The organism is Bacteroidales bacterium (assembly GCA_031275285.1).
Classification (GTDB): Bacteria; Bacteroidota; Bacteroidia; order Bacteroidales; family UBA4181; genus JAIRLS01.
The window spans coordinates 1-57,671 of sequence record JAISOY010000042.1 but is presented as its reverse complement, the minus strand read 5'-3'; the positions used below and the strand labels follow the sequence as shown (position 1 = coordinate 57,671).

Here is a 57,671-nt window from a genome sequence, read left to right as displayed (position 1 = left end):
AAAATTTTTAATTCTAATTTATATTTTTTCCCAGGTTTTATATTTGAACAATTACCTATTTCTGATGGATCCCTGTCTTGAATAATCTTAAATAAAGAATCATTTCTTACAGCACTTATTATATAATAAAACTTTTCTTTCTTTATATTCTTTATCTTATAAAATGACTGTTCTTCATTTTTACTGATTGGCTCGACTGATTTACAGGAATAACAGATGAATACTATGAATAACAATAACAAATATTTCATTTTTATTGATCTTTTGTTGATTTTATCATCTACCGAGAGAATGCCTGTGTGAGTTCTCACTAAGTTATTTTCATTTAAAATTACAAATAGATGTCACGTAACGCTATTTCAGGACGAGACACGTTACGGAGATACTGGAATTCTTTGCTTTCTGTCGGTTTACAAATGCAGGGTTTGACCATCAATTACCAATGTATTAAACCGAAAAGAAAGCTGTTCCAAGCCAGCAATCTCAAAAATATTCATTCTTTCTTTTTCCATTTGCATTGGTGTAGCCGTTATTATCATTTTTTTCAATGATTTAACAATATCCCTATTGTTCGGAATTTTACATATCACCTGTATTAAGAATGATTTTTGTGGTTCGATTATTTTGTAAAATGTAAAAAATAAATCCGTTTCAAATCCTATCAAGGTACTGCCATATTCGGTTATCACCCTTACTAAAGAAAAATCACTTTTAACCGAAAAAAAATAATTCCTAACTTTATCGCCAATAGACTTTTTTTGAATAGTAGTATCCTTTTCAAACCACAAAAGTATTTTTTCGCGAGTATCATTGTGGATATTCAATTGGATAATTTCGTATTCAACATCAGAAATGTAATATGTATATCTTGCTTCATTTATTTTTTGTGCGGAAGAGCTTACGCTTATTAACACAAAAAGCAAGCAAAATATCCAACTACCTATTTCCATTCCACTCTTCTTCCATATTTTTACCTTTTTCATTTTCATTTATTTACTTTGTGATGCTTTCCTTAGCTCAATATTTTCAAAGAACAAAATATCATTCACAAACATATGGATAAATTATATCAATCTATTCGCGTTTGTAACAACAATATCAACTGATATATTCCAAAAACAGATATAGCCACAGATTATACAGAACCAGGGAAATCATTTGAAAAACCAGTCATCATCAAATTTAATTTTATACCCTTTTGAGCTAAGCTTTACGCTTATCTTTTCCTTATCAGAGAAATTATATACTTCTTTATCCTTCTGATAGAATTTATAGACTGTTTCTGTCTTTTTATCCAAAAATATAAAAGCCCATGAACTTATTCTCGTTAAGTTGTTATCCAAACAAAAACGTACATCTTCTATTTTAATGGATCTGTTATATTTTCCTCTATATGAAACAGTACCTCCGCGCAGTATCAAAAAAGTACAATTTGATGTATCCAATTCCAACCTGGAATCCATCTCAAATTCAAAAAGAAGATCCTTTTGAAAAATATTTTGACAATTAGTATATCTTTCTGAAAAATTCTCATCAGGTAAATTATTCAGATAACCCTGGTAATCTTTTTTGGATATCCAGGAATTATTGGGTTCACGGTTACATGACATGTTGGTAATGACCAATAACAATATGTACAAAATATTCTTTTTCATTATCTGATGGGTATAAATTTTATCTTACCCGGAAAAACAACCGGGCTGTAGCCTGATACAACTCCTCTTACAGCCCCGTTAGGCGTAAAGGCTGCTCCGTCAATCATATGGATATTTGGCGGGTTTACCCGTCTTTCAAACGGATTGCCCAGGGTATAGGAATAATTGGTTCTCCTGCCGTATGCATATACCGTTGCTCCGGTAGCATCCGAAATGGATTGGGCGATACTGGATGTCCACATGGGCATTGGGTTGGTATAAGAATGATAACTATTATTTCCTAAAGCTGTCCTGCATGCATAAGATGTTATGGTCGAATTCGTGCCATCAAATGCTCCGCTGTTAAATTTTGTGACATTTCTATCGTTAAGCTCATATGCTGATGCTTGTTCTGTTCGGTATCCAAAGCCTATCGAGCCTACTTCACCATGCGAGAATATTTCCATATCCGTAATTAAGTCATTTTTTCTTGCATCGCTTAACTGTCCGTTTTCACTCGATTTTGAATTCACATAATTGATCATTTCATCTGCCGAATCAACCTTGATTAGGTTTCCTCCGTATTTCTCTACTGAACTTTCTATTTTTGAAATCTGTTTTTCCGTATAGTCTCCGGTAAACAATACCATACTCCGGCTTTCATCGGATTGGAGTAGCGACCATCGCCGCAGTGAACGGATTCCCTGGTTTGCAAACATTAGCTTATTGCCTCTAAGCCCATCGTATTGGGCGCCAATAATAGTAATGTTTTCCATACCGTCCGGATCAATATTTTTAAGCGGGTTATTCAATGTATATGTATAAGTGCTGATACCATAATATTGTTCCGCCAAAGGATCGGGTACCCACCAACGACCTATCGTATAATCTGACATTCTTGCTCCATGGTCGCCCCAGTTCAGGTTATGTTCCGTTTGCAACTCTTTCCTGCCGTACTTATAGAAATTACGCTCATTGACCGCTACAGGCATATAGCTCATATCCATCAGCATACCGAACGGATAATAATGGTTTTCCTCCAGTATGGGGCCGCTGGTATGCCTTAACTCTATATTATCAAAGAACACGGGGGTCTGTGCATCGTTGTAGGTAAATACCTCCAGGTAACCGCTTTCCTGTATGATCATCTGATCGCCGGATAACATTTGTATCCTATTGATCTTGTCCGATACCGGCAATACGCCGGTATTGGATTCCACTATCTCAAAGTTCCGGTTATACAGTACAAAATTCAGGCCGGAATTGGGTTCCGGGGAATCATCCTCTTCGTTTTTTTCCGGCAATGGCGCCAGTACTGCAGAGGTGCTTGCCGTAGCACCCAGGTCGGCGGCCAACGTGCTGAATTCCCCAGCGGCAAGAGCGGTATTTCCTGAGAGGGCAGCTATGGCGCTTCCCACCACCGGGGCAATATTCAGTCCGCTGCCCGGCAGGCTGCTGTCCATATTATAAAAGGCCTGCGCGGAAAGGGAAATGGTATCGCCCGCCATGACCTGCAACATCACCGAGGGGCCGCGGCTTTTTCCCGGTACTTTTGCCAGCTTGGTGTTTAGCGGGTTCTTGTCCGGATAATTATACGGCCGGTCGGCGCGGGTATTGTCTACATTGTTGAAATATTTGGTTTCTTCTATGGCATTGCTTTCTTCCATACTGGCGGTATAGACCTGTGTGCCGGACTGCCCGGTGGTAAGTACGACACGTACATTATCCAGGTGGTCGGTCAGGAAATAATCATAGATCCACTTGTCCCCGCTTTTACGGATACGTCCTTCGGGCATAGAGATGAATTTCAGTTCATCACCCTCGTATTCAAATCCGCTGATATAATGACGGTCCGTTGTGGTGCCGAACTGTTTCCGTATCCGCCGCCCGTCGGCCAGATAGGAATATTCCAGCTTCTTCCCGGTAGAGGCATGCTGTATTACCCCAGTCAGGTCCAATGTGTTGTACCGTATCCGGATATCCTTGTTCCTGTCTTCGATCAGTTTCCCGGAAGTGTCGTACAGGTATTTGATACCGGGCACGCTGTCCTTAAAACCAAGATCCTGCAATCCGTTGCTTAGGCTTTCAGTGATGTTCTGCAACCGGTTCCCGTCATAACTGTAGGTCAGGCTGTCGATGACGCCCCGCATGCCGTTGCGCTGCAGGGAAGTGATGTTGCCCATTTTGTCGTAGGTATACGATTCGTTATACCGGTTCTTGTACCGGTTATAACTCCGGTTGTTCAGGGTATCTGCGGCATAGACAGCTGAAGTGAGCCGTCCTATAGGATCGTAGGAAAAGGCGTAGGCATGCCCCCTTACAGCGGTAGCGCTGGTCCCCGGCGGCTTGGTTCTCCACCGGATACTGCTGATGTTCCCGTTGAACTGGGCCTTGGAAGTAACATCCCCTACTGTGGCGGTTCCGTTATGTATGATCCTCATGCTGAAGGCATCCTGCCGGGAACCTCCCGGGGCATTCCCGTCGTTGATACCTGTCAGCCATCCGCGGATATTGTAAGTGTAATCGATCTCCTGCAGCCAACTGCTGCCGTCCGTGCTGTGCAGCCTCTTCACCAGTAACTGTCCCAGGGGATTGTATGTGCAGCGGGTGGTAATGACGCTCTCCCCTCGGTCCATCCTATGACGGGTATCGGTAGGCCTTCCCACATGGTCGTATAGCTGTTCTGTCTGTACGGTCACGTCTTCCAGCGTACGTTCCGATGCGGTCAGTCGTCCGGTAAAGTCATAGGTGTTTTTTATCACATCTATCCCTTTGGCGGTTTGTTCCTGGGTTTGTACCATCCGGCCTTTCTCATCGTAGAACCATGCTGAATTATAAAATTCCTGGCTTCCGAGTACGCGTGTACGGTTTTCTGTAGGCAGCCCCCGGGTGCGGTTACTGCATCCGGAAGGAAGAGTGAAATTTTTATACAGGTCGTAATAATTGAACTGATGGATATCGGATAGAGTGACCTGCGGTTGGCAACGGTTGCTGTATCCTTCCAGTTCCCCGTCATCCAGGCGTTCTTCCCACTGATAAGCACAGTTGTTTACTAAGGACTGCCACACAGTCCGTTCCCGGTTATCGGAAATAACGCCGGTCATCACCGGTCTGTCATGGGCATCGTACTTGGTAAAACGCCACAGGACGCTGTCTTTTTGTGCAGCTGTACGGGTCATCACCGGCCGGTCCAGTTTGTCATACACGACATCCGTCCATCCTGCTCCGGGAATGTGTTTCCGGACAGTACGCCCCCGGCCGTCATATTTATAGGCATAGATCAGTTTCAGGAACACGTCATCATTCTCAGTGAAACTTCTCACATCATCCGGCACGCCCGGAGGAAGCACATAAGCCAGTTGATCGAGATGATCATAGATATAAATGGTATGGTACTCTGTATTGCTGTCATATTTTATCCTTTGTCGCACCGGCTTTCCCTGTTTATTTTCATACAGGATGGTGGTGAGGTTGCTCTCATCTGTAGTCTCGGTACGGTACAGGGAACCTTTGGCGTAGTAATTCCCGGTGGCCGCTCCTGTTCCGGTTATATTCCACATCCGGAACTCACTGGAGCCATTGGTCTTATAATACATCCGGAAGACCCTCCCTGTTTCGGGATGCCAGTCGCCACCGGGATTTCCCTGTTTGAGTACCCGGCTTAAAGGAGATGATTCAAAGACCGTGACGGCAAACGGAGTACTGCTCTTTGTCACGGAGGAGGGGCCGGTTCCGCCATTCCTGTAAAAATCCGCCTGTTCGGTAAGGGCGGCACTCCGGAAACTACCGGTACCATCTCCTGCCTCATAAGGAAGATATTTCACGGCTTCCCGTCCGAATCCGTCATAGGCGACGGGGGTGATCATATCTTTTCCGTCAGGAGAGCTCCCGACGGCCACATTCTGTATCGGCCGGCCCAGGCCGTCGAAATAGTCGATGGTTTCCAAGTAATCCGACGGACTACGACTATCACCCTGTATGGCAGACGTTTCTTCCTGCGGAATAATGGTATGCACATAGTTAAAGCCGGCACTTGGCGCTACTGTCCTGAAATAACCGTGAATATTCATTCGTATATCTCCGTCCGAAGCATATCCTTCGGATACGATATAATAGGTTCCTGCAGGAAGGTCATCCATTTTCAGGTAAGCCTGCCCCGGTGATTCACACCCGCCTTCTCCCGTATAATCCTCACTTCCGGTGATCAGGCTTCCGGCAGCATCCAGCAGGTACAGGCGGGTCTGGCTTATACGGGGGGAATTACAATGCGACATTTCTACATTCATCATTTTAGTGATACTAAAACGGTGGAATATATCGTTGGTGGGTAGTCCGGTATAATGATTACCGTAATTGGAAGAGTTACGGGTATCAGTATAATAGAACCCGGAACCAAAGGTCCCTACCTCGACGGGATTCTCCAGCCGGTCGCCCCTGAAATATCCCCGTATGGTAATATAAAATTCTTCATTGTTATCCGCCAGCATCTTATTCATCACATAATAGGTTCCCGGCGGCAGATTCCTGACGGATAGAAATGCCTGGCCCGCATTAACGGAACATTCCTTGTCACCGGGACGGACACCGCTTTCTGTCATATTTCCGCCATAGGCGTTCAGTAACATGATTTTTGTATCGAGTACTTCCGAACCGCAATGATCTATTTCGATATCCAGCCACTCGGTAGTGGTAAATTTATAAAACAGGTCCACTCCGTCAATCCAATAGTAAAAATTGGTATACAATCCTGATTGGGTTGTATCAGCAAAAGAAAAATCGTGGTTGTAGGTGCCTATATGGATGGCCGACAAGAGTTCATCCCCGGGTGTTACCGGTAAAAATCCCAATGATACCCTTGATGGTCCCCCGTAGAATCCCATATCGCTTCGCACCTCTCCCATTCCGGGAGGCCGTGACAGATCCTGAATGTATGGATGCCCTGCATCTATGCAAGGCGAGAATTCCGAAAGCCGGTATGTAGGGCCGGGATCGGATTCCTCAAAATCCGGTAATGCGTCTATCAGATTTCCGGCATACAATATGTTACTGCCCGAATACCGGTTCTTATTATAAATATCGGAATACTGCATGCTGATATAACTTCCCGTAGAATGATAACGGATTTCATCCGTTGTCTGCGGGTTATATAAGATACTATTACTGATCATCAGTTCTTTTAAAGCTGTACCTGTCAGATCGAAGGTACACGAAGCTTCATTGTCGGTGATCGTTACGTTGTTTACAGACACGACGCCCCCTGCCGAACCTGAAGGACGCATTTCTATCAATGAACCTCCTTCCACACGGTTGCCGAATATCAGCGAATTTTCCAGCGTGTAGACATGGGTCATATCGGAATAAATGACTGTGCGGGTATGTCGTGTCAAAACAAGATGGGAAAACCTGGGGTATCCGCCATTGATCAGAATTCCCGTTTCCCCTCCGGTAATTTTCATTCCATGTAATTCAGGCGAACAGGAATAAATGTAAAAACCAAGGCCGGAAGGCCGGATCACCACCGCTGACGGATCTTCAACATTACCGATCAGAAAGACATCCTTGTTGATATAGATCCGGCCGGTATGATAGTATGTCCCGTTTTCCAGTTTGATCGCATCTCCTGCCGAAGCTGCATTTATAGCTGCCTGTATACTGTAAAACGGGGCTTGTTGTGTCCCGTTGTTGTCATCATTTCCTCGGGGAGACACGTACCACCGGTAAGTAGTGGGAAGAGAAGCGGCATAGGCGGCTCTTTCTCCCGTTTTAGCCAATGATCCTATCCGGGTGTCCAACTGCGTCCGGCGTTCCCCGGAAATTGCCGGATCCCTGGACTCTTTCAACAATTGAAGTATCTGCTTCATTGTTGCTGTATCGCATCCGACACCCGTCATGCCTGATATTTTTTTCATCCATTCGTCATTAGCGGCCACAGAGTCGGACGGAATACTTCCCTGTCCGCTTATGTCCATAGACAGGCATAAAAATATGAAAAGGCACCAAAAGAGCTTATGGATAGAATCAGATAATAATCCTGCTGTCATGTTCATACGGGTTAAAAGTTGATTACTGCGCATAATGGTACCTGAGTTCTTTCAGTATATGGTTATTTTCGTCCTTCATACGGACAAGCCTACCGAAATCATCATATTCATAATAAACGATACGCCCCGAAGGGTCTGTTTCTGAAGTGATCCCGGTCAACGGCCTGTAGGTATACGAAGTGATCATGGCGTCTTTGATATGGGCATGTTCCCTGTTCCTTAAATCATTGAATATCTCCCGTACCTGATCATCTCCGGGGTAATTATCCAAAAGAGACATCCTTACCGCACCGATAAGACCGGCTACTACGGTATAATAATCACCGGCAGCAGTATGGCTTTCAATCTTAGCTACGGGATATTGCCCTTTATATCCCCATATATACACAATGACGGGGCCTCCTTCAAGGGATACGCATGTGGGATTACCATACCGGTCATAACTATAATAGCGTATGCGCGTTTCCGTTTCATGGTTGTCGCCGGTATTGGTCATCACACTTTCCGGCCTGGCGCTCCCGCCGAACATTCCGTATATAACGGAAGTAGTGATATTTTCGTTTCCGGTGCTCCTGGAAGTACGCATTAAGGTATTGATCCTCCTGTCCTGGATCAAACGATTTCTGGCTGTTTCCGCCCCTCCTGTGAAAGTCAGGTCATGCGGGTATTTATAATCATATACGATTTCTTCCCCCTCGCTTCCTATGGTTAACATACGGTACGGGAATAACAGATCGGATGAGTTGTCAAACAGATAGGTTTTCAGGGTATTCAATTTATTTCCGCCCAATATTTCCGTTGTATTTTCGGAAATTACCCGTTCCGCACCGGTAGAGATCCGGTAAGTAATATGCTCAATATTTTCATCATATCTATTGTCTCCCCCGGATAAAATATTTTTGTGCCGGTAGGCCAGTCCCGCCTGAATATTCTGCTCTTTGTACTTTTTATATCCGTACGTAGTACGAGAAACAGTATCTCCGGCACTGTTCAGCATTTCTTTTTTGGCTAGCTTACCGAGCATCCATCCGGCCCGGCTGTTAAGAATAATATTGGTTTGTCCGACTCTTTCCAAAGGATACAAAGTAGCAGCACTCTGGTCGTAGGTATAAACGGTTTTTCCCAATGTACCGCTTGGTCCTGAACTGTATTCGGTAACCTGTGCGTATACGACCGGAACCCCATTGGAATAAAACAGATCCGTCAAAGTAGATGAATGGTAGGTTCTGTACCGGGTTTCACATCCGGCAGATTTATAATAATTTTTCTGTTCGTAACAATAATCGCTTTCAGTAATATTCCATCGGGGAATTCCTGCTCCATATTCAAATCTCCGGAACAGATTTTGTCCTGTCACAGGATCATGGTCCCGGATGCTGGCGATCCGTAAACCGCCACAGTATTTCAATTGATTGTTATTATCCCTGTACCGGTTCATTTCATAGAAAAAATGAGTAGTTCCCCCGGTAGGATATTCTATCCTGTTCAGTATGCCGCATTGCATGGTGTATTCGTTCGGTTCCTTATGCGCCCTTCCAATCTGGAAAGTAACAGGGTAACCATCTTTAGTGGCTTCTACGTTACAGAGTGGTACCGCCGTTTTATTGTAAAGGTTTTCCCCCCTGGACTGGTCAAAATTATAATACCCCCAGTGGTCGAAATCCTTACATACTTCCGGATCAGGAATACCATCCGAATAATAACCGAACCTATAGGTTTCTACGGTATCCCTGCTCCGGTCTTTAATATGTACCGCATCCAACCGGCTACGCCGGTTAACGGCTGTTGCCATCCCGTTAGGGACAAAAACATCAAAATAGCTCCTTTCAAATGCGATCTCCCTGATTAAGTTATCCTGTTTGTCAAATACTTCAATGGACTTTAAGTTGGTTTCCGGTTCCATACTATTGGTTTCTTCTATAGAAAACAGCACCTTTCCACCCCGAAAAGTGATCTGGTATAATTTTTTCCCATTTATCCGGGTTACTTTAGAAAAATACTGAGGGTGAAAATGGTCACAAACTACACTATCTAACTGATTAGCTGCATTGAGACGCCATAGACCCGGATCCCGGGAAGCAGCCGTTTTATAGACAATAATGGGGAAAGTTGTTCCCGAACATCCTGTAATATCTGATGGGGTGCAATATCCACTGGGACGATCCTCTACAGTGATCATATCTACATTATTATATATATTTTCTACCGACGATCGATATGAAAAGTGTATGGTATCGCACTTATCCGGAGAGATGATTTCCGTGGCTTTCCAACCCGTAACCTCTCCCGGGTCCGTCAGGGTTCCGCTATATTCCACATGAACCGTGTTATTCAATGTAGTACCGAACCTGTAATAGACTCCTGCCTCATCTGTAATTTCTATTTTGGCGCGATTGGCAGGAGAAAATGATACATGTATGGGCTCATAGGGATGGGTAACGATAGTTGCCGGATCGTTTGTTTCCACTTTCTTTTTAAACATGAATCCACCGCTTTTATCCAACAATCTGTAATAAAACTCATCCGGCTCTTCATCCTTATCCCCGTCGGCTAACTTGATCAGGTAATCCAGATTACTCAATATATGGCTTCCGTTAGCCGTATATCCGATCTGGCTTTTTTCATCCGGATTCCCTTTGATGGATCTGGATATACCCGGTTCTGCATTCAATGTCCAGCCCAACCCGATCCATCCCGGATTCTCATTTACTTTAATTCCGGAAGCATGGTAGCTTAAAGATATAGGCAAAGTAAGACTTCCTGTTTTTATTTCATAAAGCGGTATCTCAATTTTAGTTAACCCCGTACTGTAGTCCACCGGATAATTGATATATTTAGCCAGCGCCGCCGCTTCCGGGGAAGCGGGAATTACATCGGGTAAGGCAACAGAAATCTCCTGAGCACCACAATATATACTTAAAAACAAGAAACAGGCAATTAAAAATTTGTTATTTCGAATCTTTCTCATCATGTATCATTTTATCTATCATCCAATTTTTGGAGGATCATTTATACCAATAGTTATTTATGTTATCCCGCTAGTCATTCTATCACAAAAACTCAAGTTCTAAATAATAAGTAAACCCGGTAAGCCAACAAATATATATAATTATACGATATACTCCAAATTCATCTGATCAATCAAATACTCTTTATGATCCGGATGGTTCACCGAAATGATGATAATCCCGGCCGGTTTTTCCTGTTTTTTCCACATCCGGTCACGGCATTAAAACTTCCATCCCATTTTCCACAGAAAAGCATTGCTATGCGGTACCTGCCTCTTATGCAGGAAATCGTAAAAGACGGCGACATTGCCTTTGGCTTTCTTCCCGATCCGGTATTCTTTGGTGATGCCTAACAATAGGGCCGACCGCCAGGCGCTCTTGAAATGTTGACCGTCTTTGGTGTCTATGGATGACCGCCAGTTACGTTCGAAGCCGGGCTGTACCCCGAAACCCCATTTGATGAGATAATTGAAGAAGACTCCGTATCCTGCTCCGGCATGGGAAAAACGGATGTGACGGATGTCTTCTCCCAGGCCGAAACGGTAACTGCCGGTAATACCGGTACTGATCTTCCGGCTGATATGATAACCGATCTGTATGCCGGCGGTTCCTGACGAGGGAAGATGGTAGGTGTTTTTGTTGAACTGAAGGTCGAACCCTACATCGACTCTTTCCCAGAAGCTTTTGGTCTTGTAGGGGTTGGGGACAAAGCCGGGGAGCTGGGAGGCATTGTCGATGTTACCGCCTTCGCCTCCGGACAGCGTGCCTAAGAGTTCACTTCCTTTGGACTGGGCATCCTTGATCAGCTGAGTGGCATTGGGGTCGATTGAACCGGCCTGGCTCTGCATCATCTGACGGATCATCTCTTTGGGTTGCATCTTTTCGGGATCCTGTGGTTTGGCGGGTAAACTGGCCATGAAACTGCTCCACTGGGGGTGTTGCTTCAGGGCATCGGTCAACTGCTGGTCAAGCGTGGAGGGGTCACGTATGATCTGGCGGTATTTATTGACTTCTGCGGTATAGTAATAGCTTTCTTTTTCCATTTTTTTGATGATGCGCTGGTTACGCGCGGTGCCCTTGGCGCATTGCTTCCAGTTACCGGTACGTTGGTGTAACTGGTTTTTCATCTGGGATGAGGCATGGATGCTTTGTTTGGTCTTATCTATCCCGGACAGGCCTTCCTGGACCTGGGAAGGGGGCGCTATCTGGGTCTGTCCGCTGAATTGATAGGCATTTTTCAGGTTATCCAGATGGGGCTCATTTCCCAGTCCTGCATCTGTGGAAACGTCTATTGGGGCGGCTAATGGTGCGGGAATGGAATCCATATCTTTGGATAAACGTTTTTCGTAACGCTGCATGCGTTTACGGGATTTCTTTGTCCGACGGTCATTTTTGCGGGTGAATTGCTTCATACGACCGGTACTTTGCTGGATGGAACGGACAGCATCTTTCTGCGGCAACTCTTTTATACGGCCGGCTTCCTGTTTGATAGAACGGGTAGCCTCATGTTCCGGAAGTTGTCCATACATGATACCGGATAACAGGATAGATAGCAATGTCGCAATAGAAAACTTCATAAGTAAACTTAATAAAACCTTAAACCTGTAATTGATATATCTTTAGCAAAACTTTAGTGTTATGTAAAAAGTATATCCCCATAAGTATGACACCATACTTCTTTACACAACTAAATTTTATTTTGATTGGTTTAGCTGGGAAAGGTCTCAACCAGCACTTCCCAAAAGGGAAAATCCCTTCTTTACCAACTTTACTAAAACCAGCTGCTAATATAGATATAAAAATCACAAAACATATTTATTTCCAAAAAAAGTTTACAACCAAAAAGCAATGGCTAACTTTTCATTCTGTATCAGAATCAATCCCATTAAAAAAATCAATGGCATTTCACACTAAAATACCCATACTAATCAATCAAAGATTTCATGGTAGGAAGATTCATCTGTTTTTCTCTAAAATAATTTCCTTTCGAACAATCTTTTTGTTTTCTTTGTAGAATCGTTTACTTTGGCAATAAGCAAACGAACATTTTTGTTCATTAAACCCGGATGGCTGACTATGATTGCCATCCTTAAATAAAATTATTTTAACAAATGAAGTTAGATGTCTTGTTAGGGCTCCAATGGGGCGATGAAGGAAAAGGAAAAGTAGTGGATTTTTTAACCCCGCATTATGATGTGATCGCCCGTTTCCAGGGAGGTCCCAATGCAGGTCATTCCTTGGAATTCAACGGTATCAAGCATGTATTACACACCATTCCTTCCGGGATCTTCCATCCCGAAAAGATCAACATCATCGGAAACGGCGTGGTGATCGACCCGATCATTTTCAAAAAGGAAATCGACGGGTTAAAAAACAGGAAGGTAAACCTGAACAACCTGTACATTTCCCGGAAGGCGCATCTGATACTGCCTACCCACCGGTTGCTGGATGCTGCTTCGGAAGCATCCAAAGGAAAATCCAAGATCGGATCGACCCTTAAAGGGATAGGTCCTACCTACATGGACAAGACCGGCCGTAACGGGTTGCGCGTGGGGGATATCTTTACCTCCGATTTCAAAGCGCGTTACCAGACCCTGCTCAACAAACATCTGAATTTACTGAAACAATACGATTATCCCGTCGAATACGCGAAGGAAGAAAAGGAATGGTTCGAAGCAATCGACCTGCTCCGTTCGTTCACGGTGGTAGACAGCGAATATGTCGTCAATCAATACCTTCTGGACAAGAAAACCATTCTGGCGGAAGGAGCTCAGGGTACCATGCTGGATATTGATTTCGGCTCCTATCCTTTTGTCACTTCATCCAATACCGTCTGTGCCGGCGCATGTACCGGACTGGGCGTGGCACCTGCCAGGATCGGAAAGGTATTCGGTATTGTAAAAGCATATTGTACCCGCGTAGGCAGCGGTCCTTTCCCAACGGAACTGCTGGACGAAACGGGTGAGCTATTACGGAGGAAAGGTAATGAGTTCGGTTCGACTACGGGCCGCCCGCGCCGTTGCGGATGGCTGGACCTGCCCGCCCTGAAATATTCCATCATGATCAACGGGGTAACCAACCTGATCATGACCAAAGCGGACGTGCTTTCCGGATTCGACAGCATTAAGGTATGCACCCATTACCAGATCGACGGAAAGGTAACGGACCAGGTTCCTTTTGATGTCAATGCAGAGATCATTCCGGTCTATAAAGAAATGAAAGGATGGTCGAACGACATCACCGGCAATTCGTCATACGACAGCCTGCCTGCCGAACTGAAGGATTACGTGGCTTTCATAGAACAGGAAACAGGGGTTCCGTTCCATATTATTTCGGTAAGTCCCGACCGCGACAAAACCATCATCCGGTAAGTCGCCGTCTCATATCATACGCAGGTGTTGTCCGGTTTGTATCCGGGCCCTGTTGATGTATCAACCTAATAAAAGACAGACGTATGTTTACACCCGACACCTACCAAAAACGCCGCGAAGCATTGCGGAAAATATTATCGTCCGGGATCATTTTTTTCCCGGGAAACACGGAAGTCCCGTTCAACTATCCTTCCAATACCTATTCTTTCCGGCAGGACAGTTCGTTTTTGTATTTTTTCGGGTTGAATGAACCCGACCTGGCGGCTGTCATAGACCTGGATAATGGTTCGGACTACCTGTTCGGCAATGATTCTACGATGGACGACATCATCTGGATGGGAGAACAACCTTCTATGAAGGATAAAGCGGCATCGGCAGGCGTCCACCATTTTAAGTCTTACAATGTTTTGGCGGAAACATTACAGCAGGCACAAAAGCAAGGCCGCCGGATCCATTTTCTTCCACCTTACCGTGCCGAGAACAAGATACTGTTGTTGGACATACTGGGTATCCCGCCTTCCGAACAAAAAGAAAAGGCATCGGTGGAGCTGATCAAAGCCGTGGTGCAATTACGTTCGGTAAAAGAAGACCAGGAAATCGGACAGATCGAACAGGCCATCGGAACCGCTTACAAAATGCACACCCATATCATGAAAAATGCCCGGGCGGGGATGGTGGAAATGGAATTATCGGGAGCTATTGAAGGAATTGCCCTGATGGGCGGAGGACCGGTAAGTTTTCCGGTTATCCTGAGTGTGAACGGACAGACCCTGCATAATCACTACCATGGAAATACCATGCAGGACGGACAAATGCTGCTTACTGACGCCGGATGTGAAACCGGCATGGGGTATGCCAGTGATATCACACGAACCGTACCTGTCAGCGGGAAATTTGATGAACGCCAGAAAGTCATCTATAACACAGTATTACAAGCCAACCTGAAAGCTATTGAAATGTGCCGCCCCGGAATACTGTACCGGGATGTTCACCTGGCAGCGGCACGGGTAATCACCGAAGGGCTGAAAGAAGCGGGAGTCATGAAAGGAAATACGGACGATGCCGTGGCGCAGGGGGCACATGCCCTCTTCTTCCCGCACGGACTGGGACACATGATGGGGCTGGATGTACATGACATGGAAAACCTGGGAGAAAATTATGTCGGATATGATGATGAAGTGGTACGTAGTACCCAGTTCGGTTTTAAATCCTTACGTATGGGCCGCCGGCTTCAACCGGGATTTGTTGTGACCGATGAACCGGGCACTTACTTTATCCCTGCATTGATCGATCAATGGGAAGGAGAAAAAAAATTCACCGACTATATCCGTTATGATGCATTGAAGGCTTACCGTAATTTCGGAGGTATCCGTATCGAGGATAATATCCTGGTTACTGAAACAGGTTGCCGTGTACTGAGTAACAAGATTCCCAAAACCATAGAAGAAATCGAAGGAATCAGGTATTCATAGATTGTCCGGATTCTGAGAATAAGATAAGAACCACACCATGAAATATCCACAAGTATTATTGTCCACCAACCGTAATGAACATAATATGGATATTGTATCAGACCTTAAAAATATTTTTTACAGATGAAAAAAATCATCACATCCCTCTTTTTGTGTTTGTTATTGGCACCTGTTTTCGGGCAAGGCGTCAAGTTCGGGATATTGCTTGAACCAACCATTTCCTGGCTAAGGTCGGACATCCCTGCCGTAAAACGGGAAAAAGCCAGGCTGGGTATCAATATCGGACTGGCTGTCGATTACTATTTCGCTAGCAATTATGCTTTCGCTTCCGGCATTTCCTTATTTTTCACAGGAGGCACCCTGTCTTATGAAAACGGAACGACACTGAAGGCAAAAGGAGATACTGACGGTACCGTATCACCCGGCGGCAACGTATTGTATAAATTACAATACCTGAAAATACCTTTGGGATTAAAGCTAAGGACCCACCAAATCGGCCGTTTCAGATATTTTGCCGACCTGGGCCTTGATCCGATGATCAAAATACTGGCCCGCGCCAATTATGAATCATTTGATAATGTCGGGATTGGAAAAAGCATCAAGGGAATGGCCCTGGGATATCATATCGGCGGAGGCATGAAATATTCGCTCGGTGGAGATGCATCCCTGATATTCGGACTTACATATATGAATATATTTACAGACATCACTTCGGATTCAAAAGACAGGATTTCCAGCAATAACCTGGTGATACGATTTGGTGTATCTTTTTAATTATTTTATTGAAAATTGCACATTGAAAATTTCAATATAATTACCTTGTCAAAGGTGTCAATAAGATTATTGGAAACCACATAAAATATTCAATGACTATTCCAGTTTTAGACCATATCACTACTTTCCTGTTTGATTTCGACGGAGTAATCGCCGATACTGAAAAAGGACGTTATGAGGCCTATTGCGACATACTGGCAGAATATGGTTATGATATGCGCAGCCGTTGTACTGTCTTTGACCTGGTAGGATTGACCGGCGATGGGTTCATGAGCAAATTCTTCCCTGAAATTCCGCCTGATCAAGTCAAAGAAATCGTACACCGTCGGCAAAGTCACTATATGGAACACCTCGATAAGTATTGTATCCCTTTCCCCGGCATGAAATCCACCATTACCGATCTCAAGCGAAAAGGGTATTACCTGGCGCTGACCACTGCCAACGCTACAGCCGTAGCCAGAATACTGCTGGACGTGGTGGGCGTTGCAGATATGTTTGATGAGGTTTGCGGACGGGAAATATGTGAGGATCCGGTGACCAAGGTGAAAGATTACAGCCGGGTACCCAAATATATCGGAAAAACCATTCATGAATGCGTTGTGATCGAGGATTCTCCGGTAGGCGTAGCAGGAGCCAAAAGATCTGGTTTTTATTGTATTGCTTTTGAACACTTTGAGGATCGCGTGATTATAGAACAGGCTGATGCCATTATGCACGACTACAATGATTTACGAAATTTATTGGGATTAAATACCATAGACCTCAAATCTTGATACATGGATGTAACGAAAGAATTTAAAAAGTTTTTCAGTAATTCTGATGCCCTGGTAAAATTGATCATCATCAATGTTGCCGTATTTGTCATCTACCATATCATCCAGCTATGTTATGTCCTGTTCGATGCCACCAGTCATTTCCCGCTGGACGCATGGCTGGCCGCACCTACTGATCTCCAGGCACTGTTAACCAGACCATGGACATTGATCACCTATATGTTTACCCACAAAGATATTTTACATCTCTTGTTCAACATGTTGTTGTTGTACTGGTTCGGACGTATTTTCCGACTTTATTTCAGCAACAGCCAATTAGTCAATGTGTTTATCCTGGGTGGATTATCTGGCGTAGCCCTGTACATTGCTTCCTATAATATTTTCCCCATCTTTGCCACAGCAAAGTATATTTCCACCATCATCGGCGCTTCGGCAGGAGTATTGGCTGTGGTACTGGCCATATCCTGTTATGTCCCCAGATATTCCATCAACCTGCTCTTTTTCGGACCGGTGCGTCTGATCTATATTGCCGGGTTTGCCATATTACTCGACATCATTTCCATATCCATGAACAAAGGAAATATGGGAGGACATATCGCACATCTGGGAGGCGCTTTCCTGGGTTACATGTTTGCGCTCAACATCCGTAAAGGTAAGGATATCACAAGCTGGCTCACCAGATTTTTCAAATGGTGCAAAGACTTGTTCAAGCCGAAACCGAAAATGAAGGTCAATTATAAAAAGCCTTCCACGGACGACTGGGAATACAACAAGCAAAAAAAGGACAATCAGGCGGAAATCGACCGTATCCTGGACAAAATATCCAAAGGCGGGTACGACACCCTGACCAGGGAAGAAAAAGAAACCCTGTTCAATCAAAAAAACAAGTAACAGGTATTGTACTTTCACCATTAATATATCCAACCATTGAAAAAACTGATCCGTTTTATCCTTATCACCATCAACCTGGTTGCAGCAGTATGCTTACTGCTAGCCTACCTGTGCTGCTGGATAAGTCCGGAAAATGTCTGGTGGCTCAGCTTTTTCGGCCTTGCTTATGGATACCTGATGGTCATTCTTCTATTTTTCAGCATTTTCTGGCTTTTTACCAGTAAAAAGAAATATGCACTGCTATCGCTGGCTGTTGTTTTACTGGGCTGGAACAATATCTGGCAGAACATCCAGATATCCGGAAAAAAGCTTCCGGATAAGGAACTGGAAAATAGTATCAGGATATTTTCCTTCAATGTGCATGCCTTCAGTCAAAGTAATGAAATGCAGAAAAACGGAAAAAAGCTGAATATCTATGACTACATGAATGAGACGGGAGCTGAGATCATCTGTATGCAGGAATTTGCCGATTATTCGAAAAATCCTGAATTTGCAGGGAATATCAGTAAAAAACTCAATAAACCCGATTATCATACGGAACTACCTACCGGGGCCATCGGAATAGCCACTTACAGCTCTTATCCGATCATACGAAAAGAATTGATTTTTTCAGATAAATCCACTAATGCATGCATGTGCAGTGATCTTCTGATAAATGGGGATACTGTCCGTATCTATAATGTCCACCTCAAGTCTATCGGATTTACCAAAGAGGAACGAGAATTATTGAATAATGCCCTAAAAAAGGAATATGACGATTCGGACGTCCATACACTTAAAGGTATTATACGCCAGATGAAAAATGCTTATATCCGCCGTGCACAACAGGTAGATATCTTGAAAGAACACGTTGACCGGTCGCCATATCCGGTCATCATCTGCGGTGACTTCAACGATCCTCCGACCTCCTATTCCTACAAAAAAATCAAAGGAAAAAGAAAAGATGCATTTGTTGAAGCGGGTAAAGGCAGAAGTGCCACCTACCATATCGGTCGTATATCATCACAGCGTATCGACTATATCCTGCATTCTCCTTCGTTCAGGGCCTATAATTACGAAAGCCCCCGTGTCCGCCTTTCCGACCATTACCCGGTCATGTGCCATTTGGTGAAACGTTAGCATAAAATCCAAATAACCCTGATTACATACTTTCAAATTTTTTGATGTCTCCTATTTTCCCAAATACCAGCAATACATCTTTCTCCTGAAGCGGCGTTTGATCATCGAATTTCGGCAGCAGTTTTTTTGTCTGACGCGTTGCCCCCAACAAATTTTTCTCCGTATCATTACGCTTAATGGCAATGAGCATCAGTGAAAAATTTTCATTCAAATGAATGTCTTTCACAGTCTGTCCGACATAAATAGCCGGCAAAGGTATTTCAGCAATGAGAGACTGGTCATCTACAATATATACATCCGAAGCTCCGGCCACTTCAATCCGTGATGCATACGTCCCTGCATATTCCTGTTCAGGCATGATGATCTCATCTACCCCTATTGCTTCCATTACTGTTTTATGAAGCGGGGAAACTGCCCGCCCCACCAGCCTTTTAACTTTATGCTGTTTCAACAATGCAATGATATGAATAGAGGCTCCAAAATCTTCTCCTATCGTCACAAATACAGTATCTGCGTCTTTCAACGGAAGTACATTCAGGGCATTCTGGTCGCGCGAGTCAAGCGCTATAGTGGTAGCTACAGTTTGTTTCAGGTCTTCCACTTTCTGCGGATCAATATCCACACCAATTACTTCATGCCCCATGGCTGTAAGTTTTTCCGACAAAACCGCACCGAAATGCCCTAATCCTATCACAATGTATTTCATTTATATTACTGCTTTTAAGGTTAAAAACGAACTATGAACTATAAATGATGAACTTTTTAACTTTCCTACTTTTTAACTTTCTGACTTTGATCATCCAACCATCACCAGCTCCTGCGGATAGGTATATTTTTTATCGCTATACTGCGGCATCAGACCGGATAAAATGGTCAATGCCCCTACTCTTCCGATGAACATGGTAAATACAAGCACCATTTTACTGAAATTACCCAGCTCCGGAGTAAGGTTAAGTGTCAAACCCACGGTACCCAACGCCGAAACACATTCGAAAAATACTGCCGTAAGTTCTACCTGAGATTCAGCCATTGAGATGCAAAATACACTCAACACAATCCAAAGGATAGAAATGGCTATCACGGCAAATGCCCTGCGGATCGTCGTATGACTGATCTCCCTACGGAAAACCTCCATTTTCTTTTTTCCTCTTGCCACATTAAAGATATTCATGCAAGCAATGGCAAAAGTCGTGGTTTTTATCCCTCCTCCAGTAGACATGGGAGAAGCACCTATCCACATCAATATAATTGTTAGCAGGACGGTGGCCGGCATCATTGCCGTAAGGTTCACTGTATTAAATCCGGCAGTACGTGGCGTAACCGCACCGAAAAAAGCGGTTGCCAACTTTCCGTCCCAGGATAATCCTTTGAGCGTATGGTTATATTCCAGGATCATATAGCAGGCAAATCCCAGCACTAACAGAATGACCGTAGAATATAAAGCAATTTTGGTGTTTATATAAATGATCTTGGTGTGTATCTGTTTTTTCTTTTCCCCGGTAAGCCGTAACCATATATTATGAACGAAATATCCTACCCAACGGTAACAATTTGCGATAATGGGAAAACCCAGTCCGCCGAACACAATCAACAATGCGATAAGGGTATGCAGCCTGTAATTGGTGGAAACCAAAGGATCAACCAAGTTTCCGGATAGAGTGGAAAAACCGGCATTACAAAAAGCCGAAATAGCATGGAAGAACGAGAAAAATACTTCTTCACCGAAACCCATTCCTAAAGTTCCTTTTATGCTGAAAAAAACCAGCACGGCGCCAATCAGTTCGATGCCGAAAGTTGTAATCATAATACTCATCAATGTTCTGAAAATACCACTCAGGTTCTCCTCATTTAACATATCTTTCAATACCAGATTATTCTGGAAGGAAGAATGCCCCATCCATGAAAGTGCAAAAAAGCTGGTAAAGGTCATCACACCAATTCCTCCGATCTGGATCAGTATCAGAAGTATCACCTGTCCTGTAAGCGTAAAATCAGAAGAAATACTCAATACATTCAGCCCTGTCACACAAACGGCGCTGGTAGCTGTAAACAATGCGTCCACCAGCGAAATGCCGGAAACGGTGGAACGGGGTAATATCAACATAACCGTACCAAGTATGATGATAAAAATAAAGCTATAGGCGAACAGTAAGCCAGGTGGAATATGCTTGTCCATGATTCCGAGCAGGCGTTGGGATAACTCAAGCATACTGAATATCAACAACAAGGCATACATCATGATTGATGAGGTAAAAATCTGGACAAAAAAATGACCGGAAACTCCATGATCAGAAAAATAGTGTATTATCAGGGTAATCAGTAATAAAAGATAAATGAGTATCCCTATCCAAAATCCTTTTCTCTTCAATATTTCCTTAAACTCCTTGATCAGATTAACCGAATATTTAATGAAAAAAAGTGTCAGGATCAGATAATAAAAACGGCGAACCGATAAATGCCTGGAAATATCCAGGTCAAAGCCGAATTCATAAATGATCAGCAATAAGGCCGACAGGGCCAATAATGAAAATACCGTACGCGTAAAATACAACAGTATCTTCTGCAGATTGATAAATAAAAACTTAATCCTGATCCAGTAACGTTTCAGTTGTTCCATGCGTGATGAGCACCCGGTGCTATTTATTGTTTTCTTAAGTCAGATTGATAAATTGATTACGTTTATTAAATATGACTTTAGTTATTTGCTATTACTTAATAAAGAATCGTGGTTGTATTTCCGGCACAAATATAAAACATATCTTTATCTGCTCAACGGAATGAAACCGAATTATCTGAAATATATGGCTACCCGCCCGATATTCCATGGAAATTTTCCGGATGCTTTTGAAAACAGTTTTTTTTCCTGTTCTATATCGGTTTTTCTTTATACTTTTGACCCTTATTATTATAAAATCATAAAAAATCATGAGGAAGAATATCATAGCAGGCAATTGGAAAATGAATAAAACCCTTGCCGAAGGAGTTCAGTTGGCAAAAGACATCAAAGCAGCTGTAGATGCGGCCGGAAGCATTCAATGCGACGTTGTTGTTGCCCCCCCTTTCCTGCATCTGACAGAAGTATCAAAGGTGGTAGGTAGCAAAATCGGTGTTTCCGCACAAAACTGTGCTGCCGAAGCATCCGGTGCATATACCGGTGAAGTTTCCGCAGCCATGATCAAAAGCGCCGGTGTTAATTATGTAATCATCGGACACTCTGAGCGCCGTACCTATTACGGGGAAACCGATGCCATCCTTGCAAAAAAAGTGAAGCTGGCACTGGAAAATCAGTTAACGCCTATATTCTGTGTTGGTGAAGAATTGGCACAACGTGATAGTGGAAAACATTTCGAAACCGTATACGGCCAATTAAAAGATGGATTATTCGACCTCTCTGCCGATGATTTCAAAAAGATCGTTATTGCTTATGAACCGGTATGGGCCATCGGAACAGGACGTACTGCCACACCTGAACAAGCCCAGGAAGTACATGCCTTTATCCGGAAATCCATTACTGAGAAATACGGCGAAGAAGTAGCAAAAGGGATTACCATACAATATGGCGGCAGCATGAACGAAAATAACGCCAAAGAACTGCTCGCATGTCCTGATATCGATGGTGGACTGATTGGTGGTGCATCGTTGGTTGCAGAAAAATTCATTAAAATTATTACATCGTTTTAATTACAGCAAGTAATCAGTTACAGATTGATACCACAACATGGTATCAATCTGTAATTTTAACGAATAACTTGCCCTATCATGAAGCGCGAAGTTGATTTTCTGGTAATCGGATCGGGACTGGCCGGATTAAGTTTTGCCTTAAAGGTAGCCCCTTACGGTAAAGTGTGCCTGGTAAGCAAAACCGGTCTGGACGAGACCAATACCTGTTATGCACAGGGAGGTATAGCGGCGGTAACTGATGAAAGTGATTCTTATGAAAAACATGTTGCCGATACGTTGATTGCCGGAGACGGCCTTTGCACTGAAGAAGTGGTACGAATGGTTGTTCGTGAAGCCCCCGAACAGATCCAACAGCTCATTGAGTGGGGCACAGAATTCGACCGGACGGGTGACGGTAATTTTGACCTTGCCCGGGAAGGCGGACACAGTGAACACAGAATACTACACCACAAAGACAACACCGGGTTTGAGATACAGCGGGCTTTATCGGGAATGGCCCGTAACCACCCGAATATCGAAATCCTGGAGAACCATTTTGCCGTAGATGTGATCACACAACATCATCTGGGAAAACTGGTAAAAAGATACCATTCCGATACCGAATGCTACGGAGCCTATTTGTTGGACATCAAAAAGAACAAAACTTTTGCCATGATGGCCAGGGTAACCATGATGGCCACCGGAGGTACAGGTAACCTGTACTCTACCACGACCAACCCGATCATTGCCACAGGAGACGGGATCGCCATGGTTTATCGCGCCAAGGGCATCATCGACAATATGGAGTTCATCCAGTTTCATCCTACTTCATTGTATCATCCGGGAGACAAACCATCTTTCCTGATCACAGAGGCTATGCGTGGATTTGGTGCCGTGTTGCGTACCATCGACGGTAAGGAATTCATGCATAAATACGACCAGCGAAGATCCCTGGCTCCCCGTGATATTGTGGCAAGGGCTATCGATAATGAAATGAAGGTAAGGGGTGACGACCACGTATACCTCGACGCTACACATACCTCACACGAAGGCTTGAAAAGCCACTTTCCGAATATTTACGAAAAATGCCTGAGTATCGGTATCGATATCACCAAAGATTTTATTCCTGTAATTCCGGCCGCTCATTACCAATGTGGCGGAATCAAAGTAGATATGACGGGACGGAGCAGTATCAACCGGCTTTACGCTGCAGGAGAAACGACCTGTACAGGATTACATGGAGCCAACAGGCTGGCATCCAATTCACTGATTGAAGCTGTGGTGTATGCAAATAATGCGGCCATGGATGCCATCAGGAATTTCAGGGAGTACCAAGTTCCAGACAATATTCCTGATTGGAATACCGAAGGAACGGCCCATCCGGAAGAAATGGTATTGATTACACAGAATTACAGGGAAATGCAGCAAATCATGAGTAACTATGTCGGTATTGTTCGTTCCAATCTCCGCTTAAAAAGAGCCATGGACAGGTTGCAGATCATTTATGACGAAACGGAAGCGCTGTACGCCAAAACCACCCTTTCAATCAAGCTCTGCGAACTCCGCAATATGATCAATGCCGGATACCTGGTCATCAAAAGCGCACAGGCCCGGCGTGAAAGTATCGGATTGCATTACAATATCGATTATCCTCATTCCCAACCTTTATACCAAACATTATAACACTTTTCGTTGTTTATCATAAAAGCATTCATGCTTCATTGTTTAATTGACCATATCATAAAAATATTGCCGTGAACCGGTCTGCCATTGCACACATAAAAATCATACACTGGATATCAGAAAGAATCTCACAACAAAGGCTGATCATCCTGTTAAGTTTCATTATCGGAATAGTGGTGGGATTAGCTGCCGTATTATTGAAAAATACTGTCCATGCGCTAACCCTCTTCTTTACCGGACATATCAATAGTTTTTCGGCCAACTGGTTGTATTTTATCTGTCCTTTTGTCGGTATTCTATTAACGGTCCTGTTTGTCCGGTTCTTTGTCAAAGAAGACATTGTACACGGAATCACACGGATATTATTCGCCATATCCAAGAAAAACAGCCAGCTCAAACCGCACAATATGTATTCGTCCATGATCGGCTCTTCACTGACGGTCGGATTCGGGGGATCGGTCGGGTTGGAATCACCCATTGTACTGACGGGATCAGCCATTGGTTCAAATATCGGCCAGTGGTTCAGGCTCAATTACAAAACCACGACTTTACTGATCGGATGCGGCGCTGCCGGAGCTATTGGCGGTATCTTTTCCGCGCCTGTAGCCGCTGTTGTTTTTGCGCTGGAAGTGCTCATGCTCGACCTGACCACCGCTTCCATTATCCCATTATTGATTTCAGCAGTGACAGCCACCGCTATATCCTGGCTGTTGATGGGTAAAGGAGCGGTATTCTCATTTACCGTAATGGATCCGCTCGTTTTACAGAACCTTCCCTATTATGTGGTGTTAGGGCTTTTCACAGGATTTATCGCTATTTATTTCACCAGAAGCACTAAATACATCGAAAATCTGATGGACAGGCTGGGGAAAACTTATCTGAGATGGGATAAAAAGAGCCGGAAATTTGTCAAAGAAGAAATTACCGGAAAAAGAATACTGGTTTTCCAACGCCTGATCATTGGCGGTAGCATTGTGGGATTGTTGATATTCCTTTGTCCGCCGTTGTTTGGAGAAGGTTATGAAGCATTAAAAATGATTCTCAGCGGCCGTTCGGCCGACCTGCTTAACGGAAGCGTATTTTATAACGTTAAAGACAACCAGTATTGGTTATTGGCCTTTTTATCCCTGGTACTGGTACTGAAAGTGATCGCTATGGCCGTCACCACCGGCAGTGGCGGAGTCGGAGGGATCTTTGCCCCTACGTTGTTCATGGGAGGTGTATCCGGATTCATTCTTGCCAAGGTCATCAACATGATCCCTATATTTTCCGTTAGTGACAAAAATTTCGTGATGGCCGGTATGGCCGGTATGATGGCCGGGGTTATGCATGCACCGCTGACCGCTATCTTCCTGATTACCGAAATCACGGGAGGACATGGCCTTTTTGTCCCGATAAGTTTCACGGCGGCCTTTTCATTCATTACCGCCCGTTACATCGAACCGCATTCGATCTACACCAGTCGCCTGGCAAAACGCGGCGAACTGATCACCCATGACAAAGACAAGGCCATCCTTACCCTACTTAAAACCAACAAATTGATCGAAAAAGATTTCATCACCGTACATCCTGAGGATACGTTGGGGGATCTGGTTAAATACATTTCAAAATCGAAACGAAACATCTTCCCTGTAATTGACCAAAACGCTAAATTCATAGGTGTCGTTTTACTGGATAATATCCGCAACATCATCTTCGAACCGGAACAGTATAAAGAAACGCTTGTATCCAGCCTTGTGACCCCTGCCCCATCCCTGATCGAGATCAACGAAACGATGGATGCCGTCATGAATAAATTTGAAAAAACAGGCGCCTGGAATCTACCGGTGGTGGAAAACGGAAAATATATCGGTTTTTTATCCAAATCCAAGATATTTTCCTCCTACAGGACGTTGTTGCAACAGTTTTATGAGGAATAAGCATGTCCGTATCTTCAGTCATCCACAAAAAGTATATGCGCCGGTGTATCGAACTGGCCCGGAATGCTGCCGGATATACTGCACCGAATCCGATGGTGGGATGTGTGATCGTATGTGATGATGAAATTATCGGTGAAGGATACCACCGTAAATACGGAGAACCTCATGCCGAAGTAAATGCGATCCGCTCCGTTGAAAAAAAAGAACTGTTATCCCGTTCCACGCTTTATGTAAACCTTGAGCCATGTTCCCACTATGGAAAAACCCCTCCATGCTCTGATCTCATCATAGCTCATCATATACCCGATGTCGTAACAGGAAGTTTTGATCCTAATCCGCTGGTAGCCGGAAAAGGTATCGAACGGCTACGTACTGCCGGATGCCGGGTAACCGAAAATGTCTTAAAAAAAGAAAGCGACTGGTTAAATGTCCGGTTCATGACCTACCATCTGAAAAAAAGGCCGTTCGTGTTGCTTAAATGGGCCCAGACGACAGATGGCTTCATCGATGTGATACGTAATGAATATGCAACCGGACGTCCTACCTGGATCACAAAAGGTTTTGAACGGACACTGGCACACAAATGGCGTTCGGAAGAAAGCGCCATCATGGTAGGCACCAACACGGCTTTCCTGGATAACCCGATGCTAAATTTACGCCAATGGAAAGGGCATATCCCGCTACGGATTGTGATAGACCGGAAGTTACGGCTTCCTTCTTCCCTGCATCTGTTCGACGGAAGTCAGCCAACTCTGGTATTCACAGAAAAAAAGACAGAAAATACTTCTTTTGCCGAATATGCCACCATCCCTTTCGACCAACGGCTGCCCTACCATATCCTGGATGAATTATACCGGCGAAATACGACCTCTGTACTTATCGAAGGAGGTACCCAATTACTCCAGACCTTTATAAACGAAGGTCTTTGGGATGAAGCCCGCATTTTCACCGGCAAGACAAATTTTGGTAATGGTATTAAAGCTCCTGAGATTCATGCACCGTACGATGAAGAACATTATTACCGTGACAGTAAACTGGAAGTCATCCGCAACATAAGTATCTGACCTGTAGTTGTGGATCATAGCTGAAAAATGTTTGCAATATTATGAACAAAACACAATTGCAGCCCATTATTTTTATTTGGTTTTGAGGAAGATCGCTAAATAAGTTTCAAATTAAGGAATTATTCTTCCGGATGGATGATTTTCGATACTTCCTGTTCTGTTTTAAACAGTTTTTCTTTACAACTGTGTAATAATTTAGCTGCACGCTTGATCTCTTCCGTCAATTCGTCAACATCAGTTTCCCCTTGCTCTATTTTTTCCAGAATGCGTTCAATTTCTTCTATTGATTCGCTATAATTCAATTCTTTTTTAGCCATGACCATTGATTTTGATACGATTGCAAATATACAAATTGTTAAAGAATCAAAAAAAAAACATTCTTAGCGGAGATATATCATTAAAATTATATATTTGCATGGTAATGAAAAAGTGAAAACATATTATCAAAGTATGAGTAAAACAACGACTCTGGGGGGGTTAACAAAAACCGATTTTCAGAAGAACATAGATGGGAAACAGGTAGATCTGTATATTCTGACCAATTCAAACGGGATGGAAGTATCCGTTACCAATTACGGTGCAAAGATCGTATCCGTACATGTTCCGGATAAAGACGGAAAAATGATTGATGTTGTATTGGGACATAACAATATCGAAGAATACCTGTCATCGGAAGAACCGTACTTCGGCGCCGTGTGCGGCAGAACCGGCAACCGGATCGCTAAAGGTAAGTTCACGTTGGATGGAAAGGAATACCAACTGGCCATTAATAACGGTCCCAACAACCTGCATGGAGGCATCAAAGGTTTCAATGCCGTTGTATGGGATGCCCGGCAAATTAATGAGCAGACGGTAGAGTTGACCTATGTATCACCCGACGGTGAAGAAGGATTTCCGGGAACCCTGACTTCAAAAATCAGTTACCAGTTAACAGAAGAAAACGCTGTAAAAATTGATTATGAAGCGAAAACAGATAAAGCGACCATCATCAACCTGACCAATCATTCCTATTTTAATCTTTCAGGAGCCGGTGATCCGTATATCGGAGACCACTCCTTAACCATTAATGCGGATACTTATCTTCCGACGGATGAAACGGCTATACCATACGGAAAAGCCGAACCGGTAGCCGGTACCCCTATGGATTTCCGTACACCGCATGAAATAGGCGAAAGAATAGAAGATAATTTTCAGCAGTTGATCTATGGGAAAGGATATGACCACACTTATGTGCTGAATAAAGAAAACAATGAATTATCCTTATGTGCAAGAGCCGTTTCCCCAAAAACCGGCATTACCATGGAAACCTATACCACCGAACCCGGTGTTCAGCTATATACAGGTAACTGGATGACAGGAAATTTCGTGGCCAAAAACGGGAAACGTTACCCTATGCGGTCGGCTTTCTGTCTCGAAACACAACATTATCCCGACAGTATCAATCAACCGCAATTCCCGACAGTGATCCTTCGTCCGGGTGAAACTTTCAAATCGCAAACAATATATAAGTTCTCATAAAACAAAATCAATTTTAAACCTCAAAAACAATTATTATGACACAACAACAAAAAAGTCATGTTCTACCCATCATAATGATGATCTTCCTCTTCGGGATGATTTCATTTGTAACCAATCTGGCATCTCCGATGGGTGACGTGCTAAAAAATCAGTTTACAGTGGCCAACTGGATGGGAACACTGGGTGTTTTCGCCAATTTCATTGCATATGCTGTAATGGGCATTCCGGGAGGTATTATGCTCCAAAAACTGGGGTATAAGAAAACCGCGCTGATTGCAATAGCCATAGGTTTTGCAGGCGTCGGTATCCAGACCCTTTCAGGATTGATCGACAGTAGTGCTGCATTTGGCGTGTACATTATGGGGGCATTTGTAGCCGGTTTTTCCATGTGTCTGCTCAATACAGTTGTCAACCCTATGTTGAATACGCTTGGTGGCGGTGGTAATAAAGGCAACCAGTTAATCCAGATAGGGGGTTCTTTTAATTCCTTGTGTGGAACAGCAGTTATCGTATTAGTAGGTATTTTGGTCGGTGATATCGCCAAGGCCCAGATCTCCGACGTGTATCCGATCATGTTCATTGCACTGGCTATATTTGCACTGGCTTTTGTTGTCATTGGACTGGCCAGTATTCCTGAACCTCATAAAATCACTGAAACAACCAGTGAAAAATCCCAATACAGTCCTCTTTCTTTCCGTCACTTTGTACTGGGCGCCATAGCCATTTTCGTTTATGTCGGTGTTGAGGTAGGTATTCCTAAAGTATTGTTTTCATGGCTAGTAGATGCTGATCTTAATGTTCTAGGAACAAGTCCGGAACAAGCTTCATCCATTGCAGGTTTTGTTACCGCTACCTACTGGTTCCTGATGTTGATCGGCCGTTTGTTAGGTGCTGCTTTGGGAGCAAAGATCTCCAGTAAAGTAATGCTTTCTACGGTATCTGTAGTGGGTCTGGTATTGGTTCTCTTTGCTATCTTCTCTAATGTAGCAACAAAAGTAAACCTGCCTGTACTGATGAATAATGCAGGTTCTTTGTCATTCGGAACGGCATTGGTACCCATTAATGCTGCTTTACTGGTATTGGTGGGATTGTGTACCTCCATTATGTGGGGTAGCATTTTTAACCTGGCTGTTGAAGGATTGGGAAAATACACGGCAAAAGCTTCCGGTTATTTCATGGTATTGGTGTGCGGTGGAGGTATATTACCACTTCTCCAGAATGCCATCGTCGATGTCTCGACATATAGTGTCAGCTACTGGGTAATCGTTGCCGGTCTGGCTTACTTACTCTTCTATGCTGTTGCCGGATCTAAAAATGTCAATAAAAACATTCCTGTTGATTAAATCACCGGATAAAATAAATCAAAGCCTGACAGGTTTCTGTCAGGCTTATTAATAAAATATAGTTATGGATACAACCAAAATCAAAGAAAAATTCAAATCACTGTACGGTTCGGAAGGAACCATGTATTGTTCACCCGGCCGTATCAATATCATAGGCGAACATACCGATTACAATGGTGGTTTTGTGCTTCCCGGAGCGATTGATAAAGCGATATACTGCGAAATCAAACCCAACGGAACGGATAAAGCCCGCGTTTTCGCACTGGACCTGAATGAATCGTGTGAGTTTGGCCTTGAAGAAGCCGACAAACCTGCACAACAATGGGCCTGTTATGTTTTCGGCATGTGCCGTGAAATGGCTAAAAAAGGTAAACCGGTAAAAGGGTTTGATGCTGTATTCGCCGGCGATGTTCCCCTTGGAGCTGGTATGTCATCTTCAGCTGCCCTGGAAAGTTGTTTCGGGTTTGCGTTGAATGACCAATACAACCTGGGATTTGACCGTATGGAAATAGCATTGATGGGTCAGGCTACCGAACACAATTATGTAGGTATCAAATGTGGTATCATGGACCAGTTTGCTTCCTGCCATGGTAAAGAAGGTTACCTGATGCGTTTGGACTGCCGTTCGCTTGAATTCGAATATGTTCCGTTCAATCCTAAGGGATACAGGGTAGTACTCATTAACACCTGCGTAGAACACAATCTGGCAGCCGGTGGAGAATACAACAAGCGCCGCGCTTCATGTGAAAGGGTTGTTGAAGCTATTGCCAAACGCCACCCTGAAGTGAAATTACTGCGCGATGCCAATCTCGACATGCTGAAAGAAGTGAAAAACGAAGTGGATGCAGTGGATTACATGCGTGCGGAATTTGTTGTCGAAGAGATCCAGCGTCTGTTGGATGCTTGTGCAGCCATGGAAAAAGACGATTATGAAACTGTCGGCAAGAAAATGTACGAAACACATGAAGGGTTGAGCAAAAAATACGAGGTAAGCTGTCCTGAACTGGATTTCCTTAATGATATGGCAAAAGAATGCGGTGTCACAGGTTCCCGTGTTATGGGTGGCGGATTCGGCGGTTGTACCATTAACCTGGTAAAAAGTGAGCTGTATGATAGTTTCATCAAAAAGACCACTGAAGCTTACGAAAAAAAGTTCAACATCAAGCCAAAGGTATATGATGTGGTCATCAAAGATGGCGCCAGGAAACTATAAATAATTGAAAATGGAGAATGGATAATTGAGAATTTAGCGCGAGTGATCTCACGTAGCGTAGCAAGTAATTGAAAATTATCCCGGTTATTATCGGAACAGATAATAACTGATCGCAGTCAAATAAAGAAACCTGTATAAAAATGTTTTTATGCAGGTTTCTTTTTGTAATATCGCCTCATATCCTACTGTTATCAAAAATCAATAAAAATCGTATAGTATAATTTCAATAAATAATTATACATGTTTCGTTTAGATAGCTTATAATGTGAGTGATTTAAAAATATTCAATTATCTATTATCAATTATCAATCTCATTGTTTTGTACTAATCTTGAACCTGTCTAAATACCGCAATGAGCTATCGGGAAAGAAAATATTTTATACCTTTGCGGTCAAATTCAGAAAATAGAAATTGTTTAAATACGTTAAAACATGGCAAAAGAAAAGAATTACCTGACCTGTGACGGGAACTATGCTGCAGCACACATCGCATATATGTTCAGCGAAGTAGCGGCTATTTATCCTATCACACCATCGTCGACAATGGCTGAATATGTGGACGAATGGGCAGCCAAAGGCAAAAAGAACCTGTTCAATGAAACCGTTAAAGTAGTAGAAATGCAAAGTGAAGCCGGTGCTGCCGGTGCTGTTCACGGATCATTGCAATCAGGCGCACTCACATCTACGTTTACCGCATCGCAGGGATTATTACTGATGATCCCCAACATGTATAAGATTTCCGGAGAATTGCTTCCCGGAGTATTTCATGTTTCGGCACGTAGTCTGGCTGCATCTGCGCTTTCCATCTTTGGCGACCACAGTGATGTCATGAGTACCCGCCAGACCGGTTTTGCCATGTTGGCCACAGGCAGTGTACAGGAAGTAATGGATTTGGCTGCTGTTGCCCATCTTACCGCCATCAAATCCCGTATTCCTTTCCTTCATTTCTTTGATGGATTCAGGACATCCCACGAAATACAAAAAATAGAGGCGCTTTCTCCCGAATCCCTGTCCGGACTGCTGGACTGGGAATCAGTAAAACAATTCCGCGACAGGGCGCTCAACCCTGAACATCCTGTAACAAGGGGGACCGCCCAGAACTCAGATATTTATTTCCAGTCGCGTGAAGCTGCCAATAAATTTTACCTTGCTTTACCTGACATGGTAGAAAACTACATGCAGGAAATACAAAAAATCACCGGACGTGAATATCATCCGTTCACTTATTATGGCGCTCCGGATGCAGAAAACATCATCGTTGCCATGGGTTCTATCACGGATACCATCAAAGAAACCATAGATTATCTCACAGCACAGGGTGAAAAAGTTGGTTTGGTTTCAGTCCATCTTTACCGTCCGTTTTCAGCCAAATACTTTTTCAAAGTATTACCCAAGAATGTAAAACGCATCACTGTCCTTGACCGGACAAAAGAACCCGGTGCAAATGGTGAGCCTTTATATCTGGATGTAAAAGACCTGTTCTATGGAAAACCCAACGCACCGATCATCATCGGCGGGCGTTACGGACTTTCTTCCAAAGATACCACTGCAGCACATATGTTGGCCGTTGTGGACAACATGAAAATGAACGAACCGAAAAACGGTTTTACTGTAGGTATCGTTGATGATGTGACTTTCTTATCCTTACCACAGCGCCCGGAGATTAACATCATGCCTAAAGGTACTTTCCAGGCAAAATTCTATGGTATCGGCGGAGACGGAACAGTGGGTGCCAATAAGAACTCCATTAAAATTATCGGAGAAACGACGGATAAATACTGTCAGGCATACTTTGCGTATGACTCGAAGAAAACCGGTGGTATCACCATTTCACATCTTCGTTTCGGTGACTCCCCCATTCGCGCGCCTTACCTGGTAGGAACACCCGATTTTGTGGCTTGCCATGTATTCCCGTATGTACATCAATATGATATCATCAAAGGGCTTCGTAAGGGCGGAACATTCCTGCTCAACAGCAAATGGGATGCTGCCACCACCTGTGAAAAATTACCCAATAAGATCAAAAAATACCTGGCGGATAACGATGTTTCTTTCTATATCATCGATGCCATCAAAATTGCCGAGGAAGTCGGTTTAGGAAGTACACGTACCAATACGATCCTCCAATCCAGCTTCTTCAAGATTTCCGGAGTGATTCCATATGATCAGGCTGTTAATGAAATGAAGGAAGCCAATCAGAAATCATACGGACGTAAAGGTGAGGACATTGTGAAAATGAACAATGCGGCTGTCGACCGTGGTGGAGAAGTCATCAAAGTAGAGGTAGATCCGGCATGGTCCAAACTGGATCCTGACGCCGATGTTGCCCCGGTTGATCCGAAACGCCCGGAATTCATCACGAATGTTGTTGATCCTATCAATGGCCAGCGCGGTGATGATCTTCCGGTAAGTACATTTATCGGACGCGAGGACGGAACATTCCCGCAAGGGACATCTGCTTATGAAAAGCGCGGCATCGCCGTACATGTTCCGGAGTGGGTACCATCCAACTGTATCCAGTGTAACCAATGTGCTTATGTATGTCCTCATGCAGTGATCCGTCCGTTCCTGCTTGATTCCAAAGAAAAAGCAGGATTACCAGGCAACGCTCCTACGATTGCAGCCATTCCGCAAAAAACATTCGAAGGATTGGAATTCCGCATCCAGATCAGTCCGTTGGATTGTACGGGTTGTGGTAACTGTGCCGATGTATGCCCTGGGAACAGGGGTAATAAGGCATTGTTAATGAAACCTCTCGAATCCCAAATGAAAGAACAGGAAATCTGGGATTACACGGTAGAAAATATCACTTATAAAGATGCCATTGTTCCCAAAGAACAAAATGTAAAAAACAGCCAGTTTGCACAGCCGCTCTTCGAATTTTCCGGAGCTTGCGCCGGATGTGGGGAAACGCCATATGTTAAACTGGTTACCCAGCTTTTCGGGGACAGGATGATGGTAGCCAATGCTACCGGATGTTCATCCATCTATAGCGGATCTGCTCCTTCTACGCCTTATTGCACCAATGCACTCGGACAAGGTCCTTCATGGGGAAATTCCCTGTTTGAAGACAATGCCGAATACGGATTCGGTATGGCTACCGGAGTAGATAAAATGCGTGAACGTATCTCCCGCCTGATGGACGAAGCTGTTGAAAGCGGCAGTTGCTCCGGTGAGGTGAAAGAAGCATTCAATGCGTGGAAAGCTGCTGAAACAGCTATCGAAAGTAAAAAAGCATCTGCAGACCTGCTTCCGTTACTCCAGAAATGTAATTGCCCTGCATGCAAAGAAATCTATGACCTGCGCCAATACCTGGTGAAAAAATCGATATGGATCATCGGAGGTGACGGCTGGGCATACGATATCGGATACGGCGGATTAGACCATGTGCTGGCTTCCGGCGAAAACGTAAACGTACTGGTACTGGATACGGAAGTGTATTCAAATACCGGCGGACAGGCTTCAAAATCAACACCGGTAGGCGCTATTGCCAAATTTGCAGCGGCAGGAAAACGCGTCCGTAAAAAAGACCTGGGCATGATGGCCATGAGTTATGGTTATGTGTATGTAGCACAGGTTGCCATGGGCGCCAATCAAAGTCAATACCTGAAAGCGTTAAAAGAAGCTGAAGCATATGACGGACCGTCATTGATCATTGCCTACGCTCCTTGTATCAACCATGGGTTACGTGCCGGTATGGGTAAAACGCAGGAACAGGAAAAATTAGCCGTTGCCTGCGGATACTGGCAAATGTACCGCTATAACCCAATGCTCGAAGCAGAAGGAAAGAATCCGTTCCAGCTTGATTCCAAAGAGCCGGACTGGACCAAGTTCCAGGAATTCATCCTGAGTGAAGTCCGTTATTCTTCCCTGAAAAAACAATTCCCGGCCGAAGCAACGGAACTGTTCAAATCTGCAGAAGAAAACGCAAAATGGAGGTACAACAATTATAAAAAGTTGTCATCCAGCGCAGAATGACCTGTATGATCAAATAATAAAAGCCGGGGGAAAATCCCGGCTTTATTTTTATCCCCCTTTTCAAACCTATTCGTCATCCAAAGTAGATATCTTCAGTGAATAATAGAGGCGAAAAAACTGTAATTTATTTTTGGACCATTGATAAATTTGTATCCTTACAATTATAGATAAGTACAAGATATAAATTAAGCACTCAGTGCCATTTATTGTTTTCTTAAGTCACATTGATCAAATGAATTACGTTCAGAAAATATGACATTAATTGTTTTATATTACTTAGTCTACTTTAAAATGATATACTCAAGTATACCGGGTTTGACCTACGGCAGTCGGCGTTAGGAAAATCCGAAGTGAAGGGCATCAAAAACAAAATCTGTTTGAGCGATAGCGAACTTAGCGTTAGCGTTCTCACCGCAGGTAGTTATTTTGTTTTGCCCGGAACAAAGGATTTTTAGCCAGGACTGTCGTAAGTCTTGATTTTTACTCACCATAAATTGGTTTATATGGTGTTCGTGAGACCGCTTCGCTAAGTTGCTTCTTTGCATCAAGGCAACGGCGTGAGCCCTCATGAACACCATAAAAAATAATACTATAATGTGAATAAAGAAGAGTGAAATAATATAAACTAATTTCCAACATATACTTACAGGCAAATAAATATAAAAATGGATAGTCATTTATTGGGTAAAAAATTAGATTTGTTACTTCTTACCGGGCAGCTTTTGATACAAAGCCTGGCCGACAGTAACCGCGTAGACCGGAACTTACGGAGAATCGCCGTTTTTATGGGGATACCCGAAGACAGATTTCATATGCACATCATGTATACGACATTGATGATCAATATCAGTGAAGGTAGCCGGTCTATCACGAAGTTCAGGAAATGCCAGAACCATAGCGCCAACATGACGGTATTATCTGAAATCAGCAAATTATCGTGGAAAGCACTGGAACAAAAATATTCGCTAGAACAATATGAAACGGAACTAAATAGAATCGCTTCTTTCAAAAAGAATTACCCCAGATGGCTGGTTATTACTGCTGTGGGTGTTGCCTGTGGCGGATTTTGCAAATTATTCGGATGTGACTGGCCGGCCGTACTGATCACATTCGTAGCTTCCTCGATCGCTTTATTTGCACGCCAGGAAATGCATCACCGCCAATTTAACCCATACATCAATGTAGCTATATCTTCCTTTATTGCGGTTTTAATATCGTGTTCGTCAACATTTCTACCCATCAGTGATACACCCTATCACCCTATTTTTGCCAGTGTCCTTTTTCTTATACCCGGCTTCCCGTTGATCAATTCATTGGATGATATGATCGATGGTTTTACGATTGTCGGTGTGACACGGATGGTGATCGCTTTTCTGACGATTGCCGCCATTGCATTCGGAATGTTCTTCGCACTGAAAATATTGAATTTCAATGACTACACCACATCGCTTATTCCGTACGACCCATGGTTTCTGGTCGCTTTATTTGCGGCATTTGCAGCAACCGGATTCGCCATCCTGTTCAATGTCCCCACGCATACGCTGCTGGTCTGTGCTTTACTTGGCGCCATAGCCGTCACCACCCGTAATTTGTTGTTCTATCATCTCGGCTGGGGGCTTGCCTTAAGTAGTTTCTGCGGATCTCTAACGGTAGGGATGGCTTCCATTTATCTGGTACATAAAGTACATGTCCCTGCACATGTGATATCGATACCTCCTATTATCCCAATGGTTCCCGGAGTATTGATGTATCAATCCATCATCGGGGCGATCAATTTCAATGCCAATGCCCCGGAGATCGATCAGCTTCCTATACTGATCGACACATTCGATTCATTGGTCAAAGTGATCATGATACTTTTCGGACTTTCCCTGGGAATAGCGATTCCCAATATCGCCGGAAGAATATATACGGCAAAACTGAAACAAAAACGAATCACCCGGGCTTTGGCTGCATAAAACAAAATATTTTGTATATTTGCGGCCTTGAAACAGGTTTTTGTTTCTTTCGATCCGGCCTCATAGTTCAAGGGATAGAACGAAAGTTTCCTAAACTTTAAATACAGGTTCGAGTCCTGTTGAGGCTACAGATATCTTAAACCCACTGAAAAACAGTGGGTTTATTTTTTGAATTTGAATTGAAATCAGGGAAAACCCGATCTGTCCGGGATGGAAAAACTTCATACTACTTATTTTGTCATCCGGCTTATAAACAGAACAGGCAGGTAATTACCTGCTAAGATTCGGGAAATTTATTCATCATCCTACACAGACGAGAAATCAAAGCTTTTTTATGATGAAATATCCATGAACATCACTGTTCACCCAACGTGATGAACCGGGTTTACGAGTTCGACGAAGTCAATAAAATATGGATATTATTGATAAATAAATCTATTTATATGGAATCAATGAGCTAAAGGTTCCATGTGACCATTGAAAATCAACTTAACGCTAGCGTTCTCATGGAGCGGAAGCGTAATAAATTTTATTCACATGAAAACAGCTATAGTTCTGGGCATACATGAAATATTTTCTTACATTTGAACAATATTTATTTCAACCTTAATATACAGAGCACTTGTATTTAATTTCATACCAAAATAGGACTTTCCGGTATTCTCAATATTTCCTGGGAAGAGATAAAAATATTTTACTTAAAATCAATTATAAACAAACATTAAATCAACCATCATGAAAAAAGTAATTTTAATTCAACTTGTTTTATTAGTATCTGTGTTCACATCTTTTGGACAACTTAGACAATGGCAACCGAGTGACAACGAAATTCAGTATATTGGCGGAAATGTAGGCATAGGATTTAATAATTATTTTGGTAGTGGTATAAATAATCCATTTACTTATCAGCAAAATTCCATAGGGCATTATTCTTTAGGATGGTTCTCTGATACAGATATTCCTGGAACTTCTACTTTATGGATGAGCGGACATGGAGGGATAAAATTTTTTACTCGTGGAGAGCCAAGATTAGTTATTGCCTATTTAGGAAATGTTGGCATTGGAACTACCACTCCCACAGCGAAACTCACCGTAGCAGGCGATATCCTTGCACGGGAGATCAGGGTAGAAGCCAATGCCGGAGCTGATTTTGTCTTTGAAGAAAACTACCAGCTAAAACCCTTAAAAGAAGTGGAACAATTTATCACTGAGAAGAAACATCTCCCGGATATCGCACCGGCAGACACCATGATACAAAACGGCGTGAATATGGGAGAATTTCAGATACAATTGCTGCAGAAAATTGAGGAATTAACGTTGTATACGATTGAGCAGAATAAAGAGCTGGAGAAACAAAATGAAAGGATTAAGCTACTCGAAAAGAAATTAGAACAACAAAACATATCAACAAAATAAAATCTATGATCATGAATAAACTATTTATCTTTCTATTTTTATTAGCATCTGCGAATACCTTTGGCCAATGGCAAACTTCCGGGAGTAACATTTACTACAACAATGGAAATGTAGGGGTAGGGATAGCCCCTCTATCTACGTTGACAATAAGAAATCAGTCTCTTTCTGACGATGCAACGACAGGATTTATAAATATCTTATTTGCTACAACAGGTACTAACCGTGAAATCGGAGGTAAAATTTCTACATATAAAGAGACATTTAATTGTGCTGGATTGGCTTTTTATACTCAATATGGTTATGCTGACCCATTTGAACGGATGAGAATTACTTCTACTGGCAATGTATGTATCGGCTCTACAACACCCAAAGCGAAACTTACTGTAGCAGGCGATATCCTTGCGAGTGAAATCAGGGTAGAAACCAATGCCGGAGCCGATTTTGTCTTCGAAGAAAACTACCCGTTAAAACCCTTAAAAGAGGTGGAACAATTTATCACTGAGAACAAACATCTCCCGGATATCGCTCCGGCAGATACCATGATACAAAACGGCGTGAATATGGGGAAGTTTCAGATACAATTGCTGCAGAAAATTGAGGAATTGACATTGTATACTATAGAGCAACAAAAGCAGATCGATGAATTAAGATCAGAGCTAAAAGAACTGAAGAAAGATAAATAACTCATTTTATAATTACATAGTTTAAAACAATCATAATAATATGAATTAATAATTTAATCTATATGAAAAAAGTAATTTTTACACAACTTGTTTTATTGGTATCCGTGCTTACATCTTTTGGACAATGGGATCCTTCCGGGAGTAATATTTACTACAATAATGGAAATGTAGGGATCGGAACGACGAATCCTACTTCAAAACTGCATATCACAGGAAAAGTTAATGCGGATAAATTCGAAGGTGAAAAATTTGGCTTATATTTAGATGAATCTTTATTTAATTATGACCAGATTGATTGGGGACATTATTCTTTGGGATGGATAAGGGACTCTACAACACCGGGATCAGCAGCTTTATGGATGAGTGGTTATGGGGGAATTAAATTTTTTACCCATGGAGAATATAGAATGGCTATTAATATTGCAGGTGATGTTGGTATTGGGACAACAAATCCTACCGAAAAATTACATGTTGATGGAAATATTAAGGCTAAAAAATTTGATGGAAAGGTGTTTGGTGCTTATTTACATAACATCTTTAATTATGATCAGATTGACTGGGGACATTATTCTTTAGGGTGGATAAGTGATTCATCAACACCGGGATCAGAAGCTTTATGGATGAGTGGTTATGGGGGAATTAAATTTTTTACCCATGGAGAATATAGAATGGCTATTAATATTGCAGGTGATGTCGGAATTGGAACTACCACTCCTACCGCTAAGCTCACCGTAGCTGGCGATATTCTTGCGCGTGAGATCAGGGTAGAAGCCAATGCCGGTGCTGATTTTGTCTTCGAAGAAAACTACCTGTTAAAACCCTTAAAAGAAGTAGAACAGTTTATTGCTGAAAACAAACACCTTCCGGATATCGCACCGGCAGATACCATGATACAAAATGGCGTGAATATGGGGGAATTTCAGATACAGTTGTTACAGAAAATTGAGGAATTGACCCTCTATATGATCCAGTTAGGGAAACAAAATGAAATATTACAACAACAACTCAGTCTACAGCAGTTGATAATTGATGAATTAAAAAATAATGATAATTTATAACAACAACGTGATGAAGAAAATATATATAGGAATCGCATTTTTACTAGCGAATTTGACTTACTTATACTCCCAATTACATGAAAGGGGAATACCTTTAATGTATGATTCTGTATATTCAGAGTTAGCCAATAACCAAATCAGTCGTTTGGGTATTAGTAATTACGCAATTTCAGTACCTGATTTAAATAGATCAGTAATTCAATCCGAAATAGAAGAACTGACTAATGGATGCCAGGAATGTCGTAATGGAAAATATTATGGTAAAGAAATAAGCTTATCAGTTAACTTTTTCGAACAGGCTCAGCAAATTAGTGTTGATAATGGTAGTATATGGTTATTAGAAATAGCATCTAATGATTCGGAAGGATTTCAATTTCTTTTTGATGATTTTTATTTACCTAAGGGATGTCAGCTTTTCTTTTATAATGAAGAGAAAGATATGTATCTAGGCGCATTTACTTATAAAAATAACCGTGATGATAATGAATTCATAACTCAACATATAAATGGTAATGTTATCTATATTGAATTATTTGTTCCAAATGGACTTGATGAACAACCCAGATTATCCTTAAGTAATGTAGTATATATTTTTGATAATTGTTTTAGAAAAGGCCCGTTTAGCTCTGAAGGAGCTGCTTCCTGTAATGTAAATGCTGCATGTGAATCAGGAGGAGAATGGGCAAAAGAGATCAGATCAGTCGCTATAATCCTGTTAAAACAAAGTGGAAGCAATTATTACGGGATCTGCTCGGGAACCTTGATAAATAAATATTCAGGTTATCAGCCGGATGACAAACCTTATTTTCTTACAGCTAACCATTGCTATGAAGATATGGTGGGAAATCAAAGCATTTATTCCAATATAAACAATTGGGTTTTTCTTTTCGGACATGATGCAAGTAGTTGTCTCAGCAATGGTTCTGATATCTCAAATAGTCGTACAAAATCAGTGGCCGGAGCAACAATTGTTTCAAGGGATGCAAAAAGTAGAAATACTGATTATTTATTATTACAGCTTAAGGGATCTGTTTATGACATCTCAAAATACAATGTTTCATATGCAGGGTGGGGGACCAACGAAATGGATGAAAGAACCCTAAATACCGTAACCATTCATCATCCTAAAGGTGATGTAAAAAAAATATCCAAATCAAGAATAGCTCCTGTATCAGGACAATTTGTTTCTGAAAAATTCACATGTGCTGCTGATAATCATTGGAGGATTTTTTGGGACACAGGTATTACAGAAGGTGGTTCATCAGGATCTCCATTATTTAATAGCTACCATGATCTCATAGGCATCCTTACAGGAGGTAGTTCATCTTGTCAAAATAACGGACCCGACTTTTATGGCAAATTTTCAAAAGCAGTATTAGATGGAGGTCTCGTAAATTACTTAGGTCCTCATGCTCCATCGAGTCAACCGGTATTCGATAATGAACTACCTGTTTATGTAAATGTGCTTCCTGAAAAAATATATACAGGAGAAAATGCATGGATAAATCTTGATATTGCCGGAGCACCTCCATATCAATGGTGGGTTTGGATTAATAAAAACTGGAATGAAACATGGGCATATAAATATGGAGATCCAAAATGTTATAATTTTTCCGGAACAAATTCTACAGGACATATTCAGGTTGGTCCTGTTAATTTCCCCAACCCAGGAATACATAGATGTACTATTTATGTTATGGATGCAAACGGAATGCAATCAACTATTATTACAGGACTTACAGCAATTCCCAAATTTGGTCTTCGCATTCATCTGAAGCAAGAAAATACTCCACTACATCAGGTAATATTCCCAAAAGGAGCTACACTTCAAATATCACAAAATGCTTTATATGAACGTGATGGAAGCAATTGGGGAATTAAAAGAGTTGTATGGAGCAGTGGAAAAACGGAAACCTTTAATATTTTAGAATATGAACCTGGTCCAATGGCCGGTAATTTACCTTATCCGGCTTATTATTATTTGCCTTCTTCTCATTGTTTCAGCCTTAATAATGAAGGTATTTACAAAATTGGTGCAACTATATATAGAGGAAGTTATGATGAAAATGAGGATGGAACATATAGCTATCCTCTTAAAGAGCAGAAATATACGTCTGGATCGAAAGAAGAAATGACGGTTGAAGTTATTGATTGTGAGGAAGAAGTAACAATAACCGATCAACATTATCCACCAATAGGAGGACATTTAATAGTAGATAATGTTACCTTCACATCTGTAAGAGATCATGAATTATCTGCATATAAATCCATTAAGTTAACCCCTGGAACACATATACAAAATGGTGCAAGATTTTCAACTAAAATGTTAAAATGTCCGGATTTTCCGAGAAGATGCCAACCAACAAGATTCTCAGTTGATCATGAACAGGTAATTATATCTGAACCAGAAGGAAAAATCTCTGTATTTCCTAACCCTACTAAGGATCTGATTAAAATTGATATCAGTGATGTTTTTCTTGATATACTTTATTATGAAATATTTAGTCCTTCAGGCCTTCTCTTAGTCAAAAAGTCACCTTTTTCAAACATAGAAGAATTTCATTTAAAGGACCAACCCAACGGTTTGTATGTTGTAAGGATTATCTATAAAAACGGTAAGCACGAAACCAGAAAAGTGATTCTGAATAAATAAACACATCATCAAGTGTTTGGTAAAAAGAAGGTGTGTCAAAACCAAGATATTGACGCACCTTTTTTCTATTTGATCGTTGATGTTCTTTTTATAAGCAAACGGCTATATCGACTCCAACACTCTTTTATCAAATGGGTTCATCTTTGTAAAATTCCTATTCACAGGATAAGCATCCATCCGGTCGACCGGGAAAGGTTTCATCAGTTTGTTTATTTCTTCGTTTAGCAAACCGGGACCGATCCACTTTTCTTCATCTGCCATATCTAGAATTAAAGGCATCCTGTACGGATTTTTCCCTCCGTTGTGTATCTTCCCGGTGAATTCATTCGCATCTGTTGTGATAATGGAAAATGTATGAAGCGTTTCTCCCGTTTCTTTGTCATGCCAGATATCATAAATGCCACCCAACGAAAATATCTCCTCTGTTTTAAGAAAAATATAATAAGGGGTTGTTTCCTTCCCTTCATGATGATATTCAAAATATCCGGTTGAAGGGACAATACAACGTTTCGACATGATCGGGTTACGGAAAGAAGGTTTTTGAAAGATGGTTTCCGATCTTGCGTTGTAAGTTATTTTCCTGATCCCGGATGCATTTTTTTCATCCTTTGACCAGAAGGGGATCAACCCCCATTTCATGATTTGTAATTCCGGATCATCTGTAACAACTGCACAATCCGGATTGGTGAATGCGGAAATATGGTATTTTTCTTCTAAAATTTCTTTGTATACCTCTATTACGTCTGACTTTCGTCCATAACGGGCTGCAACTTCCTGTGCTTTTTTGCCCATTGAATTATGAAAACACATAATTATACTTTTACTGTGATTATATCGGATATCCGGGAGGAAAACGAAGGGGAAAGAAGATTTTGATTCATGTTGATGACCTTATTGTTCCCGGATCCCTGGGATCCCAATTTTAAATATTGTTTTCCATAACGGTCTGTTACCTTGTCTGCTGCTTCCATTAATTTCCTATGTTTTGTACGATCGAGACTATCGAACAGATTCCCTTGAACCGCACTTTCTTTTGTTATCTCTGTGATAATGACACCTGCTTTCTTATACCGGTAGCCGGATGCAAATATACGTTTTAATCCTATCAAAGCGTAATGAACGATTTCAATGCTGCTATTGGTCGGTACCGGTAACTCTATAACTATATTTTTAAAGTACTGCGGCAGATCCGGCCGAAAATTATTCGTATGAATGAAAACCATCAGGGAAACAGCTACAGATTTCTGATCCCTTAATTTCCTTGCACAGGAAGCAGCATGAGAAGCAACGGCTTCGCTTATATCATCAAGGTTTTCCGCAAGTTTCCCGAATGATCTCGAAGTACAGATCTGTTTCTTGTCCGTTTGGATCAATTCCATGTCAATACATGGTTCCCCACGTAACTCACACCATGTCTTTTCACCAACAACGGTCATATTCTTTCTCACCCATGCCCGGGGAAGACAGACAAAATCCAAAGCTGTTTTTACGCCGATTTTATTTAACCTGATCGAATATCTTCTGCCTATGCCCCATACATCACTTATTTCTGTCATTTGTAATGCTTTGATCCGCTTCTCTTCGCTGTCAATAATACATAAGCCCTTGTATTCTTTAATCTTCTTGGCAAACCTGTTGGCTACTTTGGCGAGTGTCTTTGTCGGTGCTATTCCTAGACTGACCGGAATACCGGTTCCCCTGGTCGTTTCCTGAACGATCAGAGATCCGTATTCTTTCAGGTTGAAATGTTCCATCCCGGAGAAGTTCAGAAAGGCCTCATCAATGCTGTATATCTCAATTTCAGGAACATAAGACTGAAACATCATCATCATTCGCGCTGACATATCACCGTATAATGAGTAAGCGCTTGAAAACACAACAACATCATATTTTCTGATGATATCCCTGATCTTGAATGCCGGGTCGCCCATTCTGATGCCTAAAGCTTTCGCTTCATTGCTCCGGGCGATGGCGCAACCGTCATTGTTTGAAAGCACGATGACAGGTCGCCCGTTCAGGTCCGGCCTGAATACACGTTGGCAACTTACAAAGAAGTTATTACCATCAACCAGCCCGAACATCATCCAACTCCTTTGGCTTTTTGATGATACTTGTCACTATGCCCCAAACAACAAAATTATCGTCCTGTGTTACCAGTATCGGATCATAGGCATCATTTGCCGGAACAAGTAAGATGTTTTCACCATCTATCTTTATGTACTTGATTGTGAATTCCCCATCCAGAAAACATACTGCCATCATACCATGAGCCGGACGGATGGATTTATCTATAACAAGTAAATCGCCATCATCCAGGTTGGCATCTTTCATGCTGTCTCCTGAAACTCTTCCTAAAAATGTAGATGCAGGATGTTTGATCAACTCCTTATTTAAGTCGATCGCTACATCAATATAGTCTGCCGCCGGTGACGGAAACCCCGCCTTTAACCCCTCGAATAAAGGCAATAAAAATTTTGTGTCAACTGACATTGAAAAGATCTCAATGCCTGACTTTCTTTTGCTTATCATTAAACTCCCTCCTGATACAAAGATAAAGAGTAAACAAATATCTTAAACAAATATTTATATCAAATGGAAATAAAAATATCAAAACAGGCGTAAATGTTGGTTTCCGTTTAACAAAAATATCAATAATAAATATTACAAGGCGTATTATTAGGTTTACGGCTCTTGTAGATCTATGATGGTTTAAACAAAGAACCAACCATTCAAAAGTTTCAGTGAAACATTCATATTCAAATAAACAAAAAGCCCCTTTTTCAGGGGCTTTACTTTTGACCTGGTAGTAAATCGTTCAGTGTATACGTTATCTGTTAATATAACGTTCCAGGAGGTATATTGTTCAATCAACTTTTTTATCGATAATTTACCGGGTTAATAATCGGCACGTAACGCTGTCTGTCAAAAACAATCATGCCGTTAATATTCCTGAATTTGTTTTGGATAGCCATCCTGCCTTTTTTCCATATATTTTCATTTTTATCAACCCACAATCCTTTACGTCCTTCCTCCCCTGCAAAATCCAAAGACTGTTTCTCTTTCGTCTTTAATCCCTTCCAGTTTATTCCTTATAAGCTGTGCAGCGATCATGCTGAATGTTATCCCATTTCCCCCATACCCCAGTGCATAAAACATTCTTTCTTTACCCGGCAGGCTTCCGATATAAGGTAATCCGTCTTTCGTCGAACTGAATGTTCCACACCATGCCATATCCGTTTTGAACGGGATATGAGGAAACAGTTTCTTTATTTTTCTTTCTAATACTGCAACTTTCTTTCTTAATAACCGATCCCTTTTTACAGGATCCTTAAATTCTTCGTCTTCTCCTCCTACTATGATCCGATTCTTATTATCGGTACGGATATACAGATATGGTTCTTTGGTTTCCCAAATGAGGCTTCGCTTATGCCATATATATTTCTCGTCTACCGGTTGTGATATAATTGCATATGTCGACGTCAGTTTCATTACTGGTTCAGGCAGGAATCTTCCGGCTTCAAAACCGGCAGCAATGACTACATTCTTACACTTGATTTTTTTCCCATCTGTAGTAATTAACTCATAACCTTTTGATGTCTCTGAGCATTTATCAACCTCTGTATGCGTAAAAACAGTCAGGTCTTTTTTATTCATGTGATAGTCTATGAGATGAGTAGCTGCTTTATAGGCATCTATCTGTGCCGATACGTTATTCTCAAGGCATCCTGATGCCTTAATCCCATATTTATTAAGCAACTCCTTCTTATTTAAGAAATTGACCGGTAATTTATGCTTCTTTCTTATCTCGTATTCTTTCTCTATAAGTTTTTTCCCCTTCTTATTACTGGCATAATAAATACTGGGGACTCTTTCAAAATCAGGATTAAAACCAATAGATTTGAAAACATTTTCAATATCGGTTATCGACTGAAGACAGGCCCGATAAGCCATCACTGATGCGTCCTCTCCTATCATCTCCACCATTTCGCACAACGGTGTATCTATCTCGTATTGCAACAATGCAGTACTTGCCGTAGAGCTACCTGTAGTGATACTGCGTTTATCTATTATCGTACATTTGATACCAGCTGTACATAACTCATTCGCCACCAAAGCCCCTGTTATGCCCGCTCCAATGATAACGACATCGGCAGAGTGATCAGACTTCAGCGGATTGAAATAGTTATAAAGCGGGTTCTTTGCTATCCAATAAGGCAGTCCTGAATATAAATCCATAATATTATCTGTATTTTATTTTTTTACCCAAACTGCAAGTTTTCCACCATGTACTTTGAACCGGGCATTTCCATCTTCATCTATGGTGGTTTCCTCCCCGATGCTTCCGGTTATTTCATGCCAGGTTTCACCTTTATGGTGTTTCCCCACATACATCACTTTGTCGCCATCTTCACCATTTGAAACAAGTAGCGCCAATCCTGAATTTTCCCGTATATCATCACCTTCGCGGGTAAAACCAACCGTATTTGGATGGTCGAAATAATAATTCTGTTTGCCGAATGCATATTTCGCACGTGTATCCAACAAAATATCAAGAATTTTACGGTGGGGCGATTCAACATCTTTCATACGGTAATAGTCTCCGTAAAAGATGCATGGATACCCTTTTTCCATCAACAATATAATCCCATATGCTAACGGTTTAAACCATGATTTTATTTGTGATTCGAGTGAACTGCCACGTTGAGAGTCATGATTGTCGACAAATGTAACAGCGTTTTCCGGAAGTTGTGCTACCAACGTACCGTCAGGCAGATTTGTTAAATCAAAATCACGTCCTTGTTGCGAAGCCTGAAAAAATTTATAATGCAGCGGAACATCAAATAAATTAAGACTATGGCCCGTTATATCCAGGTATTCCTGTAAAGCATCAAAATCTTCTTTCCAATATTCGCCTACCGCGAAAAAGTTATCCCCCCGTTCGGAACGTACTTCATCGAGAAATTTTTTAAGAAAATTAGCATCCATATGTTTGATGGCGTCTAAACGCATTCCATCCAGATTAAGCTCTGTAGAGACCCATCGCCCCCATCTGCCTAATTCTACTACTACTTCGGGATGATCAAGATCAATATCATTAAACATCAGGTAGTCATAATTGAAGTTTTCATTATCTACTGCCTTACTCCAGTCTTTCCCTTCTCCTAAAATCCGGTATATGGCTGTTTTCTTGTTTGCCGCATTGTAATCAGTTCCGGAGAAATGATACCAATGCCACTTAAAATCCGAATATTTATTATCTCGTCCGGGGAAATTAAAGCCCGTGTACGCTTCTATTTCATACGGATCGCTAATTGTTTTTGTGCGATCATTGAAATCTACTTCCTGAGCAAAAAACTTTTCCGTATATTCACCTCCTGCCTTATGGTTCATAACGGTATCCAGATAGACAGATATCTGGTATTTATGAAGTTCGTCAATTGCATCAATCAGTTCCTGTTTTGTTCCGTATTTAGTACGAATAGTGCCTTTTTGATCGAATTCACCTAAATCGAACAGGTCATATGTTGCATATCCTTCATCCTGTTGTTCGTCGGCTTTATACGCAGGCGGAATCCATACTGAGGTAACGCCGATTTCACTTAAATGTTTTGCATCTTCTTTTAATTGTTTCCAGAAATTTCCATCGTTTGGCAGATTCCATTCGAAATACTGCATCATTACACCATTCTTCATAAGACGAATCTTTTTAGTTATTTGAATATTTAAGACTTTTTTTTGAATAAAGAAATTATCCAAAGCAACACTACCGCACCTATTACTGACATCAGTAAAGTACCTAATATACCTCCACTACCTATCCCTAATAGTCTGTATATCCACCCACCAAGTAAACTGCCGACTAAACCGACAATAAGGTTTATAACTATTCCAAAACCACGTCCTTTCATTATCCATCCGGCTATTGCACCTGCTGCGATACCAATGATGATAGACCAAAGAATTCCTAATCCTTCCACAATCGTTAGTTTTTATTATTTAGTATGATATTTTTCCATTTACTCTATTAAATGAGCATATATGAAATTCAATTTTATTTTGAAATAAATGATAATAACAGAAATACTATTCTTATCTAAAATACTTACAATTAGCAAAATGTATTGAATAGTAAACTTATATAATTAGTTTAAAAAAGCTATTATATTGTTAGTTTTCGCGATAAAAACCTCTACTATAGAATTAATATTCCAATCACATATTAATATGTTAAAGATACAAAATAAAAATGAGAATCTGGTCAAGTAAAAATATTTTATTCTATAATTATTTGTATTTCGATGTATTAAAAATAGCTTAGGTGATAGAATATTGGGTTTTATTGACCATTACAATCATATCCGTAAGATCGCTAAATGAAGCGTCTTAAAAATTGATCACCCGGGGATATTTTTAAAATTCAATGAACAATATACGATTTACCATAAATTATAAAAAATGAAAAACTGTGCTTTTATTGGTGAATCAGCGTAGCATAACACCACCTGTCAAAAGGTAAGGTTACCACAGAATACCAACAATGAAAAAGTGACCGAAAACAGAATGCATGAAATTTGCAGGAAATATTTCTACTGAAGTCATTATCCTATGTTTTAAGGAAAATGCTAAAATAGTTGATAAAAATATGATCATCAGCGCAAGCCGCAGAACAGACATTCCCGCATTTTATTCAAAGTGGTTCTTTAGCCGGATAAAAGAGGGGTATCTGCTGGTACCCAACCCATACGACAAAAAAATGCTCAGCAGAGTAAGGCTTGATCCTGAAGTGGTGGACTGTATCGTCTTCTGGACAAAGAATCCTAAACCGATGCTTGGTCAGCTGGATCATTTGAAAGACTATCCATATTATTTTCAGTATACGATCAACCCATACGGAAAAGAAATTGAAATAAATCTGCCATCGTTAGAAAAACGTATTGATACGTTTAAGTCCCTTTCCGATATGATAGGTAGGGAAAAGGTAGTCTGGCGTTACGATCCGTTGTTCTCCAATGAAAAATACACGGTTGATTTCCATAAAGAAGCATTTTCAACGATCGCATACGCACTGCGTGACCATACGGAAAGATGCATGCTGGGTTTTATCGACCATTACAATCATATCCGTAAGGCGGTTGAAAAGTTCGATATCCGGCCTTTGGAAAAAGAAAAAACAGAAGAGATGGCTATTTCGTTCAGAAAGATCATCGAAGCATACTCTATTCAACTGGATACCTGTACCGTTAAGACAGATCTCCGGCATTTAGGCATCCCGGGCGGATTATGTGTTGACCATGAACTGATCGAACGGATCATCGGTTATCCGATCATGGCCAAAAAGGACAGGAACCAACGTAATATATGTAATTGCATCGAAAGCATTGATATCGGTACTTATGAGACCTGCCTCAACGGCTGCATTTATTGTTATGCCATCAAAGGAAATTACCTGACAGCAGAGGGCAATCATAAGCATCATTATCCTGATTCGCCGCTTATGATAGGAACGGTAAACGATGATGCTGTCATCAAAGACCGCGAAATGAAGCGCCTTAAGATCGATCAACCGAGGTTATTTTAAGATACAATGTGTGATAGACACTATTTACCAGAAAATGGTAAAATAGCGTTTCGGCCACGAAGATCAAATTCCAAGGCACATGGTAAGTTATGGATTCAAAAGCGTATATTTGTCATATGTAAGCAATACAAATAAGTTAACGTTGTATTTAATGATCGTAATAAATTCGAATAATGCAACTTAAGAAAGTAACAATAGCACTGAGTGCTCAAATCAACAGATTGTGTATCTATTCAAAGCAATGAAAATTAAGATCATCCTGTTTTTTTTCCTTTTGACAAATATCCCTTCGTATATTTTTTGTCAGGACAAATATGCCCGGCTATACCAGATAGATCCCTTATACAAGATATTAAAAGAACGGACTTATTTTCATGATGAGGTAGATACCATCAGTATCGCCAAAGGCGAAACAGCCACCATCCAGATTGTCATGAAAGGATTCACCGATATAAAAAACCTACAAATTTCGGTAGACGGGATTTCTTCCGGAACTGCCGGACTAACAGGAGTCGAATCCGGCTGGGTGGGTTATGTCAGGGTAGGACGCTCCTATAATCCGCCATCTAAAGATATTATCCGGTCGGCTTCCGACTATTTCCCTGATCCTATATTTACCGATTCCGCCTTTTCGATTGAAGCCGGTGAAGTACAGCCTTTATGGATCTCCGTTCCGACGGACATATCTACGCAACCGGGACTTTATACTGGAAATGTGAAAATTACCGGCGAGGTCAACAAGAAAAGAAGAACCTGGGAAAAAGAATTTTATATCAGGGTCTATCCTGTAACACTAGGCCGTTCTCCTTTGCTGATATCCAATTGGTCGGCTCATTTTAATCCGGTTACATTAAGTTACCTGAACAACAATGAAAAGGTAGATATCTATTCACCCCTTTATTGGGAATTGATAGAAATGCATGCGAACATAATGGCTTCGCACCGCCAGAATGTTCACCGGATCTATCCTGTATGGCATACCCAATATACATATGCAGACGGCAAGTATGGTTTCGATTTCAGCCGGTTTGACAAAGAGGCGGAAATCTTTGATAAAGCCGGTGCCCTGGAAAGAATAGAAGGAGGTCACTTAGCCTGGCGTTCCGGAGCCTGGGATGATCCTTTCTATGTTGAAGTACCATTACCGGATAATGACGACAGTCGTCAACTAAAGAGATCACCAAATCCCCAGGGAGTTGAAAACAATATTCGTTTCGTGCTGTTGCCCGTCGGAGACGAACGTACACAAAATTTCCTGACCCAGTTCCTGCCGGCACTCAGGGATCATCTGGAAAAAAAAGGATGGTTGGATAAATATATGCAGCACATAGCAGATGAACCTACAGCTGGTAACGCCCCTTCGTATAAGGCAATCAGCGATCATGTCCGGCAATATTTACCGGGAGTGAAAATTATGGATGCGGTGCTGACTTCAAAGGAATTATCAGGCACAATCGATGTCTGGATCCCCGAACTGAGTGTATTCCACCGTGACTACAGCTTCTACCAGCAACTTCAAAAAGAAGGAAAAGAAATATGGTATTACACCTGCGTTGGGCCCCGTGGTAATTATGCTAATCGTTTTATCGAATTACCCCTTCTGCAGACCCGCTATTTACACTGGATCAACTATAAATACAATGCCACCGGATACCTCCACTGGGGGTTGAATTACTGGGAAAAAGACCAGTTGACCAAAGATATGTCCCGTGACAGGGGTAAACTGCCTGCCGGGGATCATTGCATCATCTATCCCGGATACAGGAAATTATACAGTTCGATACGTTTTGAAGCCATGAGGGACGGGATCGACGATTACCAGCTATTGAAAATGCTTGAAGAGAAAGATCCCGGTAAGGCGCGTGAATATGTTAATGCGATTATTTTAAACTTCAATAATTATGACGGAAGCGTAAGATATTTCAGGGCCATACGTAAAAACATGTTACGTTTATTAAGTAATTAAATTAAAGCAGATAACCAACCATGCTCCAGATCAAAAAAAATATCGATTTACACCCACATAATACATTCGGAATAACAGCAACGGCAGATACCTATGTTGAATCGGACAATGTTTCCGAATTACGTGATTTTATGAATACACCGGCGGTTACATCCGACCGGTTGATCCTGGGAGGAGGCAGTAATATACTGTTTGTTTCCGATCGGTGTGAAATGGTCATAAGGCCTTTTTTCAGAGGCATTGAGATAATAGAAGAAGGAAATGATCATATGCTGGCAAAAGCGTACGCAGGTGAAGTCTGGGACGATTTTGTAGCATGGTGTGTACAACATCATTTTTCAGGCGTGGAAAATTTATCAGGAATTCCCGGAAATGTTGGTGCGTGCCCCATACAGAATATAGGTGCCTATGGAACAGAAGCGAAAGAGATCATCGAAGAAGTGGAAACAATCGAAATATCAACAGGAAAAATAGTCCGGTTCGATAATCATCAATGTCAATTTGGTTATCGGGACAGTTTTTTTAAGCAAAACAAAGGGAAATACCTGATTACTTCCGTGTTGTTCCGGCTTTCCAAAGTATTTATCCCGAATTTAAAATATGCCGGACTAAGAACAGCATTCAGTAATCACAACGAAATTACCCTTGAAAATACCAGAAAAACCGTTATTGGGATCCGGGACCAAAAGATCCCTGATCCCAAAGAGCTAGGTAATGCCGGAAGCTTTTTTAAAAATCCGACCATATCTTCCGAAACAGCGGAACCGTTAAAACAGGAATACGAAATCCCTTTATATCCGGTATCAGATGAGTGGTACAAAACTTCTGCCGCATGGCTGATCGAACAATGTGGCTGGAAAGGAAAACAAAAGGGAAATGTCGGTACTTATCAATTACAGCCGCTCATCCTTGTCAACTATGGAAAAGCTACAGGTATGGAAATACTTGAATTTGCCAACGAAATTATTGAATCTGTTTACCAGCGATTCGGAATACGGTTAGAGCCGGAAGTAAATATAGTTTAGTTCTTCCTTGACAACTTTTTAAAATCAGATGCCAAAAACCCATCCGGAGATTTTTCGGATATTTTATGGTGGTCAAAATAGTAAAACTGGGCATCATCCACTCCGACCAATATCTTAAAACATTGGGCATTATTCTGACGCTTACCCGGACCCACCTTATGTAAAAAAACCACATCCGGATCCCGGTCTGCAATGGCCTGTTGTATTTCTTCACGGGTTACCAGTTTAAACGGACCGCTATATACCTTTTTTATCTTGGCTTCCGTATTCACATCTTTAGCCAGTTCTTCGGCAATCAGGTACAGGGTTTTTCCTTCCAGCTTCTGGATATTCTTATTATAATACTGGAAAATATTCTTGCTTGCGACAGACGGGTCCTGAGTGATTACCTGTATATGACTCTGTATAAACCGGAGAAAAATGCCGATCTTATACATGTATGTTTCTTCTTTTGCCCCAAAATATGCAAGGGGAACGGAACATAGATCTGGCATATCGGACAAACTTTTCGTTTTTCCTCCTAATACCAGGCTCATGAATAAATAATTCGCATTGCTTTTATCCTTTTCAAATTTCACTTTGTTCATCAATAAAAAGGATAAAGAAGCATCTGTTTTCTGCGTTTCAAATTTTTTCCATGATATAAAATCAAAAGGAGTTATCTTCCATTCGTCAGGTACTATATCATTCAAAATAAGATTATACTCACACATCGGATTCTCTTCGAGCACCATCATTGTCCTGGTTTTAGCAAAATGCTTGATTTCCGACTCTGTTGGAATATATTCTTCCTGTGAAAAAAGTGGTCCCGACAGGAAGAACGATATAAACAAGGTATATATAAGTGCCTTCATTTGAATAAATCGGGATACAGGAGTGTTCATAAAGTCGGGAAGCAGGTTCGGATAACTCTTTACGAAATACCCTTCATCTTCTTTTTTCCATCTTTTTCTATTCATCATTTAATGATTTGTAATTTATCATTCTATGATACGGATAAAAACGGAAAATGTTCTATAAAGTCAGAAATCGGTTTCCGGCAGCCTTCTCATATGTATCATTTAGGAATATATAGCGGGTGTTTTTCGTTATACTTACGTATATACATGAATCGTAGCTGTTGCTTCTTTTTTGATCTCAACCCGGAATATTCATCATGTAATTCGGGATCAGGGATCAATAACAATTCAACATTTTTATTATCATATTCCACTACTTTCCCTGTATTGAAATCCAATAAGAATTGCCGTAATTCGGTCGTCCGGTAACTAGGCGAATAACCGCCATAAGGGTAATATCCGTAAGGCGAGTAACCATAAGGCGAATATCCGTAGGGATAACCATAAGGTCCGGAATTATAGCGGTTGGAATAGGTGGTGATATTGGCTACAAAATGAGAGATATTTCCGACAATGGTAATCCGGCTAAAAGAACCACCTATGTTAATATATATTATTCCATTCTTACAATATCCCCAAATATTAGCTACTTCAACTTCCTGGCTATTTCCCAAATCGTCAAAATAAACCAGGGTTTTCTCTTCGGTAATTTTATCAAAAAAAGTACTGCTTTTATAATCAGCCGAAGTCAGAATACGTGATTTAGGTGTCGGCTTATTTTTTTTGACTTGTTCAAAGTTCAGGTATATACCCTCCTTAAATTTAAAATCAGGAGTATATTTTACCAGTTCCTGTGAAAAAGCTGTCTGAACAACAAGAAAAGCCGGTAATAATATAAAAAGGAATGAAATCCAAATAATATATTTTATTCGCATAAATATGATATTCCCTAGAACTTTTTTCTACAAAATCCGTACAAATATACGGTTTAAGTTCGTTTTTTGAACAAAAAATACGATCCGATTTCTGTATTTTATTTTTAATCGGGTATTTACAAAGATTTGTTAAAATATTTTTTCAAATCTGAAAAATATGGATTATACTTGTTGCCTGAAATAGTATGGCATTTTTTAACATACACACACGTTAAGGATGTTAATTGGTAATGGAATTTTATGTATAAAAACATTATAAAGTCTCTTGAGATAGGAAAGAACAAAAATATTACGTGGTTTGAAAGATCACGTGATGTTTTCATGAGTATGCTGCTTCTGTCTGCTGGGATATTATGCCTGTTGTTCGGCAGTTTCTTTCTTTTTCAGGGAGAGGACATCATTGCATATATGCTGTACGGATATAGCATCATTACATTGACCATGTTTTTCTATTCCAAAAAGATCGGATACTACAAACCCCTATTTTTCAACATATTCTTATTTTTGTATGCAGTACTGATCCTTGCGTTCTTATTTTTGGGACAGTTTGCCTACGGCCTGATTCATTGTACTTTTTTCACATTAATCACAGTATCTTTTTTGGATATCAAAAAAGGTACCGTCGTAGCTGCCTGCTTTATTCCGGTTTTTCTGTTATGCGGTATCCTGACCAATCCGGATGCCGGGAGTATTTCCCTTATCATTTCCGATTGTATCCTCTCTGCCACAGTACTGGTAGGCATAGGAGTCTTACAGATAATCAACAAAAATGCGATCACCGAAAGTGACAACAAAATATCCGATGTACAAAAGGACGCACAAGAGAAAAGTGAATACATTTCCCAGTTATCCCATCAGATAAGGACGCCTTTGAACAATATTGTCATCATCGGAAACCTATTGAATGATACCAGTTTGACCAATCGACAGAAAGATTGGATGGAAACGATCCTGGCTTCGGCAAACACTTTGGAAAATGTAGTAAATATGATTGCTTCCAAAGTAACATCAACAGAAATTGTGGATACAAAATCTGCCAATGTTGCTTTTAACCTCCAATCTCTTTTAAAAAATACCGTACAATTATTTGTTGGGCAAAGTGATGATTATAATATTGCACTTAAGCCTAATATGGATGAGCCACTTTATGACTTTGAAGGCAATCCTATTCAGATAAAACAAATATTTTTAACACTGATTGATGCTATCATTAAAAATAAAAAGTCGGAAAAAATCAATATCATCATATCCTATAAAATAAAACAAGACACAGAACGGTCGTTCAATGTCAGTTTTGAAATAAGGACGAGTGATCATTTTGATATTAAACATGAAGACAACGCTAATATGTTGAGTTACTCCATTTCATCACACCTGGTAGAAATGATGGGTGGAAAACTGAGCGAGAGTCATGATGAAAATTATACCATTTTTGGATTTTCATTACCTTTTAAGATTGTACAATCTGCAGTAAAAGAAAGGAAACCATCACCCATTCAATCAGAGCAAGAAGATAAAAAAAGAAATGTAACATCATTTATTCCGGATTCCGGCAATTCAGGTTCAAATGTCGAACTAAAAGATGCGGATATACTTTTAGTTGAAGACAACCTGATCAACCAGAAAATCGTAATATTAAGTATTCAAAAACTGGTGAAAAATATTGATGTTGCCAATAATGGACAAGAGGCATTAGACATGTATTCCCAGAAAAAATACGATATTGTATTGATGGACATTCAGATGCCTATAATGGATGGGATACAGGCGACAAAAAAAATACGTGAAATAGAGTCCGAAACCCAGGCTACACCTATTCCGATCATCGCAATTACAGCAAATGCGTTAGCCGGTGACCGCGAACATTGCTTGGCTTCCGGAATGAACGAATATATCAGTAAACCTTTTCAAGTTGAGGTGTTGGTCAACAAAATGAAAAATTTACTTGCGACAGAATATTCCGTAAGCAACTGATTCTTTTGAGAGATTTCTATTTCTCGGCTTTTTTATACTAATTTTAACTTTTATTTGAACTCTGTCAAAGTGTTAAAATTATTTCCATATTTATTAGTCTTCCTTTGCTGGACAGTTTATGTCTC

Annotated in this window: 40 protein-coding genes and 1 tRNA gene (1 of these 41 running past the window's edge); 24 read left to right on the top strand and 17 right to left on the bottom strand. The window is 41.4% G+C overall.

Annotation, left to right across the window (positions count from 1 at the left end):
• From LBQ60_04065 to LBQ60_04040, 6 genes are all read right to left on the bottom strand, one after another.
• On the bottom strand, nucleotides 1–311 hold the 5' portion of the coding sequence (locus tag LBQ60_04065) for a hypothetical protein (protein MDR2037078.1). Its footprint begins 163 nt before the window's first position; only the first 311 of its 474 coding nucleotides appear in the window; its start codon is at nucleotides 309–311; its stop codon lies off the left edge, out of view.
• A gap of 99 nt (nucleotides 312–410) precedes the next feature.
• Complete coding sequence (locus LBQ60_04060; protein ID MDR2037077.1) at nucleotides 411–983, bottom strand: hypothetical protein; 573 nt, start codon at nucleotides 981–983, stop codon at nucleotides 411–413.
• A 171-nt stretch (nucleotides 984–1,154) separates the two neighbouring features.
• Complete coding sequence (locus LBQ60_04055) at nucleotides 1,155–1,655, bottom strand: hypothetical protein (protein ID MDR2037076.1); 501 nt, start codon at nucleotides 1,653–1,655, stop codon at nucleotides 1,155–1,157.
• A complete protein-coding gene (locus LBQ60_04050) occupies nucleotides 1,655–7,681 on the bottom strand; it encodes a DUF6443 domain-containing protein (protein MDR2037075.1) in 6,027 nt (2,008 codons plus the stop codon). The genes LBQ60_04055 and LBQ60_04050 overlap by 1 nt, the downstream gene beginning before the upstream one ends.
• Before the next feature lie 16 nt (nucleotides 7,682–7,697).
• The gene (locus LBQ60_04045) at nucleotides 7,698–10,601 is read right to left on the bottom strand and encodes an RHS repeat protein (protein MDR2037074.1); all 2,904 of its coding nucleotides are present in this window, start codon (nucleotides 10,599–10,601) and stop codon (nucleotides 7,698–7,700) included.
• A gap of 303 nt (nucleotides 10,602–10,904) precedes the next feature.
• Nucleotides 10,905–12,260, bottom strand: a complete 1,356-nt coding sequence (locus tag LBQ60_04040; protein MDR2037073.1) for a hypothetical protein — start codon at nucleotides 12,258–12,260, stop codon at nucleotides 10,905–10,907.
• A 534-nt stretch (nucleotides 12,261–12,794) separates the two neighbouring features.
• On the opposite strand from LBQ60_04040, the gene LBQ60_04035 reads away from it, so the two are divergent.
• The 6 genes from LBQ60_04035 to LBQ60_04010 all read left to right on the top strand — a co-directional run bounded on the left by LBQ60_04035 (nucleotide 12,795) and on the right by LBQ60_04010 (nucleotide 19,083).
• On the top strand, nucleotides 12,795–14,054 hold the full coding sequence (locus LBQ60_04035) for an adenylosuccinate synthase (GenBank protein ID MDR2037072.1): 1,260 nt from the start codon (nucleotides 12,795–12,797) through the stop codon (nucleotides 14,052–14,054).
• 83 nt (nucleotides 14,055–14,137) lie between these two features.
• Entirely contained in the window at nucleotides 14,138–15,526 is a 1,389-nt protein-coding gene (locus LBQ60_04030; protein MDR2037071.1) for an aminopeptidase P family protein, read from the top strand.
• Between the two features lie 123 nt (nucleotides 15,527–15,649).
• On the top strand, nucleotides 15,650–16,300 hold the full coding sequence (locus LBQ60_04025; protein ID MDR2037070.1) for a PorT family protein: 651 nt from the start codon (nucleotides 15,650–15,652) through the stop codon (nucleotides 16,298–16,300).
• Between the two features lie 92 nt (nucleotides 16,301–16,392).
• A complete protein-coding gene (locus tag LBQ60_04020; GenBank protein MDR2037069.1) occupies nucleotides 16,393–17,073 on the top strand; it encodes an HAD family hydrolase in 681 nt (226 codons plus the stop codon).
• A 3-nt stretch (nucleotides 17,074–17,076) separates the two neighbouring features.
• Entirely contained in the window at nucleotides 17,077–17,964 is an 888-nt protein-coding gene (locus LBQ60_04015; protein ID MDR2037068.1) for a rhomboid family intramembrane serine protease, read from the top strand.
• 36 nt (nucleotides 17,965–18,000) lie between these two features.
• A complete protein-coding gene (locus LBQ60_04010; protein ID MDR2037067.1) occupies nucleotides 18,001–19,083 on the top strand; it encodes an endonuclease/exonuclease/phosphatase family protein in 1,083 nt (360 codons plus the stop codon).
• Nucleotides 19,084–19,105: 22 nt separating this feature from the next.
• On the opposite strand, the gene LBQ60_04005 is transcribed toward LBQ60_04010, so the two are convergent.
• Together LBQ60_04005 and LBQ60_04000 are read right to left on the bottom strand one after the other, a co-directional pair.
• Nucleotides 19,106–19,789 (bottom strand): TrkA family potassium uptake protein, encoded by a 684-nt coding sequence (locus LBQ60_04005; GenBank protein MDR2037066.1) that lies wholly within the window; start codon nucleotides 19,787–19,789, stop codon nucleotides 19,106–19,108.
• A 90-nt stretch (nucleotides 19,790–19,879) separates the two neighbouring features.
• Complete coding sequence (locus LBQ60_04000; GenBank protein ID MDR2037065.1) at nucleotides 19,880–21,700, bottom strand: potassium transporter; 1,821 nt, start codon at nucleotides 21,698–21,700, stop codon at nucleotides 19,880–19,882.
• Between the two features lie 308 nt (nucleotides 21,701–22,008).
• Here LBQ60_04000 and tpiA point away from each other — a divergent pair, with 308 nt between their 5' ends.
• From tpiA to ribD, 4 genes are all read left to right on the top strand, one after another.
• A complete protein-coding gene (gene tpiA, locus LBQ60_03995; GenBank protein ID MDR2037064.1) occupies nucleotides 22,009–22,764 on the top strand; it encodes a triose-phosphate isomerase in 756 nt (251 codons plus the stop codon).
• Nucleotides 22,765–22,842: 78 nt separating this feature from the next.
• Entirely contained in the window at nucleotides 22,843–24,426 is a 1,584-nt protein-coding gene (gene nadB / locus LBQ60_03990; GenBank protein ID MDR2037063.1) for an L-aspartate oxidase, read from the top strand.
• A 71-nt stretch (nucleotides 24,427–24,497) separates the two neighbouring features.
• Nucleotides 24,498–26,345: a chloride channel protein gene (locus tag LBQ60_03985; protein ID MDR2037062.1), complete on the top strand. Its 1,848-nt coding sequence runs from the start codon at nucleotides 24,498–24,500 to the stop codon at nucleotides 26,343–26,345.
• A gap of 2 nt (nucleotides 26,346–26,347) precedes the next feature.
• Nucleotides 26,348–27,409 (top strand): bifunctional diaminohydroxyphosphoribosylaminopyrimidine deaminase/5-amino-6-(5-phosphoribosylamino)uracil reductase RibD, encoded by a 1,062-nt coding sequence (gene ribD / locus LBQ60_03980; GenBank protein MDR2037061.1) that lies wholly within the window; start codon nucleotides 26,348–26,350, stop codon nucleotides 27,407–27,409.
• Nucleotides 27,410–27,528: 119 nt separating this feature from the next.
• On the opposite strand, the gene xseB is transcribed toward ribD, so the two are convergent.
• Nucleotides 27,529–27,726: an exodeoxyribonuclease VII small subunit gene (xseB, locus tag LBQ60_03975; GenBank protein MDR2037060.1), complete on the bottom strand. Its 198-nt coding sequence runs from the start codon at nucleotides 27,724–27,726 to the stop codon at nucleotides 27,529–27,531.
• 133 nt (nucleotides 27,727–27,859) lie between these two features.
• On the opposite strand from xseB, the gene LBQ60_03970 reads away from it, so the two are divergent.
• From LBQ60_03970 to LBQ60_03925, 10 genes are all read left to right on the top strand, one after another.
• Nucleotides 27,860–28,927 carry a galactose mutarotase gene (locus tag LBQ60_03970; GenBank protein ID MDR2037059.1) on the top strand — a complete coding sequence of 356 codons (1,068 nt, stop codon included), beginning with the start codon at nucleotides 27,860–27,862 and terminating at the stop codon, nucleotides 28,925–28,927.
• 35 nt (nucleotides 28,928–28,962) lie between these two features.
• Nucleotides 28,963–30,270: an MFS transporter gene (locus LBQ60_03965; protein ID MDR2037058.1), complete on the top strand. Its 1,308-nt coding sequence runs from the start codon at nucleotides 28,963–28,965 to the stop codon at nucleotides 30,268–30,270.
• Nucleotides 30,271–30,334: 64 nt separating this feature from the next.
• On the top strand, nucleotides 30,335–31,483 hold the full coding sequence (gene galK / locus LBQ60_03960; GenBank protein MDR2037057.1) for a galactokinase: 1,149 nt from the start codon (nucleotides 30,335–30,337) through the stop codon (nucleotides 31,481–31,483).
• Nucleotides 31,484–31,914: 431 nt separating this feature from the next.
• Entirely contained in the window at nucleotides 31,915–35,460 is a 3,546-nt protein-coding gene (nifJ, locus tag LBQ60_03955; protein MDR2037056.1) for a pyruvate:ferredoxin (flavodoxin) oxidoreductase, read from the top strand.
• Nucleotides 35,461–36,125: 665 nt separating this feature from the next.
• The gene (locus LBQ60_03950) at nucleotides 36,126–37,418 is read left to right on the top strand and encodes a threonine/serine exporter family protein (GenBank protein MDR2037055.1); all 1,293 of its coding nucleotides are present in this window, start codon (nucleotides 36,126–36,128) and stop codon (nucleotides 37,416–37,418) included.
• 56 nt (nucleotides 37,419–37,474) lie between these two features.
• Nucleotides 37,475–37,546: transfer RNA gene (locus LBQ60_03945), tRNA-Arg, on the top strand.
• A 607-nt stretch (nucleotides 37,547–38,153) separates the two neighbouring features.
• Nucleotides 38,154–38,834, top strand: a complete 681-nt coding sequence (locus tag LBQ60_03940; GenBank protein ID MDR2037054.1) for a hypothetical protein — start codon at nucleotides 38,154–38,156, stop codon at nucleotides 38,832–38,834.
• A gap of 11 nt (nucleotides 38,835–38,845) precedes the next feature.
• The gene (locus LBQ60_03935) at nucleotides 38,846–39,517 is read left to right on the top strand and encodes a hypothetical protein (protein MDR2037053.1); all 672 of its coding nucleotides are present in this window, start codon (nucleotides 38,846–38,848) and stop codon (nucleotides 39,515–39,517) included.
• 62 nt (nucleotides 39,518–39,579) lie between these two features.
• Complete coding sequence (locus LBQ60_03930) at nucleotides 39,580–40,575, top strand: hypothetical protein (GenBank protein MDR2037052.1); 996 nt, start codon at nucleotides 39,580–39,582, stop codon at nucleotides 40,573–40,575.
• A gap of 10 nt (nucleotides 40,576–40,585) precedes the next feature.
• The gene (locus tag LBQ60_03925) at nucleotides 40,586–43,228 is read left to right on the top strand and encodes a trypsin-like serine protease (protein MDR2037051.1); all 2,643 of its coding nucleotides are present in this window, start codon (nucleotides 40,586–40,588) and stop codon (nucleotides 43,226–43,228) included.
• Nucleotides 43,229–43,330: 102 nt separating this feature from the next.
• On the opposite strand, the gene LBQ60_03920 is transcribed toward LBQ60_03925, so the two are convergent.
• The 6 genes from LBQ60_03920 to LBQ60_03895 all read right to left on the bottom strand — a co-directional run bounded on the left by LBQ60_03920 (nucleotide 43,331) and on the right by LBQ60_03895 (nucleotide 49,206).
• Nucleotides 43,331–44,038 (bottom strand): SOS response-associated peptidase, encoded by a 708-nt coding sequence (locus tag LBQ60_03920; protein ID MDR2037050.1) that lies wholly within the window; start codon nucleotides 44,036–44,038, stop codon nucleotides 43,331–43,333.
• A gap of 2 nt (nucleotides 44,039–44,040) precedes the next feature.
• The gene (locus tag LBQ60_03915) at nucleotides 44,041–45,309 is read right to left on the bottom strand and encodes a Y-family DNA polymerase (GenBank protein MDR2037049.1); all 1,269 of its coding nucleotides are present in this window, start codon (nucleotides 45,307–45,309) and stop codon (nucleotides 44,041–44,043) included.
• Nucleotides 45,293–45,718 (bottom strand): translesion error-prone DNA polymerase V autoproteolytic subunit, encoded by a 426-nt coding sequence (gene umuD / locus LBQ60_03910; protein MDR2037048.1) that lies wholly within the window; start codon nucleotides 45,716–45,718, stop codon nucleotides 45,293–45,295. The genes LBQ60_03915 and umuD overlap by 17 nt, the downstream gene beginning before the upstream one ends.
• Nucleotides 45,719–46,246: 528 nt before the next feature.
• Complete coding sequence (locus tag LBQ60_03905) at nucleotides 46,247–47,464, bottom strand: FAD-binding oxidoreductase (protein MDR2037047.1); 1,218 nt, start codon at nucleotides 47,462–47,464, stop codon at nucleotides 46,247–46,249.
• A gap of 15 nt (nucleotides 47,465–47,479) precedes the next feature.
• A complete protein-coding gene (locus tag LBQ60_03900; protein MDR2037046.1) occupies nucleotides 47,480–48,922 on the bottom strand; it encodes an alpha-amylase in 1,443 nt (480 codons plus the stop codon).
• A 29-nt stretch (nucleotides 48,923–48,951) separates the two neighbouring features.
• Nucleotides 48,952–49,206 carry a CPP1-like family protein gene (locus LBQ60_03895; GenBank protein MDR2037045.1) on the bottom strand — a complete coding sequence of 85 codons (255 nt, stop codon included), beginning with the start codon at nucleotides 49,204–49,206 and terminating at the stop codon, nucleotides 48,952–48,954.
• A gap of 665 nt (nucleotides 49,207–49,871) precedes the next feature.
• On the opposite strand from LBQ60_03895, the gene LBQ60_03890 reads away from it, so the two are divergent.
• The 3 genes from LBQ60_03890 (at nucleotide 49,872) to murB (ending at nucleotide 53,798) form a co-directional block, all read left to right on the top strand.
• On the top strand, nucleotides 49,872–50,807 hold the full coding sequence (locus LBQ60_03890) for a DUF1848 domain-containing protein (GenBank protein MDR2037044.1): 936 nt from the start codon (nucleotides 49,872–49,874) through the stop codon (nucleotides 50,805–50,807).
• Nucleotides 50,808–51,048: 241 nt separating this feature from the next.
• Nucleotides 51,049–52,773, top strand: a complete 1,725-nt coding sequence (locus LBQ60_03885) for a DUF4091 domain-containing protein (protein MDR2037043.1) — start codon at nucleotides 51,049–51,051, stop codon at nucleotides 52,771–52,773.
• 20 nt (nucleotides 52,774–52,793) lie between these two features.
• A complete protein-coding gene (murB, locus tag LBQ60_03880; GenBank protein ID MDR2037042.1) occupies nucleotides 52,794–53,798 on the top strand; it encodes a UDP-N-acetylmuramate dehydrogenase in 1,005 nt (334 codons plus the stop codon).
• Here murB and LBQ60_03875 read toward each other — a convergent pair.
• Complete coding sequence (locus LBQ60_03875; protein MDR2037041.1) at nucleotides 53,795–54,760, bottom strand: hypothetical protein; 966 nt, start codon at nucleotides 54,758–54,760, stop codon at nucleotides 53,795–53,797. The two genes, murB and LBQ60_03875, sit on opposite strands and share 4 nt — an antisense overlap.
• A 95-nt stretch (nucleotides 54,761–54,855) precedes the next feature.
• A complete protein-coding gene (locus tag LBQ60_03870; GenBank protein MDR2037040.1) occupies nucleotides 54,856–55,572 on the bottom strand; it encodes a hypothetical protein in 717 nt (238 codons plus the stop codon).
• A gap of 240 nt (nucleotides 55,573–55,812) precedes the next feature.
• Here LBQ60_03870 and LBQ60_03865 point away from each other — a divergent pair, with 240 nt between their 5' ends.
• Nucleotides 55,813–57,546, top strand: a complete 1,734-nt coding sequence (locus tag LBQ60_03865; protein ID MDR2037039.1) for a response regulator — start codon at nucleotides 55,813–55,815, stop codon at nucleotides 57,544–57,546.
• Nucleotides 57,547–57,671: the final 125 nt, after the last annotated feature.

What these genes read in the sequence shown, in the direction of transcription:
- umuD (MDR2037048.1), bottom strand. Translation starts at nt 45,718, where the DNA reads ATGTCAGTTGACACAAAATTTTTATTGCCTTTATTCGAGGGGTTAAAG.
- LBQ60_03950 (MDR2037055.1), top strand. Translation starts at nt 36,126, where the DNA reads ATGGATAGTCATTTATTGGGTAAAAAATTAGATTTGTTACTTCTTACC.
- LBQ60_04035 (MDR2037072.1), top strand. Translation starts at nt 12,795, where the DNA reads ATGAAGTTAGATGTCTTGTTAGGGCTCCAATGGGGCGATGAAGGAAAA.
- tpiA (MDR2037064.1), top strand. Translation starts at nt 22,009, where the DNA reads ATGAGGAAGAATATCATAGCAGGCAATTGGAAAATGAATAAAACCCTT.
- LBQ60_04050 (MDR2037075.1), bottom strand. Translation starts at nt 7,681, where the DNA reads ATGAACATGACAGCAGGATTATTATCTGATTCTATCCATAAGCTCTTT.
- LBQ60_04025 (MDR2037070.1), top strand. Translation starts at nt 15,650, where the DNA reads ATGAAAAAAATCATCACATCCCTCTTTTTGTGTTTGTTATTGGCACCT.
- LBQ60_03920 (MDR2037050.1), bottom strand. Translation starts at nt 44,038, where the DNA reads ATGTGTTTTCATAATTCAATGGGCAAAAAAGCACAGGAAGTTGCAGCC.
- LBQ60_03930 (MDR2037052.1), top strand. Translation starts at nt 39,580, where the DNA reads ATGAAAAAAGTAATTTTTACACAACTTGTTTTATTGGTATCCGTGCTT.
- LBQ60_03870 (MDR2037040.1), bottom strand. Translation starts at nt 55,572, where the DNA reads ATGCGAATAAAATATATTATTTGGATTTCATTCCTTTTTATATTATTA.
- murB (MDR2037042.1), top strand. Translation starts at nt 52,794, where the DNA reads ATGCTCCAGATCAAAAAAAATATCGATTTACACCCACATAATACATTC.
- LBQ60_03890 (MDR2037044.1), top strand. Translation starts at nt 49,872, where the DNA reads ATGATCATCAGCGCAAGCCGCAGAACAGACATTCCCGCATTTTATTCA.
- LBQ60_03935 (MDR2037053.1), top strand. Translation starts at nt 38,846, where the DNA reads ATGAATAAACTATTTATCTTTCTATTTTTATTAGCATCTGCGAATACC.
- LBQ60_04015 (MDR2037068.1), top strand. Translation starts at nt 17,077, where the DNA reads ATGGATGTAACGAAAGAATTTAAAAAGTTTTTCAGTAATTCTGATGCC.
- LBQ60_03915 (MDR2037049.1), bottom strand. Translation starts at nt 45,309, where the DNA reads ATGTTCGGGCTGGTTGATGGTAATAACTTCTTTGTAAGTTGCCAACGT.
- galK (MDR2037057.1), top strand. Translation starts at nt 30,335, where the DNA reads ATGGATACAACCAAAATCAAAGAAAAATTCAAATCACTGTACGGTTCG.
- LBQ60_04055 (MDR2037076.1), bottom strand. Translation starts at nt 1,655, where the DNA reads ATGAAAAAGAATATTTTGTACATATTGTTATTGGTCATTACCAACATG.
- nadB (MDR2037063.1), top strand. Translation starts at nt 22,843, where the DNA reads ATGAAGCGCGAAGTTGATTTTCTGGTAATCGGATCGGGACTGGCCGGA.
- LBQ60_03885 (MDR2037043.1), top strand. Translation starts at nt 51,049, where the DNA reads ATGAAAATTAAGATCATCCTGTTTTTTTTCCTTTTGACAAATATCCCT.
- LBQ60_03940 (MDR2037054.1), top strand. Translation starts at nt 38,154, where the DNA reads ATGAAAAAAGTAATTTTAATTCAACTTGTTTTATTAGTATCTGTGTTC.
- LBQ60_03970 (MDR2037059.1), top strand. Translation starts at nt 27,860, where the DNA reads ATGAGTAAAACAACGACTCTGGGGGGGTTAACAAAAACCGATTTTCAG.
- LBQ60_04000 (MDR2037065.1), bottom strand. Translation starts at nt 21,700, where the DNA reads ATGGAACAACTGAAACGTTACTGGATCAGGATTAAGTTTTTATTTATC.
- LBQ60_03900 (MDR2037046.1), bottom strand. Translation starts at nt 48,922, where the DNA reads ATGAAGAATGGTGTAATGATGCAGTATTTCGAATGGAATCTGCCAAAC.
- nifJ (MDR2037056.1), top strand. Translation starts at nt 31,915, where the DNA reads ATGGCAAAAGAAAAGAATTACCTGACCTGTGACGGGAACTATGCTGCA.
- ribD (MDR2037061.1), top strand. Translation starts at nt 26,348, where the DNA reads ATGTCCGTATCTTCAGTCATCCACAAAAAGTATATGCGCCGGTGTATC.
- xseB (MDR2037060.1), bottom strand. Translation starts at nt 27,726, where the DNA reads ATGGCTAAAAAAGAATTGAATTATAGCGAATCAATAGAAGAAATTGAA.
- LBQ60_04005 (MDR2037066.1), bottom strand. Translation starts at nt 19,789, where the DNA reads ATGAAATACATTGTGATAGGATTAGGGCATTTCGGTGCGGTTTTGTCG.
- LBQ60_03875 (MDR2037041.1), bottom strand. Translation starts at nt 54,760, where the DNA reads ATGATGAATAGAAAAAGATGGAAAAAAGAAGATGAAGGGTATTTCGTA.
- LBQ60_04030 (MDR2037071.1), top strand. Translation starts at nt 14,138, where the DNA reads ATGTTTACACCCGACACCTACCAAAAACGCCGCGAAGCATTGCGGAAA.
- LBQ60_04060 (MDR2037077.1), bottom strand. Translation starts at nt 983, where the DNA reads ATGAAAAAGGTAAAAATATGGAAGAAGAGTGGAATGGAAATAGGTAGT.
- LBQ60_04020 (MDR2037069.1), top strand. Translation starts at nt 16,393, where the DNA reads ATGACTATTCCAGTTTTAGACCATATCACTACTTTCCTGTTTGATTTC.
- LBQ60_03925 (MDR2037051.1), top strand. Translation starts at nt 40,586, where the DNA reads ATGAAGAAAATATATATAGGAATCGCATTTTTACTAGCGAATTTGACT.
- LBQ60_03965 (MDR2037058.1), top strand. Translation starts at nt 28,963, where the DNA reads ATGACACAACAACAAAAAAGTCATGTTCTACCCATCATAATGATGATC.
- LBQ60_04040 (MDR2037073.1), bottom strand. Translation starts at nt 12,260, where the DNA reads ATGAAGTTTTCTATTGCGACATTGCTATCTATCCTGTTATCCGGTATC.
- LBQ60_03865 (MDR2037039.1), top strand. Translation starts at nt 55,813, where the DNA reads ATGTATAAAAACATTATAAAGTCTCTTGAGATAGGAAAGAACAAAAAT.
- LBQ60_03905 (MDR2037047.1), bottom strand. Translation starts at nt 47,464, where the DNA reads ATGGATTTATATTCAGGACTGCCTTATTGGATAGCAAAGAACCCGCTT.